The following is a 56,392-nucleotide window of genomic DNA, read 5'->3' as shown; positions in this document are numbered from 1 at the left end:
CATGACGCTGGGCGTGGCCAGCTTCATTATCTGGATTGCGTGCCGTGTCTGGCTACTGCCGCAGTAGCACGGCGGGGCTACCTTTGTAGACAGCCATTGGCCCGGCATTCGCGTAAGCACGCTCATGGTGGCGCTTATCGGCTACCTCTCTCCTTTTTCGATTCTGTTAGTTACTCCCTTTATGACTTCTTCCTATCTCACTTCTGCCCGGGCCCTGGCGTTGGGTTCTCTACTGCTAGCCGCTGCTTCGTGCAGCGTGAGCGAGCAGGTGAAAGATAAGCCCACCGGCAAAAATGTATCGGCCGAAGCCCTCGAGAACGAGGCTTACACCCTGATGCAGTACCGCCTCAACTTCGTGGATGAAGCCAAGCTTGGCGGCCAGGACATCCTGTTTGTGCGCCAGGCGGCCGACATTGCCTCGCTTCAGCAGGAGCAGCTGCAGGCCGCCCTCAAGAAAGGCAACCTGCCTCTGCACCTCAAAATGCGCGTGTACGCCAAAAACCCCAGCACCACCAGCGTGCAGCTCAAGCAGCTCGACTACAAAGTGTTGCTCGACGGCAAAGAACTAACCACAGGAACCACCGGTCTCAACACCCAGCTCGAAGCCAGCGCCATCGAAACGCTGCCCATCACGGTGGACATGAATGTGAAGCCGGCTCAGCTCGCGGGCAGCACCCCGGCGGCCTTTGCGGCCGGCTTCACCGATTTCACGGCTGCCAACCGCCGCCTCACCGTGCAGATTCGGCCCATGTACGTGGGCGCCAGCGGCCGCCAGGTGCCGGCTTCCAACTTCGAGCCCGTGCAGCTGGTGACGGTGAAAAAGGCCGTTTCGGCCAAGTAGCACAACCCGCCTGGAAAGCCAGCCCAGGCTGGATGGCAGAGAGCAAAAGAACGTCATGCTGAGCGCAGCCGAAGCATGACATTCCTTTGTTATTCCAAGAGGTTCTTTCCATTCAATGAAAAGCGCAAGAATCGGGTGTTTTAAACCGGCCCGAAGGCAGTCTTTTGTAGTCCATTAGCCTGCTAATTTCATGACCGACTATCAGCGCATTGCCGCGGCCCTAGCTTACGCCGGAACGCATTTTCAAACCCAGCCCAGCCTGGAAGAAATGGCGGCCCAGGCCCACTGGAGCCCGTTTCACTTCCAGCGCAAGTTTCAGGAGTGGGCCGGCGTCACGCCCAAGAAGTTTCTGCAGTTTCTGAGCCTGGAACACGCCAAGCAGCGCCTGCGCCAGCAGGCTCCCGTGGCCGAGGCCGCCTATTCCACCGGCCTGTCGGGCACGGGCCGGCTGCACGATTTATTTGTGGCGCTGGAAGCCATGACACCCGGCGAATACCGCCACGGCGGCGCTGAGCTGCGCATCGACTACAGCTTCGGCGACAGCGGTTTTGGTCGCTACCTGGTGGCGTCCACGGCCAAGGGCATCTGCTGGCTGGCGTTTGCGCAAAGCGAGGAAGCCGCCTTGCTGGAGTTGCGACAGCAATGGCCCAATGCCACCTTGGTTGCGGCGGCTACGGCCAGCCACGCCCAGGTGGCTCGCTTTTTTGCCCGCGACTTCACGTCCGCCGACCGGCTGCATCTGCACCTCAAAGGCACGCCGTTTCAGCTTAAAATATGGGCCGCGCTGCTGCGCATTCCCGAGGGCGAGCTGCGCACCTACGCCCAGCTTGCCGCCGCGGCCGATAATGGCGCGGCCGTGCGGGCCGCCGGCACCGCCATCGGGGCCAACCCGGTGGCCTACCTCATCCCCTGCCACCGCGTCATACGGGGCACCGGCGAACTGGGACAGTACCGTTGGGGCGCTCCGCGCAAGGCTGCGTTGCTGGGCTGGGAGGCGGCGCAGGTTATCATTTAACAGGAGGTATCCATTAACAGTTAACAGCCGTTCAACGAACCCCAAAGGGCCAGCTGAACGGCTGTTAACTGTTGATGGATACCTGTTAAATGAATCAGGAAATCCACTTGAACTTGTATTCCAGCTTGGGCACGGCCATGCGGTCGGACACGCGGCGCAGGCGGTTGGGCAGGGCCATGATGTAGTCGCGGGCTTTCTCGGCCTCGCCGGTCAGGCCGCCAATGTGCTCGATGTCCCAATCGGTGATGAGGGAGTCGAGAATGTCGGTATAGTCGGCACTGGTGTACACGCCCAGGCGCTGGGCGGCGTCGGTGAAGTGGCCGAAGGTTTTGCCCATCTCCACGCCCATTTCGCGCATGTAGTGGGCGGGCATCACAATTTTCTTGCGCATCATGTCCTCGAAGGCCAGCATCATTTCCGAGGGGTCGTACTTGAAAATCTCGGTCACGAAAGCCTTGTACACGCGGGCGTGGCGGGTTTCGTCGCCGGCAATCATGCCGCAGATTTTGGAGAGCTGGTCGTCGCCGGCCTTGCGGGCCAGCTGGCCCACGCGGCGGTGCGAGATGTTGGTGGCCTGCTCCTGGTAGCTGGTGTACACGAAGGCGCGGTAGGGGTCGTTGGCCGTGCCCAGGTCGAAGGCGTCGTTGATGAGGTACTGGGTGCTCACCTCAAACTCGCGCATGTTCACGCGGCCCGAGAGGTAGAGGTAGCGGTTGAGCAGGTCGCCGTGGCGGTTTTCTTCGGCCGTCCAGCCCCGAATCCACTCGGCCCAGCCGTTGTTGCGGTCGCGGTTGATGTTGTCGAGCTCGTGGAACCAGGCCTCGTAGTTGGGCAGCGCCTCCTCGGTGATGGTGTCGCCGATGAGCACAGCCAGCAGGTCGTAGCTCAGGGTGCCGGCTTTTTCGCGCAGCTCTTTTACTTCGTCAAAAAACGTGTCGCGGCGCGAATCGGGCAGGTAATCGGCGGGTTGCCAGCTGTCTTCCACGCTTTTGAGGAAGGTGCTCATGTTCGACTTCAAGAAGCCTTCCATTTGTTGCAGGACTTCGCCGCGGGTTGCTGATATGGAGGTTTGCATAGACACAGAACGAAAAAGCGTGAAAGATTGGTGAAGAAACGCTTTGACGGGTGCAAAGGTCCGCCTCAAGCCCAGCGGGGAGGGTATAAGATTATGTCATTCGACCGGCATGGAGGCCAAAAATCGGGCTTATGGCGCTACGGCAGCTGTTTCAGGCTCACGCTGTATTCCAATAAAGCCGAATGCGGCACCACCACTACCACCGGCCTGAATAGCAGCCGATGCCCCCCGGCCATACGCGTGCGGCGGGCAAGCCAGCGAACCGCTTCCGGCGTGAGCACCCATTTTGGAGCCAAGCCTTGCGGGCGGGCAGCCAGGCGGCGCAGGCATTCGGTTTGGTCGGTGGTGTGGCTGAGTGCGTAGCGCAAGGACGCCTGCGAAGCATCGTAAGAGGGCCAGCCGGTGAGTAATAGCACAGATGCGGGGGCGGCCCCGTAAGGCCGGAAAGGCGACAGGCTTTTGAGTAAATCATTGGTGCCGGCCATCAACACGACGCGCCCGGCTCCTATGCCGATGGTGCGCAGGGCCTCTTCGTGGCGCCCGCGCTCGGCGCTCAGCACCCACCAGCGGTGCCCCGTTTTCAAGCTATAGAGCCCGAAAACGGCCAGCGCCAGGGCCGCCACCAGGCCGGATGCTTTCCGGGAAAACACCGGTTTCGGGCCGCTGTTGCGCCAAACCACTGGCCGGGCCAGCAGAAAAGCGCCGTTGGCCAAGAGCCAGCAATCGAGCAGGGGTAGCGCCAGCCGGGGCGGCAGCTTCAGCACGCCGGCCAACAAAACCAGAGCCCCACCAAAGCCCGCCTGCACCAGCCAGAAACCGCGCCGGGGCCGCCCGCCGCGCTCGGCCACCACGGCCGTGGCGGCCAACGCGAGCAGCAGGGGAAAGTAGTCGCGCAGCAGCAGCCCGGCCCGCAGGCGCAGCTTGGCCGGCACTTCGCTCAGCCAGAAATCGGGGGCGTCGAAATGATAGACGCGCTGGCAAAAGGCCTCGTTGACTACGCTGGAATCGCCCAGCAGCCACAGGCGCACGGCCTCGGTGCCGAGGCTGTCGGCGGGGGTGCGAGGCTGCGGGCGCAACTGATTAAAATCGAGAATGCGGGCCAGATACGTATCGCGGGCCTGCGCCCGGGCCTGGCCGGGCGTTTGTATAAGTGCCGCCGCGCTGGTGGCCAGCACCAGCAGCGCCGCCCCGCCCACCAAAGCGGGCGCCGCGCGCCGCGCGCTCCCAGCCAGCCAGATGGCGCCCGGCAGCGCCGCCGCCAAACCCAGCCAAGCAGTGCTGGGCCGTAGCAGCCACGCAGCGCCCAGTCCCAGCAAACCCACGGCCAGCGCCCCCCGCCGCCCCGGCCGCTGGGCCGCGAATAGCACCGCCATAGCTGCTGCCACCAACGCTACCCGCACGTGGCTGAACCAAAGCCAATGTTCGAGCCAAGCCAATACGAAGAAGGCAACCAGCACCCCGACCAGCCCCGCCGGCCCGAAGTGGGGCCGCAGCAGGCGGTCGAGCACCGCAAAGGCCAGTACCGTGGCTCCGGCCAGCAGCCCGGCCAGCAACACGCCCAGCCAAGGCACGCCCGGCGCCGCCATATAAGCTGCCGCCAACAAGTGCCCGTACCCGTGAAAATAAAGGGGCAGGTAAACAACCGGCTTGAGCGCCAGCGTGCCATTGAAGAGCCAGGCCATCGACGTTTCGTCGCTGGTTTCGTAGTAGCTGCCCAGGCCGGCCACCGTGCTTCCAATCAAGCCCAGCGGCAGCAGCACCACTCGCAGGAAGATGGCAAAACGGGTGTGACGCGGCACGGCGGATAAGTTAAAAGGGAGGCCAGCACGCGCACCAGCCCGGCATGAAGCATCTGGCCCGCAATACTAACCCCATCCCCGAGAATTACCACGGCTTTCGCGTTGCGAGCGGCCGCAAAAGGGGGCAATTCTACCCAAACAGCCGGCTCCAGGTGGCCAGCGCGCGGTCGAGCCAGGTAAGGCGGCTGGTCTGGCGTAGCAGCGCGGCCAGCTGGCGGGCCTCGGCGTAGCGGTGGCGGCGCACAGCCTGGCGCAGCTCCCACCGCAGACGCACGGCCAGGGCGGCCCGTTCCGGGGGGGTGCGGATGAGAGCCAGTGCTTTTTCACACACCCGAATGGTAGAGGCCAGAAAGGGGTCGTGGGCCTGGTAGGCCTTCGCGCTCATGCTGCGCGGGTGCTTGCGCTTGCGGGTGGTCACGGCGTCGAGGTACAGGAACTGCCAGTCGCGGCTGGCGCGCACCCAGAAGTCAAAGTCTTCGTAGGCCAGCGTTTCGTCGTAGCCGCCCAGCGCCTGCAGGCAGGCGCGGCGCATGAGCATGGTGGGCGTGCTGATGAAGTAGCGGGCCAGCACATCGGCCAGCACCCAGCCGCTGGCGGGCGCCGGCTGCAGGCCGCCGTGGCCGTCGGGCCGGTGGTGCAGGCCCAGCAGCTGGCCGGCTTCGCTAATCAGCTCGGCATTGGAATACACCACGCCCACGTTGGCGGGCGCGCTTTGGAAGGCCTGCACCTGCTGGGCCACGCGCGCGGGCAGCAGCACGTCGTCGGTAGCAAAATCAATGATGAATTCGCCCTGGCTCTGGCGGAAAGCAAGGTTGAAAGCGCGGCAGTTGCCCACGTTTTCGGGCAGCAGCAGCAGGTGCCAGGCGGGGTGGCGGGCCGCGTATTCGCGCAGAATGTCCGGGCTGCCGTCGGTGCTGGCATCATCCACGAGCCACACTTCCAGCTGCGGGTAGGTTTGGGCCAGGATGGAATCCAGGGCCTCGCGCAGGAAGGGCGCGTGGTTGTGGCACAGGGCCACGATGGTGACCAGCGGTGCTTCGCTTGCGGAGGAAGGAGAAATGTCAGTTGTAGAATTGGCCATTGTGCAAGGGCACAAAAGAAACACAGAAACCACCGGGCGCGGCCAGCCAATGGGCCATGAGTGGGGGCTTGGGCGCAGGCAATAGGTGGCAGCCCGTTGGGTGGAACGTATTACTATACTCTGTCCGCTGGTTTGTTCCTTCCGAAAACCCCAAAAAATCCCACGCAAGCTACCAGCACCAGCGCATACCGGGCGGCGTGAGCCAGCACCGCCCCTTCCAGGCCGTAGCGCGGCAGCAGCACCGCCAGCAGCCCGGCAAATACCGCTGCCGATGCCGCCTGCACCGCGATGTAGGGCCCGGTGCGTGCCCGGGCCATGAGCTGAAAGATGAACAGCCAGCTCAGGAACTTGGCCCAGTCGCCGAGCAACTGGGGTGCCAGCAGCGCCCGCGCCGCCAGCAGGCGCGGCGCAAACAGCAGCGGCAGCAGCCAGTCGCGGCACACAAAAATCAGCCCCAGGCCGCCGGCCAGCAGCGGCGCCAGCAGGGCCAGCACGCTCAGCAGATAGCGCCGCGCAGCACGCGGCTGGCTGGCCAGCGCCGCCAGCCGGGGGTAGAACACGCTGCTCATCACCGCGCCAAAAACCATGGTGTAGTTGTCGGACAGCTTGGCCACCACCTGCCACAAGTCCGTCGGGCCTGGCCCGAAGGTGCCCAGCAGGTAGCCGCGCAAGGCATAATCAACGGCTTTGCCAAACAGCAGCGTGCTCACGGCCATCAGCAGGAACCGGCCCAGGCCGCGCAAGGCCACCCGGCTGACCGGCGCCCGCAGTTGCCAGCCCCGCAACAGCCCGGCCCGCGCCGCCAGCCCCCAGGCCGGAACCAGCGTCAGGCCCTGGGCCACCAGATACGCCAGCAACACCGTCGGCAAGGGGTAGCCCCACCACAAGGCGGCCGCTACGGCGCCGGTGCCCAGGGCCGCCAGCGTCACCGACAGGCCGATGTAGGCCCGCAGGCGCCCGGCAGCCAGCAGCGCGGCGCTCAGCAGCCCCTGGCCCGTGAGTAGCGCGATGCCCATCACGAATACCGCCAAGCTGCCCCAGCCCCAGTGCAGCAGCCCTTTGGTGGCCAGCACGGCGGCACCCAGCAGCAGGGCCAGCGCGTTCAGCACAGCGGCAGCGCCCAGCCAAGTGTGGTAGCGCGGGCTGCCCGGGCGCAGTGGCGCCAGGTATTTCACCACGCCCACGTGCACGCCGTCGTTCGGCAACGTGGTGAGCAGGGCCATCAGGTTTTGGAACTGCGCCAACAGCGTGAGGCCGCCGGCCGGCGCGTACAGGGCAAACAGCTTGTTCACAAGCAACGAGCCGGCGGCCCGGGCCACCACCGCCACGCCCGTGCCCAGCGAGCCCCGCACAAACTGCCGAATGGGTGACTTGGGTTGAGAAGTGTCGGGCATGCAGGTGCAAAGAACGGGGGCGTCTGTCATTGCGCGTGAAGCGCAGCGCAACGCGGCAATCCGTCCTGTCAGAACCAGATACTTCCTTTTACCAGAAAGCCCCGCCACCGGGTAGTAGCGCGGCTTTCGCTTGGCGTACTTTTAGTTGTCACGTTAGAAGGCTACTCGCTGAGAATAGAACGGATTAGCCACGCTGAAATTCGTTTGCCACGGCCTGCAGCCTCGCAATCGCAGAAGTCCTACAACTCCTTTTCCCAACTCAGCCGCAGGCCGGCCACGCCGCCCAGGTGGCGTTTGAAACGCAGCAACGAGGCATTGGGGCTGGCATTGAGGGTCGAGGTGCCGAGGTCGAGCACGGCTTGGTCGCTGGCCCGGGCGAAGGCGTGCAGGCCCTCGTTGAGCATCACGACCGGGCTCAGCGCGTTGCAGCGCAGCGGGCTGGCGGGGTAAAAATTATAGAGCGCCCGCTCGCTCACCCGAATGGCCACCGTGAGAGCCGCCCACTCGCCATCGGGCTGGCGCACCGAGAACAGGAAATGCTCGCGCGGAAACACCTTAAACAGCTGCTGCACCCGCTCCAACGACAGCGACAGCTCCTGCCCCCGCTCCTGTCGGCACGCCCGGATGAACTCGTAGGCCGCCGGCAGCAGAAAGGGCGGCTCCTGCTCGAAGTGCAGGCCGTGGCGGCGGCACTTGTGCAGGCGGCGGCGCTCGGAGGGGTGCAGGTGGGCCTCGTAGTCGCGCTGGGGGTCGAGGTGGTAGTTCTGCTCGGCCAGGGCCACGTGGTAGCTCCGTTGGCGCAGGGTTTCGGCCAATGTAGCGGCCCCGGCGGGGTCGTAGGCAAAGGGGTAGCCGCGCAGGGCCAGCCGGCGCAGGCCCCGCTGCCGGAGCTGCGCTTCCACCACAGCCAGCAGTTGGTGCAGAGCCTGTGGGCCGAGGCCACCTGCTAGCTGTACGGCGCCAAAAGGAGCCTGGGCGGGGCTGTGGGCCACGGACGCGGCCTCATCCAGGGCCACGTGCAGCTGGGCCACGGTGCGGCCGGCGCCGGTGTCTTCCAGGTAAAAACTCAGCACCGGCCCGGCTTCGGCCTGCAGGCGCTGGTGTTCGGGCCGCAGGTACAGGAACGACTCAAACGCCAGCGGCAGCCGCGGGGCCGCGGGGCCGTCTTCGGCCATCCACACGGTCAGGGACGCGGAATCTGGCAGCGGAGCGGCTTCGGGGGCAATGATGGTTTCCGTACTTTTCAAACGCGGGGCAAGTGGCTGAACGGGCAAAGTACGGCACGGAATGGGTGTCGGTGCTTGCAGTGGGCCGTGGTTCGCCGCTCCTGATGCCGCAACGGCACATCTTCATCCAACTGCCATACGTAGGCTGCCACATTGCTACTTTGCTTCCGACCTTACGCCGCATGAATCCGCTTAGCTCTTCCTCGTCAGCCGTGCCCAACCGCTCGCCCGCGCTGGGCGAGGTGCCCGGCACCGACACCGCCTACACCATCACCGACCGCGAGGCCACCCGGCAGGCGCGCTTTCAGCAGGTGGGCCAGCGCCCGGGCACGCTCAACATCCGCGAGGGCGCCCTCAAGCCGCGCCTGTTTCTGATGTCGTACGACGACACCACTTGCGCCGAAAACGAGTACACCGACCGCTACGACGAGCTGCTGGCCGAGCTCCGCACCCACCCCGAACTCAAGCACTGGATTGACGTGCGCGGCTACGGCGACCTGCCCCTGATGGAGCGTTTCCTGCAGGATTTCGGCCTCCATCCCCTGCAAATGGAAGACGTGCTAAACGACTACCAGCGGGCCAAGGTAGAGGTGTTCGACGACCACCGCCTCTTCATGGTGTCGCGCATGACCGACTTCACGCCCCTGCTCGAAATCGACGACGACCAGCTCTCCATCTTCACCGGCCCGAACTACGTCCTCACGTTTCAGGACGATTACGACGATTGCCTCGACACGCTGCGGGCGCGCATCCGGTCCAACTTCAGCACCCTGCGCCGCCACCCGGCCCTCTACCTGGCCTACGCCCTCACCGACGTGGTGCTCGACCACTACTACCCCACCATGGCCGCCATCGGCGACTACATTGAGGAGCTCGAAGAAGCCATTTTCGCCGACAAGCGCCCGCGCCGCCTGCTCAACCGCATCCTGCGCATCAAGAAAGACGTGGTGCGCTTCCGCCGGCTGGTGTATCCGGAGCGCGACAAAATCGCGGAAATCCTGCGCCTGCCCGAAGAAACGATGCCCGAAACGCTGAAAATATTCTATCGCGACGCCTACGACCACGCCATCCAGACCCTGGACCTAGCCGAAAGCTACCGCGACAACATCTCCTCCCTCACCGACCTCTACATGTCGGACCAGGGCAACCGCATGAACGAGGTGATGAAGGTGCTCACCATCATCAGCACCATTTTCATTCCCCTCAGCTTTGTGGTGGGCCTCTACGGTATGAACTTCCAGCGCCACGACGACCACGGCCGCACCCTGCCCTTCAACATGCCCGAACTCTACAGCCCCTGGGGCTACCCCATGGTACTCGGCATCATGGCGATGGTGGTGGGCACCCAGCTCTTTTATTTTTATCGAAAAGGCTGGCTGACAAACCGGTGAGTGGTGAGCAAAAGGAATATCATACTGAGCTTAGTCGAAGCAATTAAATTATTTGTCATCCTGAGCGTAGCGAAGGACCTTATCACCGAAAAACAATTTGCAGTTGTCAGATAAGGCTAACGTGAAAAGGTCCTTCGCTACGCTCAGGATGACAAACGAAGGCACGCGAGTTGTCTCGGCTGCGCTCGACATGACGTTTCTTATTGCTCACTAATGCCCAACACCGCCCGCACCTGCGCCACCCGCTCGGCCACGGTGCCCTCCACCAGCGTGAACGGGATGCCAAAGTAGTCGAGCTGCATCAGTATCATGCCGTGCTGGAAGCTGCGCAGGGCCTCCGGGCCGCGCCAGCCGTCTTGCTCGAAGGGAACGGTGGGCGCGCACACGAAGGTGTGGGCGTAGCGCTGCCCGCACACGGCCGCCATGGCTTGCAGGGCGGGGTCGCAGCGGTGAAAATAGTAGTAGGAATACAGTGCCGTAGTGGCTGCGTTGGTGTCGCAAAACAGCACGTCGTGCGCCTGCGCGGCGGCTTCGTCCTCCAGCTCGGCGTGGCGACGGGCAATGTAAAGCAGGTCGTCGTAGTCGAGCTGGCCGTTTTTCTGCTCGTGCAGGGTGCGGCCATATTCGGGCACCCACGCAGTGGCGCAGGCATCGGCCAGCGCCGCGCACAGCGTAGATTTCCCGCTGCTTTCGGCCCCCAGAAACACCACGCGCGGCACCGGCGCTGGCGGGCTCACGCCCAGCTGCGCCGCTACCAGCGGGTGCAGGTACTGCGCATAAGCAGCCGAATTATTCCGCACCAGCGTACCGGAAACCGGCACCCGTTGGCGGGCTTCATCTACCGCCACGTGCGCCGCGCCGATGTATTCCGCAAAGCCCGGTCCGTAAGCCTCACTGCTGAAAACCACCTCAATTGTGATGCCCTGCCGTGTCAGCCACTGGCGCACGAACTCGCGCTGAGTGGTATCATCGGCGGCATCGGGCGGCACGCCATCGGCGGTGGCCGAGAGCGCGAAAATGCGCAACGGCGTGCGGCCAATATGCGGCCCGGCACTCCCATCATCGCCGCGGTACAACATGCGCAGCCAGTCGGCCCGCAGGCTTGCCGGGTGCGCGGGCGAGTCCGGGTTGGCGTACACCAGCACCACCAGCTCCGCTACCTGGGCGGCGGCGGTTTCGAGCAGCAGCTGGTGGCCCCGGTGCGGCGGCCAGAATTTACCCACCACAAGGCCGGTGGTGAAGGTTTGAGACATGATGTAGTGGATTGGTTGACAAGCAGAAAGCAAATAACACAACATCATGCTGAGCGCAGTCGAAGCATCTGGCGTGTGGCAGTAATTCTATTGACAGAAAAGGATTAGTGGTGGCACGCGAGATGCTTCGACTGCGCTCAGCATGACGCTTTCCTAATTTGATAACTCGCCGACCACTCTACCGCCTTGCCAATCCACTATTACTGCCCATCCCGCAATTCGGTGCGGCGCAGCTCGCGGCCCACGATGCGAACCAGCTGAAAGGTGGCGGTGGTGGCATCGTAGCTCAGCCCCACGCCGGTCCCGGTGCTGGGCAAGGCATCGCCGCCGAGCAGCTGGCCTTTGGCGTCGTACAAAAAAACCTGCCCCGGCCCGGGCTCCGTGACGGCCACCATGCTCCGGTTGTTGCCAAAATCGAAGTACTGCACCGCCTTGTCGCCCGACGTTACGAAGCGCTGGGTGAACAGCGGCGCCGTTTGGTTGGGCAGGTACACGTCGAGCTGGTTGCCGTCTTCCCGGGTCAGCACGAAGGTGCGGCCGCGCAGGTCGGGCACCAGCCGGAAGCGGGCGGTGCGGCTCCAGGTGGCAATGCGGCGGCGGCTGAGCACGTCGCCGCTCAGATTGAAGTTCACCAGCTCGCCGTGCTGGTTTACCATGCTGAGGCGGGTGCGGGCGAGGGTGCTGCTGGCCTGCACCAGCACATCGCCGGCCAGCCGCGCCCCCATGCTGAGCGGGAAACCCGGCAGCAGCGCCCCTTCGCCATCGAAGGCATACACGTAGCCGTTTTGCAGGGGCGCCACCACCACGTTGCGCCCGCCTACGGCCAGCACCGCCGGCCGCCCGGCCAAGGGGAAATCGAGGCGTTTGGGCTGCCAGCCGGGGTATTGGCGCCCTTTGGCATCGAGCAACACCAGCGCATTGCCCGCCGTGACGGCCAGCAGGCGCGCTGGCACCTCGGGGCCGGGCGCAGCGGCCAGCAGGCCGGCCACACGCACGGTATCGGGCAGGTTCAGGGGGAAGGGTAGCACTTCGCGGCCGTCGTTGGCCAGCAGGTGCAGGCGCGGACCGGCGCCCAGCAGCAGGCCGCCGGGCACGCCGCCCCCGGCCGGGAGCAGGCTGGCGCCCACCGCCGGCCCGGCCAGCGTATCGGACCACAGCACGGCGTTTTCGGCGCTCACGTAGTGCAGTGTGTGCAGCGAGTCCTGCACCACCACGGCCGACACCCGCGTGCCCAGGGCGGGCAGCAGGGCCGGCGTGCCGGTGAGGGCGTGCTTGAAAGCCAGCACCCGGCTGTTGGCTGCGGCCCCGCCCGGCTGCATAGTGGCTGGGCCCAGGTTGGGCCGGTGCAGCAGCAGCTGGGTGAAATACTGGGCTTCCGGGTCGGATTCGTTGTCGGGCGGGGCCAGCTGCAGCGCTATTTGGGGGAAGCGCTTGAACAGGGCCTCGTTGCGCAGCAGGCCGGCCCGGCGGTCTTCGGTGAGCACGCCCAGCAGGGCGTTCCAGCTGTTGCGCGTATCGATGAAAATGCTCAAGCGGGCCCGGGGCAGGGTCTCCTGCAAAAAAGAAACCTGGGCCGGGGTTTGGGCCCAGGTACTACCGGCCACCACGTCGGCGAGGTAGGCATTCAGGGTTTGCTCGTCGGACAGTACCAGGTAGTTGTCGACCAGCACCCCGGCGCTGGCCACGACCTCCACGGCGGCGGGCCGGGCGGGGTCGAGCAGCGGCCCCAGCACCGATGCCTCGCTGAAGCCGACGGGGTGAATCTGGTACGGCCCCACGCGGGTGAAAGCCGGCGAGTTGCCCTGCAGCCGCCGCAGCCGGGCCAGCCAGGCGGCCGTGCGCGCCGGGGCCGGGCAGCGCACCATGGCCAGGCGCCCCGGCCGGCTGCCGGGGGTGGTAGTGGCCAGGTAGGCCACCGCCATTTCGCCCCCGAAGGTGGCCTGCAGGCTGTCGAGGGCACTGCCAATACCCAGCGAATCGGCGGCCCCAGCCGGCGCCGCCGGCCAGGCGCGGCCCGGCTTTGCCGCCAGGTGCAGCAGCATGGCCGTGCGCGTACTCATGATGCCAGTTAGGCCCAGGGGCTGCGCGGGCTGTCCCTGCAGCCGGTGCTGCAAAGCCCCTTTGGCCATTTCAGGGTTCGAAAAACCCTGAAAAATCGACTCGCGGCCGGCCAGCTTCACGCCCAGCAAACCCTGCGAAACCAGCCCGGTAAGCTGGTCGAACTGCCCGTGGGCATCGCGCCGGAAGAGCACATCCAGAAACTGCGGTAGCCGCCGATAGTTTACTAATACCGAAGCATCTACCCCCCGCAGCTTCAACAAGTCCGTGGAGTTGAAAGCGGCCAGCACCGTGGGCGTGTCGGGATGCGCCAGCCGGCGCACGGCCGCTTCTACCAGGCCCGGGTTGGCGCTGATGAGGAGGTGGTTGCGGTAGTTGAGAATCGTGATGCTGAACTCGCTGCGCTGCTCGGTGAGCACGGTCAGCTCCTGGTCCTCGTAGTCGCGGGTGCTGAGGCGGTAGCGGGCGTCGCGGCCCAGGGTTTCGAGCAGGCCGCGCACCTGCCGGTACTCGCTCACCTGGGTGAGTGGCACTTGGTAGAGTACGTCGAACTCGCCCGGCCCCGTGACGTGCAGCGAGGTGATGACCAGCTTGCGGCCCAGCAGGCTGAGCAGGCTGTTGCGGCGGGCGCTGCCGCCGTTCAGGCTGTCGGCCAGGGCCAGGTGGCCGGCGGCCTGCTGGAAGTAGCGCACCGCCGTGAGGTTGTCCCACAGTTCGGTTTCCTGCAGGTGGCGCACCAGGGCGGGGTGGTCGTGGGTGCTGAGGACCAGCACGGCATCGTCGGGCACCAGCGCGTAGGGGTCGACGGGCACGGCCGCCAGCGTGCGGCGGTAGTACACAAACGTGGCCAGCGCAAGCAGCAAAACAAGGGCCGTGAGAAGCGCCAGAAGCTTTCGGGACATGCGGAAGAAGCGGATGACGGGCGACGAAAGTACGGCAACCGGCGCGGCCCGCCACCAAAAGCCGCTGTATCTTTCGGTTCAATCCCAAGCCCCACAATTGGTTATGAAGCTCTGGTGTCGAAATTCTAACGGCCAGCCCCGGCCGCGGGGCCGCGCGCTGCTGCCGTTGCTGGGCTTACTGGCCCTGCCGGCCTGCTTCCAGCTGCGCGAGCCCGAGCCCGCCGGCGCGGCCAGCGAATGGATTCAGCCCACGCAGGTCGATATCCTGCTGAGCAACTTCATCACGGCTGTGCAACACGTCAACGTAGCCAACTACGAGCGCACCTTTAGCGGCCCTACCTACCGCTTCGTGCCCGACCCCACCAGCGCCGGCTCCTCGCCCGCCCTCTTCGCCAACTGGAGCGTGCCCGAGGAAACCACCTACTTCAGCAGCCTGCGCCGCCGCACCGCCGCCACCGTCAATAACACACTCATTCTCACCGACCGGCGCGACCAGCTTTACACCGCCGATTCAGTTGAAATAACGGCCCTCTACCAACTTAAAATTACCCAGCAGGATACGGCATTCCACGCCGGCACCCTGCAAGGCAACCTCCGCCTCATCCTGCGCCGGCGCAACAACGAGTGGCGCATCGTGGCCTGGCGCGACCAGCGCACCACCCCCGGCCTGTGCTGGACGGATTTGAAGAAGTATTTCAGTTCACACTGAAGAAAAGTGGAGAGATGGGGAGATTGACAATGCCGTCATGTCGAGCGCAGCCGAGGCATCTCGCGTGCCGAAGTAATTAGTTTCCCGCGGCGAGATGTCTCGGCTGCGCTCGACATGACATTCTACCTGTTCATCGTTTCCCTATCAATAATTCATCGCCAAACCCGTATATTTCGGCTCATGAAGCCTGGGCGCCCGTCATTTCCTTTTTTGCTGCTGGCTGGCATTGTGCTGGTGCTGACGGTGCCCGCCTGCAATCCGTTTGCGCCGGCCCTCGATGAGGTGCCCACCGACCAGAACGCGCTACTCGGCAACCCCGTGACGGTGCGCGGCTTTTTCGACCGCTTCCGGGCGTCGTATCAGTTGCGCGACTCGACGCTTTATGGCCAGCTGCTCTCCCCCAAGTTCAAGTTCACCTACCGCGACTTCGCCGCCAACGTGGACCGGACCTGGACCCGCGACGTGGACGCCAACACCACCTACCGCCTCTTCAAGGCCGCCCGCTCCACCAATTTGCAGTGGACGCAGTACCTGCCCAGCTCCGACACGCTGTCGTCGGACACGCTGGCCAGCGTGGAGCGCTCCTTCCTGCTCACCATTGAGCAGCGCGACGACCAGCGGTTTTCGGGCTCCGGCACCGCGCGCCTCGTGCTGGTGCGCAAGAACCGCAACGACCCCTGGCGCATGCGCAGCTGGTACGACCGCAGCGAGTTCTAGCTGGCTGGGCCGCTAAGGCTGCTTGCGAAACGCAATTATTTTGGAACAGCCGCTGCAATAGAAACTGCTTCCTGCATAAGCGCCGGCGGGCCGGCCGTTGTAGCGGTACTCGACGGTACTGGCGTAGCTAAAACCTTCCGGACAAGTACCCTCGGTCATAGCACCGTAAACGACGCGGGCTTCCACCGTATCGGTATCGGTACGGCTGAGCCGCAGGTAATACGTGAGCGTCTTGTCGCCGCCCGATTGGGGCAGGCCGTAGTCGTTGCCCAGGCCAAAACCCCACACTACTTTTTGGTCAACCAACACGGGCGAGTTGACGCTGTTGAACTTTTGCAGGGTATCGAGTGAAAACACACGGGGAGCAGCAAACCATTCCGCTCCGGTGCGGTCGTCGAGCAAGCTGAAGCGGACAGCGGCCGATGGCCAGGCATTGCCACAGTTCAGTTTTTCTTTCGAGCAGCCGATGGCCAACCCGCCGGTGGCAAGAAGCAACGCTGGCAGCGAAAGCCGGAAAACGGGGACCCAAGCGGATGATTTCATGGCAAAGCCGGTTGGTGAAGGGTTGAGCAGGAGCGCCCTGCTCCGGCCTGAAAGTACTTGCTGGCGCGCGCATTCGGCGCAGCCCTCTATCTTCCCAGCTTCATTCCTTAGATTTATGACCGAACCGCAACCCGACCAGCCGCATTTTAAGCGCGCCATCAATCTTTTCGACGCCATCATGCTCGTCACGGGCAGCATGATTGGCTCGGGTATCTTCATCGTGTCGGGCAACATTGCCCGGCAGGTGGGCAGCGCGGGCTGGCTGCTGGTGGTGTGGCTGCTCACGGGCTTCATCACCATGGCCGGCGCCATCAGCTACGGCGAGCTGGCCAGCATGTTTCCCAAAGTAGGCGGGCAATATGTGTACCTGCGCGAGGCCTTCGGGCGCCTCACGGCCTTCCTGTACGGCTGGACGCTATTTCTCGTCATCCAGACCGGCGTGATTGCGGCGGTGGCCGTGGCCTTTGCCAAGTTCACGGGTGTGCTCGTGCCGTGGTTCAGCGTGAAGCACGTGCTATTCAGCCTGGGCGGGCTCGAATTCAGCACGGTGCAGCTGCTGGCCATCATCCTGATTATCGGCATCACGGCCCTCAACGCGCAGGGCGTGCGCACCGGCAAGCTCATTCAGAACGTGCTGGGCAGCACCAAGCTCATTGCCCTGGCGCTGCTCATCATTTTTGGCATGGCGCTGGGCATTAACCACGAGGCTATTGCGGCCAACTTCCACGACTTGTGGGCGGCCACGCGCTACCCGGCACCCGGCGTGAGCGCGGCGCCGCTGCCCATCAGCGGCGGGGCCTTGCTCATTGCTATCGGCATGGCCATGTCGGGCTCGCTGTTTTCGTCCGATTCATGGAACAACATCGGCTTCGCGGGCGAGGAAATCCAAAACCCCGAGCGCACGCTGGTGCGCAGCATGGCCATCGGCACGGCCATCGTCACGGCGCTTTACATTCTTATCAACGTGGTGTATTTGCTGGTGCTGCCCCTGCACGGCTCGCCCGAGGCCGCTACGCTGGCCGGCCGCGGCATCCAGTATGCCACCGACGACCGGGTGGCTACGGCCGTGGCCGAGTCGATGCTGGGCAAGGGTGGCGCCTACGTGATGGCAGTGCTCATCATGCTCAGCACCTTTGGCGCCAACAACGGCATCATTCTCAGCGGCGCCCGCGCCTACTTCGCCATGGCCAAAGACGGGTTGTTTTTCCCCGGCCTAGCCCGCCTGAACGGGGCCAGCGTACCCGGCCGCGCCCTGTGGGCCCAGTGCCTCTGGGCCTGCCTGCTCTGCCTCAGCGGTTCCTACGGCCAGCTGCTCGATTACGTGATGTTTGCCGTGATTCTGTTCTACGTTGTCACCATCATCGGCATTTTCGTGCTGCGCCGCACCCGGCCCGACGCGCCCCGCCCCTACCGCGCCTGGGGCTACCCGGTGCTGCCGGGCCTGTACGTGCTGCTGGCCAGCGCGTTCTGCGTCATCCTGCTCATCGCACCCGACACGGCCGAGTTTTCGCGCCGGGGCTTGGGACTGGTGGCCTTGGGTATTCCCGTGTACTTTCTGCTGGGCAGGCGCTTTGACAAATCAGCTAATTAAGTCCAATGGCATAAGAACCGCAAAAGGTCCCATTTCCAGTTGAAAATGGGGCCTTTTGCGGTTCTTATGCCTTGATACTAGCGGCGCTTTTTAGCTTTGGCGCGGGGCGTGAGGGTCACGTTCACGGGCTGAGTGCCGCGGCTGTGCACTTCTTCGTCTTCGTAGCCGCCGTAGCCATACACCAGGGTGTTCTCGGCGCCAGCGGGCACGTCCATGGTGTAGTTGCCATTGGCGTCGGTGCTGGTGCCTTTGCTGCTGCCTTTCAGCAGCACGGTAGCCCCCACCAGGGGCTTGCCGTTTTCGTCTTCAATCTTGCCCGACATGGTGACGGACGCGGGCGCGGCTGGGGCGGCGGCCGGTGCCGGCGCGGCCGGAGCTTCTGGGGCGGCTTCGGGCGCGGCTGTGGGGGCTGCCGCGGGCGCAGGAGCTGCGGCAACTGCTGCCGTGGGGGTAGCCGCGCGGGTTGTGGTGGTCTTGGCGGCTTTTGTTTCCCTTACATAAGCGTCTTCGTCATCGACGGCTGGCGCGGTTTTGAGGCCAGCGGCAATGCTGTCTTCCGCCGTGGGCACCTTGGCGGTTACAGCGGCGTCATCGAGCATGAACGAGGGCGTGACGGACGCCAGGCCGGTGCCGTGCCCTTTCGGCAGGGCCACGTAGCCCACCACCAGCGCCAGGATAACACCCACCAGAATGTAAGTCAGGCGGTTATTGCCGCCCGAGGTCACGTCTTCGTCCTGCGCGTCGAGGTTGGGGTCGTAAGGCTGCTCTTCAGGTTTGGGTAAATTTTCCGGATTCATCGGCAAGGGCATCAACTAAGTGGGTGGGAAAAGTAGCAAAACCGCCGCGCTTGCAAATAGCACGGCAAAGGATATGCCCGGCAAGTTAATGATTTAGCACAGTTCCGCGCAGCAGGCCGCCGTTTTTTTGAATTATTCAGGGGTAAGCCGCGAATTTCGCCCCCCCTCGTCGCCCCACAAAAAGCGGGGCCAGCGCCTTCCCGTTAGGAAAAGCGCTGGCCCCGCTTTCGGGCCAGTGGCGCCGGGCGCCACGCCGGCTTATTCGTTGCTGATGGTTTCGCTATTGCCGGCGGGCTTGGCGGGGCCGCTGGGGGCTTCGTCGCCAAAGTTCTGGTCGCGGGTGCGCAGGTTGTGGTCGAGCTCATAGCTGCCTTCCGCCTCGAAGCCGGGGCCCTGGGCCTGCTCGCCGGCGTTGGTGTGGTCGTTGCCGCCCTGGGGGCTGGTTTCAGAGCCGCCGATGTGCAGGTTATCGAGCTGGTCTTTCTGGTTGTCGCGCTGGGTGTAGCCGTTGGCGCCGGTGTTGCGGGCCGCTGTGGGGTCGTTGCTGGCCTTGTTGTTGCTTTGGTCCTGCTGGTATTCCTTCTGTTTTTCCAGCTCTTCGTTTTTCGCGAAATGCTTGTTTTCAGTGATGTCGGCGTTTTCGCCTTCGTTGGGATTGGTGCCGTCGCCGGAAATATTGTCGGGAATCATGGGCTGAAGAATGCGTTGGAAACAATGGGAAGTAATGGGCTTACGCAGCCCTCCCCTTTCCGTTACGCCAAAGGGCGAAGCCAGCAACGGCTTCGCCCTTTGGCGTTGGTCATAGCTCAGTAACGGAGCCGCGCGCGGGCGGCGGCGGGCGGATTATTTCTGGTCGTTCAGGCTCCAGTTGTAGGGGTAATAATCGACGGCGAACCAGGAAGGCACCCGGTTGTCTTTGCGAAACTGATTCACGTAGAACAGACCGGTTTTGCCGCTGGCGCTGAAATCGGCTTCGTACCACTTAAATATTTCGGGCAGCTTCACCGTTTTATCGGCGGGGTTCACCTTCACGTACGTAGGGTCTAGAAGAGCAAAGCGGGCCTGATTGTTGAGCTGCACGAACAGGTCTTTGCCCACGTAGGCGGTGCGGCTCAGGCGCGGGCAGCTGTTGGTGCCGCACACGAGGGCAAAGTGCAGGCGCGGGTCGTCGTAAATCTTGCGCAGCTTGTCGGTTTCAATCTGGTCGAGGGTGAGCAGCTCGCGGCCCACCACCATACGGGTCTTGTTGAAAAAGCCCGGCATGTCCTGCACCGATTCGAGCGGGTAGTTGCGCACAATCTCCCCAATAACGAGGATGTTGTAGGCGTTGAGGTAGAAGGCATATTGGTCGGCGGCCGACGCCTTGGCCACGTCAAATTCCGCGATGCTGGTCAGCAGCTCATCCAGCTGCGCCGAACGGAACTGGATGGTGGCGTAATCTACCTTTCCATCTTTGTTCACAAATTTTTGCAGGAAGGCCGTAGTCTGGGCCGTAATAGCGGTGATGGACGGGCTGCCACCCGCCGCCGAAACCGGGCCGGCGCCGAACCCCAAAACCAACAACACCACCAGCCAGAATTTCCCAAAAGAGCGTAAAGATTTCATCGTATTTGCATGAAAAAGGGGAGTGAGAGATAGATAAACTACTATGCCCCGAAAACCTTGGATTTAGGGAATTTAAAGATTCCCAAATTGAGCCTAATGATGTTTCGAAAAAGCTTAACAGCGATGCAAAAACCCGATTTAGCACCGGATATTTCCAAAAAATAGTCTGGAAATCCTTTCATTCGCCGAGCAAATCCGACCATTCAGGGCCCTAAATCCACCGTTCACCCACCAAATCCATCCATTACCACTTGCTGCCCAGATACCGCCACAGACTGGGTGGCAAACTCTGGCTGGCAGCAGCATTGCACCCGCGGCGCCTACATTTGGCGCGCAGCTTCCCAACCCCTTTTTATGCATCTGGTCATTATCGGCAACGGCATCACGGGCGTCACCTGCGCGCTCACCGTCCGGCGCCTGCGCCCGGATGCCCGCATCACGCTGGTATCGGCCGAAAGTGCGTACCACTACGCCCGCACGGCGCTGATGTACGTGTACATGGGCCACCTGCGCCCGCAGGACATCAAACCCTACGAAGACTGGTTTTGGGCTGAAAACCGGCTGGCCCTGGTGCACGCCACCGCTACCGCCCTGAACACGGCCAAAAACCTGCTCGTGCTCGACAACGGCACCACCCTCGCCTACGACCAGTTGCTTCTGGCCACCGGCTCCGAGAGCCAGCGCTTCGGCTGGCCCGGCCAGCACCTGGCCGGCGTGCAGGGCCTCTACGGCCTGCCCGACTTGGAGGCCATGACCCGCGACACCCACGGCATTGCCCGCGGCGTGGTGGTGGGCGGCGGCCTCATCGGCGTGGAGCTGGCCGAAATGCTTCACTCGCGCGGCATCGAGCCCGTGGTGCTGGTGCGCGACGGCCACTACTGGGCCTCCGTGCTGCCGCCCGAAGAGGCCAACCTGGTGCACCAGCAGTTTGCGCAGAACCGCGTGGAAGTGCACTACCACACGCAATTGCGCGAGATTCTGGGCGACGCCCAGGGCCGCGTGCGGGCCGTGGTGACCACCAAAGGCGAAGAAATTGCCTGCCAATGGGTGGGCCTGGCTACCGGCGTGGCGCCCAATCTCGCGCTGGCCAAATCCTCGGCCGTGGAAACCGACCGGGGCATTCTGGTTGATGAGTTTCTGCGCACCAGCGTGCCCAACGTGTACGCGGCCGGCGACTGCGCCCAGCACCGCCAGCCCGCCGCCGGGGAGGTGCCCATCGAGCAGCTCTGGTACACAGGCCGCATGCAGGGCGAAACCGTGGCGCACACCCTTTGCGGCCAGCCCACGGCCTACCGCCGCGGCGTGTGGTTCAACTCGGCCAAATTCTTCAACCTCGAATACCAGACCTACGGGCAGGCGCCGGCCGGCGCCGCGCCGGGCCTCGACAGCTTTTATTGGGAGCATCCGGCGGCCAGCGTGGCGGTGCGCATCTACTTCCGGGCCGCCGCGCCGCACGCGGTGGTGGGCTTTAACGCCCTGGGCCTGCGTCTGCGCCAGGCCGTGTGCGAGCAATGGATAGCGCAGCGGGCGCCGGTGGCCACCGTGCTGGCCCACCTGGGCGCGGCTAATTTCGACCCTGAGTTTTTCCCCCAGCACGAAGCCGCCGTCGTGGCCGCGTTCAACCGGCAGTTTCCCCAGCAGACCGTGGTACTGGAGCGCCGGAAAGGGCTTTTTTTCAAGGAGAAATGAGCGATGGAGCTTTGCTTCACCTGACTCAACCGCAACGATTTCGCTTTCTTCATCCCTCATTTTCAGCACGTGGATTTTTCCAAGCTATACCGTCCCTCGGCCCTCAACAGCTTCCAGTTCATCGCCCTCACCGGCCTGCTGATGAGCGGTGGCGCGCACCTGATTCTCCACTTTTTTGTGGGTCGCACGCCGACGGGCTTCAACTGGCTCTACGTGTGCTGGACGGCCCTTTATGTCCTCGGCACGCTCCGCAACCTCTTCGGCAAGGCGAATGAGGGGCATCATCACCATCATTGATTTCATGAGGTTGTTCTCTATGACCTGTCATGCTGAGCGCAGCCGAAGCGTCTCTACCGCTTCAGCGCAGCCAATTGAATTACCGCTGCGGTAGAGATACTTCGACAAGCTCAGCATGACGTTCTAGACCTAGAACCCACTTTTCTTATTCTTCGACGCTGCCCCATGAACCCCACCCTCGTCACGCCTCCCCTGCCCGCCACCACACCCGCCGAAAAGCTCACCTTGGCCGTAGTGGCCGGCGGCCTGCTGGCGCTGCTGCTAGCATTGGCCGATGCTGACCCCGGCCGCCAACACCTGTGGTTCTACGCGGCGCTGGCGCTGGTGAGCGTCGGCACGCTGGCGTGGAGCTGGCTGAAATTCGGCGCGCATCCGGCCGGCGTGCGGCAAGACAACCTGTGGCTGCGCGCCAGCACCAGCCGCGGCGCTGTGGCCTGGGTGACGGGCCTGGTGCTCACGGGTTTCTACGTGGCGCTGTACTGGTTCAGTGGCGACGATGGCCACGGCCATTTTGGCGTGCTCGACCACCTTGTGCACCCGCTCGATGGCTTCAGCCAGGCCCTGCGGGGCCGGCCGGCCGACCAGTGGTTTCTCTACGGCACCTTCTACACGCTGGCCGTGCTGCTGATGGGCGCCCGGGCGCTGTGGAAGTACCGGCAGTCGCGCTACCAGCTCATTCGCACGGCGTCGGTGATGTTTTTCCAGCTGGGCTTTGCGTTTTTGATTCCCGGCGTGCTGCTGTTTTTTCAGCAGCCCGAGTTTTATTTCAGCTACTTCTGGCCGCTGAAATACGACTACCTGTTTCCGGGCACAGTCACTTCGCTGGTCAAAAACGGCGGTTTGGGCGTGTTCATGGTATTTTGGGGCGCGGCGATGTCGTTCATCGCCACGCCGGTGCTCACCTACTTTTTTGGCAAGCGCTGGTACTGCTCGTGGGTGTGCGGCTGCGGCGGGCTGGCCGAAACCGCCGGCGACCCCTACCGCCAGCTTTCCGACAAAAGCCGTGCCGCCTGGCGCTGGGAAGTACGGCTGATTTACCCCATTCTGGCCCTCATCGTGGCCATTACGGCGCTGCTGTGGGTGCATTTTGCCACCGGCGGCACGCTGCTGGGCGAGGCCGGCGCCGTGGCCGCCAAGTGGTACGGGTTTGCCATCGGCTCGGTGTTTTCGGGCGTGATTGGGGTAGGTTTTTACCCCATCCTGGGCTCGCGGGTGTGGTGCCGCTTCGGCTGCCCCATGGCGGCCTACCTGGGTTTGCTGCAAAAGCACTTCTCCCGCTTCCGCATCAGCACCAACGGGGGCCAATGCATCTCGTGCGGCAACTGCTCCAACGTGTGCGAAATGGGCATCGACGTGAAGCAGTACGCCCAGCGCGGCGAGCCCATCATCCGGGCCGCCTGCGTGGGCTGTGGACTGTGCAGCACCGCCTGCCCGCGCGGCGTGCTCAACCTGGAGAACGGGCCGCGTGAAGGGCGCTACCAGGCGTCGCCGCTCATTCATGCCGATTCGCTGCGGATATTGAGCTAGGCGCTGCTAACGGAATTATCCGGCTATATTATGAGAGAATTTTCTACCAGCCCTTTCTTGCGCAGACCTCGGTTTGCTTGGGCGCCAATGGGTGGGCTTGCTGCTGCCTTGAGCCTCGCAGGTTGTATGACCGTTCCGCCGTCAAGTTCCTATCCCGGGCTTTACAGCACCACGACGGGCCTGCAGAATTTATCGCCAGAAATGAACAGGCGCAGTTCCGACCTGCGCGACTACAACGTTCTTTCCTACCAGCTTGCCTCAACCTGCAAGGACACCTCGCAAGTGGTCAAGGGCGACTGGAGCGCGTTGAAATCGGTGCCACATGCCGCTCCCATCGGCATGCCGGGTTGCCTTCTCCTCACGAAGGATGGACTGGGAATTGACGAATCGGAAGTGCCGAATATTGAGTGGAAACGCTACCAGTTGCGTTTGGCAGCCCTTGGCCGAAGCATTGCGGATACGCAACCGGCGGCGGCTTCCCTGCCGGTTCCCGATTATTTCGCCAACTCTTTTTACGACTTTTACCCCGTTGTTGGCATCAGCTACGAGCAAGCTATTGCTTTTTGCCAGTGGCGCGGCCAAGCCATCGAAGAAGCACTCAACAAAGGCAAACCGGCCCTGTCCGATTCAAAATCGCCGGCTTACGTTGCGGTAGAATGCCGTTTGCCAACCGAAGCGGAGTGGGAAAAGGCGGCGCTGGCCGGCCGGGGCCAGCCCTACGGCAGCCGGTGCACCGAAGCACCCGTCAAGGTGAATCCCAAAGCGGCGGCTTACCTGAAGCTGCGCTCCGGCAGTACCGAGTCCGTTGAGAAGATTGAGGCCGATATTGAAGCCTACGATAAGCGCAAGCCGGTACGGTCTTTCATCGTCTGCAACCAGCCCGACCCTTATTTTTTGCAGCAAGCCACCCCAGCCTATGTCTTCCAAACGCCTTCTAACGACTACCAGGTTTTTCACCTTTTGGGCAACGTTTCGGAGATGATGCAGCAACGGGGTATTAGCAGAGGCGGCAGCTACCGCGACCCGTTATCGGCCTGCACTGTAGCGGCCCGCGGTACTTACGATGGCCCGGCGCCGACTATCGGCTTTCGCTGTGTGCTCCGCGCCACTTACCCCAATCAGCGCTGAGCTTACCCCAAAAAAGCCAGCAGCACCTTATAAAACTCCGCCGGCGCCTCAAGGTGCGGAATGTGGCCCACGTTGGGCAGCTCCACCAGCTTGGCGCCTTTAATTTGAGCGGCGGTGCGGCGGCCCAGGGCCGGGTACTGGCCCATTTTGGCCAGCGTTTTCGGGTCCTTTATCAGGCCTTTGCCCACCACGGTGCGGTCGGCTTGGCCGATGATGAGCAGCGTGGGCACGGCCACGCGGCCAAATTCGTAGCTCACGGGTTGCTGGAAAATCATGTCGTAGGTCAGGGCGTTGGCGCGGGCCACTTTGGCGAAATCGGGGCTGCGGGTTTGGGCGGCCAGGGGCAGCAGCCACTGGTCGTGCGCCGCCGGGTAGCCGTTGGGGTAATACGTCGCGTGGTACTTGCGGATGCTGGCCTCGGTGCTTTTGAGCTCGGTGGCTTCGGCCTGCGCCACGGGCTGGAAAGGCACGCCCACGCGGTAGTCTTCCAGGCCAATAGGGTTTTCGAGCACCAGCTTTTCGGTGGTTTCGGGGTACATCAGGGCGAAGCGCGTGGCCAACATGCCGCCCATGCTATGGCCTACAACGACGGCCTTTTTCACGCCCAGCGTGTCGAGCAGCTGCCTGGTATTGCGCGCCAGCTGGTGGAAGGAATAGTGAATATCGGCCTTGTTGGACTTGCCGAAGCCAATCTGGTCGGGCACCACCACGCGGAAGCCCGCCGCCGCCAGCGTCCGGATGGTTTCGCGCCAGTACGCCCCGAAGAAGTTTTTGCCGTGCAGCAGCACCACGGTGCGGCCGTTGGCTTTGGCCGTGGGCACCACGTCCATGTACGCCATGCGCAAGGCCTGCCCTTCGATTTTCAATGGCAGCATTTTGACTGGAAACGGGTACTCGTAGCCGTCTAGGATGGCATTGAGCGGGGCCGTTTGGGCTTGGGCATGCGTGGCCGCCAACAGCAGCGGAAGCAATAGAAACAGCAGAAAACGGGGCATAAGCAGTGCCATCGCAGATTGTTAGGTTAATCGTCGGTATCCTTCGCAGCGCCCACGATGCCAATGATTACTTACGCTTTAGGCGGACAACCCGGCCAGCACCTTCTTCGCATTGCTCACGTGGTCGGTGGCGCCGCTCAATGAGTTGAAGATGTATTGAATAACCCCTTCTTTGTCAATCACAAACGTGACGCGGCCGGGCAACAGGCCCAGCAAAGCGCGCGGCACTTCATACAGTTTCCGCACCTGCCCGTCGGTATCGGCCAGCAGTTCGAAGGGCAGGCGGTGCTTCTGGGTGAATTTCTGGTGCGAGGCCTCGCTGTCGGAGCTCACGCCCACCACTTCGGCGCCGAGGTCCTTGAAATCCTCGTACTGGTCGCGGAACGAACAGGCTTCGGCCGTGCAGCCGGGCGTGTCGTCTTTGGGGTAGAAATACAAGACAATTGATTTTTGTCCCCGATAGCTGGACAGGCTAAAAGTGCTTCCATTACCTGTTTTCAAAGAAAATTCAGGGGCTTTGTCTCCTATTTTGAGCATCGGTTTTGAGAGTTAAAGGGGTATTGTTACGAGGAAGTGGTTGTTCCCTGTAACGACCTGTGCCACAAACGGCTGTTCGGGCAGACTATTCGTGGCAATGTATTTTGAGGATTGAAATAGCTGAGCGCTACCGCAAGTAGACAGCCAACACCGCCAGTCTGTTCAGGTATACGCGCTTTCCACAAAAAGGCACCGCTGCGATGGCGGTGCTTTTTGCGCGGCATGGCGAAGCAGGTTTGCCCCTGCTAAACTGGTTCCCGGCCATGAACTACGTCAGGCGTTGCCATGATATTGCTCATTTTCTGGTGGTATGGCGCCGACGAATTTTGGCATACTGGGCTACGAGCAGTTCGTTGTCGTCTCGCTCTACCAGGTCTAAATTTTTTCTGGCCATGCGTTCGCAACGTTGGTTACCCTGGCTGCTGGCCTTGGCATTGGTGGGCTGCGAAAACCGCTTACGCCAGGAAAAAACCGGCGAGCCCAGCCGAGAAGTCCCCGTGGCGTCCACCCTGCCCACCGACACAAGCCATCAAGCCCGGCTGCCCCTGCCGCCCGCGCTGCCGCTCGATACAGAAATCGCGCCCACCTGGAGGCGCCTCCGAACGGCCCTGCGCCGACACGATGCGGCGCAGCTCAACCAGTTCCTCGACCCAAAGCTGGGCCTGTGGGTGCTGGAGGATGGCGACACGGGCCTGACAATTACCCGGGTAGCGGCGGGAACCGCATTCCAGCGGGCCTATGCCCGGGTGCCCGTGCCAAACCTTGACCGCCAGGCCTGTGCCACGCTGCTGGCCGTGACGGCGTTTCCGGAAGTTGATTGCGGCGACCGGGTGAGCGGGCGCTCGGGGTTTGCGCGGGATGGCTGCTTTGCCGGCCCGGCCACTGATTTCCAGGCGCTGGATATCTGGCCCCGCGCCCGGCTGCGGGGCGGCACGGCGGCCCAGGGCCGCGTGGCGCAGGCGCGGGTGGCGCGCACGGTGCTGCATACCGGCAGCGGCTTCCGGTTTCACTTTGCTCAGGCGCCGGGCGGGCGCTGGCACCTGGTGTTCGTCGACCTGCGCCCGCCGTGCATAAGCTGAAGCGGGGGGCCGGTGGGGCCGCGGGCTCCATGACCAGAATCAGGGGCAACCCTGATTGGCATCATGCCCGATGGCCGGTGGCTTTCAGACCTTTGGCCTGTTCTCCCCGGGCCGGATTCCCGGCCCGCACCACGGTATTTGGGCCTGCCGATGACTGGCGGCATGGCGGAGCAACTCGGCGCGCCTACGACGGGCCGCACCGGGCTCATCATGCACCTAAGCCTTTTTCACTCATGCGACAAAACGTTGGTTCCTTTGACCGGATGCTGCGCATTCTGCTTGCGGTCATCCTTGTGGGCGTGCTGTTGCAGCAGCAACGCACCGGCACGGCGCTTTACCTGTGGCTGGGGGTGGCGGCCGTGCTGCTCGGCACGGGCACCTTCGGGTATTGCCCCCTCTACGGCTTGCTGGGCGTCAGCACCCGCCGGGCCCTGCCGAGCTGAGGCACTCATGCGCCCCCGGAATACAGTTTTCCACCTTCTTCCGCTGTTTTATGAAAACATCTGTGCATCCACCGCGCCCGCGGAAACCGGCCCTCGTGCAGTGGTCGGCTTTCGGGGCAAGCATCCTGGCCGGGCTCACGGCGGGGGTGCTCTGGGCCCCGGCTTCGGGCCGCCACTCCCGCACGCGGCTCGCCGCCGGCTTCCGCGACTGGTCGCATCCCGTGGCCGGCCGCTGGAACCTGTGGAAGCCCTGGCCGCTGGCCTGCCCCGCCCGGCACCGGTTGCCCGCCGCGGCACACCCCGCCCCGGCTCCCGACCTCTCGATGCAGCCCAACCGCCTGCTTACCGAGGACTAAGACCGGAAATCCCGAAGCCCGGGCTGTACCAATCCATCCTTTTTTTCCAACCATTCTTTTTTCAAACGTCATGAACACGCTGCAAAAATTTCAGGACCCCATTTTTGACATTATGCCGACCACGTTCAGCACCATGCTGGACCGCTTTTTCAACGATACGGTGGCCACGCGCAACCAGCTGACGGCTTTCTCGCCCAAAGTGGACACCTACGAGACGGACAAAAGCTACGACATCGAAGCCGCCTTGCCGGGCCTGAAGCAGGACGACATCAAGGTCAATTTCGACCAGGGCATACTCACGATTTCGGGCGAGCGCAAGTTCGAGAAGGAAACCAACGGCCGCCAGTACCACCGCGTGGAAAGCTCCTACGGCTCGTTCACGCGCTCGTTCCAGCTGCCCAACGCCGCCGACCCCGGCAAGATTGACGCCTCCTTCGACAACGGGGTGCTGCACATCCACGTGCCCAAAAACGGCCACCAGCCCACGCAGCACCAGATTCCAATTCACGCCGGGCACAACGGCAAGTAGCCGCCTGCGGACGGGCCGCTCCAACGGCGGCCCGCCCCAGGGCAGGCGCCGGAACCCGGCTTTTGCCTCCACTTTTCCTTTCCAGCTATGAAAAAGTATGGGCGGTGGTCTGAACGCCAGGGGTGCGACGGCTTGGAATTGTCGCACGGCCCCGGTTTAGGCCACCGCCCGGCTTTTTTCTTGTCAATACTCACTTTCTCGCTATGAAACGCAACGAAACCGTGGTGGCCGTGTACGACACCCACCAGGCGGCCGAATCGGCCGTGAGAGAACTCCAGCAGGACGGCTACGACATGCGTAAGCTGTCCATCATCGGGGCCGACTACCAGACCGAGGAAAAGGTGCTGGGCTTCTACACCACCGGCCAGCGCATGAAGTCGTGGGGCGGCGTGGGGGCGTTTTGGGGCAGCATCTGGGGCATGCTGCTGGGGTCGGCCCTGTTCATTTTGCCCGGCATGGGGCCGCTGCTGATGGCCGGGCCGGTGGTGCTGACGCTGGTGAGCGCCCTGGAAGGCGCGCTGGTGGTGGGCGGCGCGAGTGCTTTGGTGGCCGCACTGGTGGGCTTGGGCATTCCGGAGCACGCGGCCCTGCACTACGAAGTGGAGCTCAAGGCCGGGAAATTCCTGCTGCTGGCCCACGGCACCGCGGCCGAGGTGGAGCACGCCCGCGAGCTGCTGCAGCAGCCCGTGGAGGCCTGAGTGACTGACGCTTCCCCACCCACAGGTGGCCAGGTCAGGGCCGGAAATGGCCCGACGAATTCTTACCCGTCATCCGCCGAAAGCCCTTCGGCTCCCCCCCCATTGCCATGAAACCGGCCTTTATCGTGCTCACCGACCTGACGGAGGCCGCCAATGTGGCCCTCGCCTACACCACCCGGCTGGCCGCGCGCCTGCACGGCCGCCTGGTGCTGCTGCACGTGTACCTGAACATCGACCCGCTGCGCGACCCCGAGGAATTCATCCTCACCACGGCCACCGAGCTGGCGGGGCGCCAACGCATCCAGGCCGACCTGCAGCGGCAGGCCCGGCAGCTGCCGGTGCCCACCGAAACGGAGCTCTCCATTGAGCCGCTGGCCACGGCGGTGGCCCGGGCCGTGGCCCTGCACCACCCGCAGCTGCTGGCCCTGGGCCGGGCCAAGCCGCGCACCCTGCTCGACCGCCTGCTGCCCCACGAAGCCGCGCCCGTGCTGCAAGCCGCAGGCTTTCCCATGCTGCTGGTGCCCGAAGGGTGGACCGAAACCGAGCTGCCCCTGCGCGTGATGGTGGCCGCCGACGGGCACCCGTTTGCGCTGAGCCCGCCCGCGCTGGCCCTGCACGAGCTGCTGGCCTCGTTGCAGGCGTCGGTTTCGGTGGTGCACGTGGCCCCGGCAGCCCACGGCCCTTCGCGCGGCGAGCAGGCCCTGGAATCGGTGCGGCACACGCACTTGTTTGGCCCGCTTGCCAACAACAGCCTCTACGAAGTGCGCGAGGAAACCCCGGCCGATGGCATCCTCCACGCCGCGGGCGAGGTGCGGGCCCAGCTGCTGGTGCTGCTGGCGCGGCCGCACACCTTTCTCGGCGGGCTGTTTCATCGCAGCGTGACGGCGCAGGTGCTGCGGCGCAGCCCCGTGCCGGTGCTGGTGCTGCCCACCCTCTCCTGATTGTGGTTGAACCCTTAACTTTTTGTCTTATGTCTACGCCTGTAAAGTTTCGCCGGCCCCGGTTGCGGCCCGCAGAGCCCGTTGCGGCAAAAACCCCTTCGCCGACGCTGATTGTCCTGACGAGTTTTTTCCCGGAAAGCCGCCGGGCCCTGCGGTTTACCGCCGAGCTGGCCGACCACCTGGCCAGTACGCTGGTCCTGCTGCACGTCGACGAGCTGGCCGCCCGCTACCCCGACATTCCGCTGCAAGCCACGCCCGCCGAAGTCCGCGAGCTGCGCCAGGATTTGCAGCCGCTCGCCGATGAGCTGCACCGCCCCGTCGCCATCGAGCTGGCCACGGGGCCCCTGAACCGCGTGTTGCCCGACATGGCCCGGCGCCACGCCCCGGCGCTGTTTGTGCTGGGCCGGAGCGCCGACGAGGACGCCGATTCCGAACTGAACCAAGCCATTGTGGACGAGTTGCGCGCGGCGCACCTTCCCCTGCTGCTGGTGCCCGAAATATACGCCGGGCCCGACCTGCCCCAGCACTTGGCCGTGGCCACCGACGACGAGCCCTTCGCGCTGCATGCCGGGGCGCGGGCCGCCCAACTCCTGCTGCGGCGCCTATTGCCCAGCCAGGTGACGGTGGTGACCGCCTCGCCCATTCAGGACGACAGCGTGTGCACCGCCGCGCTGCACCACGTGCGCACGAGTGGCCTGCTGCCGGAAGCCACGCCCGTGCCCACCGTGGAAGGTTTTTACGCCACCCAAACCGAACAGGGGCTGCTGCATGCCATTGCCAGCACCGAGGCCGATTGGCTGGTGCTGCTGGCGCGCCCGCGCCGCTTCCTCGACCAGCTGCTGCACCACAGCATCACCCGGCGCATGCTGCGCTGGAGCCCGGTGCCGGTGCTGGTGGTGCCCAGCCGCGCGGCCCGGTCGCGGGCCCCCAGGCGGCCCGGCAAACTGAACACCAACAGGTTAGAAAACGACCTGCTCATCTAACGCAGGAGCCACACGCCGATGCGGCATCCGGCCAGTTCTTCACTCCTGCCGCCATTCCCCTTAACCCAGGCCTTCCTTTCTGTTCTTTCCAATAATGACTCCAACCGCCCCCACCGCCCCCACTATGCCGCTGCCGGCACCAGTCCCGGCCGCCGCCCCTACGCTGGCCGAGCGCTTGGCCCAAATCCTGAGCAACTCCGTCACGGCCCGCACCGTGTACGGCGAGGCCGTGTCGCACGACGGCGTGACGGTGATTCCCGTAGCGCGGGCGGCGTACGGCTTCGGCGGGGGCAGCGGCACCGGGCCCAACGCGCAGGGCGGCTACGGGGGCGGCGGGGGCGTCAGCCTCACGCCCGTGGGCTTCATCGAATTGAAGGAAGGCCGCAGCCGCTTCCGGCCCATCCGGCGGTCGGTGGTGCCGCTGGTGGCCGTGAGCGGCGTGCTGGCGCTGTTGCTGCTGCGCAGCGTGCCAATGCTGCTGAAAAACCGCTAGTCGCGCGGCGGGCTAGGTTTAGGAGCCGGCCGCTGGTGGCCTTTCAGGCAGCGCGTTATCCTTTCACAAACCTGTTGGCCTGGCCCTGTCGCCATGAGCATCTGGCAAATTATCCGGCGCCTGTTTCCCTACGTGCGGCCCTACCGGGCGCTGGTGGCGGCCACGCTGCTGCTCACGCTGCTGGGCGCCCTCACGGCCCAGGTGAACCCCTTCGTGCTGCGCTACACCGTGGACACGGTGCAGCGCCTGCTGCACGAGCACCGCGGGCTGGCGGCGGGTTTTCCGCTGCTGCTGGGCATCAGCGGGATTTTGCTGGGCAAGGAGGTGATTAGCGCCGCGCTGGACTTTGGGCAAAGCTATTTCGGCGAGGAAATCCGGGTGTACGTGTCGAGCGCGCTGAGCCAGGACGCGGTGCGGCGCATTTTGTCGTACCGGCTGGGGTTTTACGCGGCAGGCAGCAACCAAACCGGCCGCCTCCAGACCCGCCTCGACAAGGGCGTGGACGCGCTGATGAAGCTGGTGCAGGACCTGTTTATCGATATTTTCCCGCTGCTGGCCAACGCGGCGGTGTCGCTGGTGGTCATGTTCGGGGCCAGCTGGCGGGTGGGGCTGGTGGCGCTGGCCGTGCTGCCGGTGTACTTCGGGCTGAGCTACCGGCAGGCCCTGCAGCTCAGCGGCGTGCGGCGCGCCATGCGCCACCTAAAGGAAGACAAAAACCACGGCTTGCTCAACCTCATGGACTCGGCGGTGGTCATCAAAAGCTTCGTGCGCGAGGGCTACGAGGAGGAAAAGCAGAACCACCTGCAACAGGAGCTGCGCGACACGCAGCTGCGCATGCGCAAAACCAACTTTCTCTACAACGGCCTCAAGTCCTTGGTGGAGCAGCTGGGCGTGGTGGCCGTGGTGGTGCTCACGGCCTACCTCGTGCTAGGCGGCGAGCTGTCCATTGGGGCCATCATGTTCAACATCATGCTGTTTCACAACGTGTCGGCGCCTATTCAGCAGCTGCACCGCATGTACGACGAACTGAACGAGGTGCACACCTATTCCGAAGCCTTTTTCGAGATGCTGGACGCGCCCGGTGCCGTGGAGCCCAGCGGCCCGGTGCAGCCCACGCACCTGCGCGGCACCTTTGAGCTGCGCCACGTCGACTTCAGCTACCCCAGCGGCACGCAGGCCCTGTACGACGTGAGCCTGACCATTGAGGCCGGCCGCACTACCGCCCTCATGGGCCTGAGCGGGGCCGGCAAGAGCACGGTGGTGAACCTGCTCTGCAAATTCTACGAGCCCCAGGGCGGGGAAATCTTGCTCGATGGCCGCCCGCTGACCGACTACGATACCCACGCCCTGCGCGAGCACATGGGCTTGGTGCTCCAGAAAAACCACATTTTCAAGGGTACCGTGGAGGAAAACATCCGCTACGGCAACCTGCACGCCACCGCCGAGCAGGTGCGGGACGCCGCCCGCCAGGCCCACCTGCACGACCAGCTGGCGCTGCTCCCCAACGGCTACCAGACCGACGCCCAGCAGCTCTCGGGCGGCCAGCAGCAGCGCATCGCCATTGCCCGGCTGTTTCTGAAAAACCCGCCCATCATTTTTCTCGACGAGCCCACCGCCAGCCTCGACGCCGTGACCACCGAGCAAATTAAGGCCAGCCTCGACGCCCTGAAGCAGGGCCGCACGGTGGTCATCATCTCGCACAGCCTCTCCCAGATTGTGGACGCCGACCGCACCTACGTGCTGGAGCAGGGCCGCGTGGTGGAAAACGGCGTCCACCAGGAATTGTACGAGCAGGGCGGCGCCTACCGGCGCATTTTTGATGCCTCGGCCCGCAGCCTCAACCTGGAAAAGCTGGCCCAAACCCTCACCTTCTAAGGCCTCATTACCATGCCCCTCCTCGTGCTTGTGCGCCACGGCCAGTCCGAAGCCAACCTGGCCAACGTCTTCACCGGCTGGCTCGATGTGCCGCTCACGTCCCAGGGCGAAGAAGAGGCCCGCGCCGCCGGCCGCAAGCTGCGCGGCCTGCACTTCGACGTCGCTTTCTGTTCCACGCTGGGCCGCTCGTTTCACACGCTGGAGCTGATGCTGGAAGAAATCGGCCAGCTCACGATTCCCGTGTACGCTTCCGATGCGCTGCGGGAGCGCATGTACGGGGCCCTGCAGGGCCACAACAAGCTGGAAGCCATGCACGAATACGGCGCCGAGCAAGTGGCCCGCTGGCGCCGCAGCTACGACGAGGCGCCCCCCGCCGGCGAGTCGCTGCACCAGACTCTTGACCGGGTGGTGAGCTACTACCACGACGTGCTGCTGCCCAGCCTCGAAGCCGGCCGCAACCTGCTGGTGGTGTCGCACGGCAACACGCTCCGCGCCCTGCGCATGAAGCTCGACGGCCTGAGCGTGGCCCAGGTCGAAGCGCTGGAGATTCCCACCGGTGCCATCCGGGTGTATGAGCTGACGCCCGCGCTGGCTATTCAGGCCGTGCGCGACTTGTAGCAGAACTGCAGACCGAAACTACCCGGAACTGCAAGGGTGGCATAAAAGGCGCATGACGACGGCGTAAAGCCCACGCCTGTTTTCTGCTTCAATGAGCGGCAGTACTTGGCCAGGCGAAGAATGCAGGCTACCGGGCAGGCGAGAGCCCACCCTTCTTGCCTAACCTATTTTCTGTTTTCAAGACTTTATGCCACAAGGCCATGAACTCGTCTTTACCACTGCTATTTCGCCGAGGCTGCTGCTGGATTATACCAGGGCTGTTGTTGCTGCTGCTGCTACTTTGTGCGGGCAATGCGCGGGCGCAGGCCCCCACTTGGCAATCGGCGGTGGCGGCCAGTGGCGCCCAGGTATACGCGGTGGCGGCGGACGCCGGCGGCAATGTGTACCTGGCCGGCAGCTTCGGTTCCTCGGCTACTTTCGGCAACATTACCCTGACCGGGGGACAGCAGGGGGATATTTTTGTGGCCAAATGGAGCGAAACGGCCGGCCGCTTCCTCTGGGCCCAGCAAGCCGGGGGCATCGGCAACGACTGGGCAACCGGAATCGCGGTGAGTGGTAATTCGGTATTTATCGTGGGCGATTTTACCAGTCCCACCATCAGATTCGGCGCCGGCACCCTCACCAATACCAACTCCACCCTCCCAACCGCCGATGTATTTGTGGCCAAGCTGACGGATGCGGGCACTACCGCCAGCTTTACCTGGGCCCGGCAGGCCGGCGGCTTCGGCGTCGACTTCGCCACCGACGTAGCCGTGAGTGGCAGTAGCATATACTTCACGGGGTATTATGAAAGCAGCACGATGACCTTTGGCAGCAACGTTATACTCAACCCGATGACACCCGGCGTAACCAGCACCGACCTCTTCGTGGCCAAGCTGACCGATGCGGGCAGCACCGGCACTTTCGACTGGGTGCGCGGCGCGGGCGGCGTCAGCAACGAGGTTGCTTACAGCATAGCCACCGCTGGCTCCAGCGTGTACGTAGTGGGCTATTTCACCAGTGTTGGCATCAACCTGGGAACGACGCTCTTCAACACGCAGGTGGGGTCCGAAGACGGTTTTGTTGCTAAACTCGACACCTCGGGCAGCTTTATCTGGGCCCTCCGCATTGGCGGGACGGGTTCTGAAAGTCCGATGGCCGTGGCGGCCAGCGGCAATGACGTTTTCGTGGCCGGTATGTTCACCAGCACCCCGGCCCTGTTTGGCAGCACTACGCTGGCCCTGTTTGGCAGCACTACGCTGGCCCCGGTCGGTGGCCCGCCCGATGCGTTTGTGGCCAAGGTAACGGATGCCGGAACGAGCGCCGCCTTTGCCTGGAGCCAGTGGGCGGGCGGCCCCGGCATCGACACACCTCGCGCCATTGCCGCAATTGGCACGGACGTGTACGTGACGGGCTATTTTAACAGCCCCACGGCCAGCTTTGGGGGTACTACTCTGGTGAACGTAGCACCGCCGGGCACAACGGCCAACGATATTTTCGTTGGCAAGCTAACCGGCACCGGCAACTTCGTGGGGGCCGTCCAGGCCGGCAGTCCAGCCAACGATTACGCGTACGACATTGCCACGAATGGCTCCACCGTCTACATCGCCGATAACACGGCCTTGCCTGCTGCCTTCGGCTCCACTATCCTGCAAGGGGGCAGCGACGCGGGCTTCCTGGCTTCGCTGAGCACTTCCGTCCTGGCCACGACCGAGCCAAGCCCGGTCGCCGAGCTGCTGCTGTACCCAAACCCCGCCCACAAAAGCACGACGGTAGTGGTGCCCGCCTTAGCTGGCCAGGGCAATGGGGTGCTCACCCTGACGGATGGCGTGGGGCGAATATTAGCTCAGCACCATACGGGGCCGACAGCGGCGGGACTGCGCTACACGCTGCCGCTTGATGGCCTCAGCCCGGGCCTGTACCTGCTGCGGGTGCAAACCGAACACGGCCAGTTGGTGCGCCAGCTTGTTGTTGAATAGCGATGCTCAGCCCCCGTTGAGGATGCGCCCGTCTTCCATTTCAATGATGCGGTGGGTTTTGGCGGCGAATTCAGGGTCGTGCGTCACGATGAGCAGGGCCTGGTGGTAGGTTTCGGCCAGCTCCTTGAAAATGTCGAACACGATTTCGCCGTTTTTTTTGTCGAGGTTGCCGGTGGGCTCGTCGCCCATGAGGATGAGCGGGTCGTTGATGAGGGCGCGGGCAATGGCCACGCGCTGCTTCTGGCCGCCCGAGAGCTGGTTGGGCTTCTTGAGCGCCTCGCCTTCGATGCCCAGGAGTTGAAGCTTTTCGTAGGCGCGGTGCTCGATTTCCTGGGTCGACAATTTTGCCAGCTTTTCGCCGGGCAGCATCACGTTGCGCAGCACCGAAAACTCGTTCAGCAGGTAGTGAAACTGGAACACGAAGCCGATTTGGGCGTTGCGCACGCGGGCCAGCTCGGCTTCTTTTTTGCCGCGCATGGGCACGCCGTCAATTAGCAGTTCGCCCTCGTAGGTCGTGTCCATGGTGGAGAGGATGTAGAGCAGCGTCGATTTGCCGCAGCCCGACTTGCCCACCACGGCCGCAAACTCGCCCCGGCCCAGCGCAAACGTGAGACCGTGCAGCACCTGCACCCGCACGGGGTCGTCGAAGTACTTGATAAGCTGGCGGGCTTCGAGCGCGGGCGTGTCCATGTTACGGGTTCGTCTTATTTGCCTCGGATGATGACGACCGGGTCAATCTGGCTGGCCTTGCGGGCCGGAAAAAATCCCGCCAAATACGTGGTAACGAGCGAAAACACCCCGCCAATCACATAAAAAAGCGGGTCGAAATTGACCGGGTAGTAGTGCACCGTGGGCAGCGAGGCCGGGTGAAACGGCACCCGCGCAATGAGCGCCGAGAGGCCGAACCCGCACAGCAGCCCGACCCCGCCGCCCGACAGCCCAATTGCCAGCGCCACCGCCACGAACAGCCGCCGCACATCGCTCCCTGAGAAGCCCACCGCCTTAAGGATGGCAATAGTGTCCATCTTCTCGTAAATCATCATGTTCAGGATGTTAAATATTCCAAAGCCCGCCACCGTGAGCAGCGTGATGCCCACGGCGTAGGAAATGAGCGTGCGGATGAACGTGCCGGTTTCGAACTCCGAATTGGCCGTCTGAATGTCGATGGCCTGCACCTCGTAGCGCTGCGCATACTCCCGGGCGAGCCGGGGCGCCAGCGTGAAATCGTAGAGCTTCACCTGCACGTCGGTGATGTAGTTGTTGGCCTCGCCTAGCAGCTTCTGGGCGGTGGCCAGGGAGGTGTAGCTCTGCACTTTATCGATGTCGAGCAGGCCCGACTGAAACAGGCCGACCACCTTGAGCTGCACGCGGTTGCCCTTCACGGTAGTCACCTGCACCACGTCGCCCACGTTCACCAGCATGATGTCGGCGGCGGCTTTGCCGAGGATGATGCTGTTGGCCACGGTTTTGAGGCTGAGCGGGTTGCCGGCCACCACGTAGTCGCCGAAAGCAAAAAGCCGGTCTTCCTCCTCGGCCTCGATGCCGCTGATGGTGCCGGTGAGGTTGATGGTGCCCACGTTGTAGAACACTTGAGCCTGGGTTTTGGGCGACACGCCGCGCACCCGCGGGTCGTGGCGCAGCGCCGCGATGATGGCCGCCACGTTGTGAATGCGCGGCAGCTCGTCGCTGGGCTTGATGGAGCGAATGAAATTGTGCTGCTTACGCCCCGCCGTGTAGCGGTCCACGGGCTGCTGCGGGGCGGGTTTTACTTCGTTGTAGAGGCGGACGTGGGGCGTGCGGTTGAGCACCAACCCATCCAGCAGCTGGTTGAGGCCCGACATGAAGCTGAGCAGCGCAATGAACATGGTGATGCTGAACGTGACCCCGACGGCCGCCACCAGCGTCTGCCGCCAGCGGGCCAGCAGCAGCGACAGGGCCACATCGTAGAGCAGGGGCAGTTTCATTTCGCACGGGCCGTGAGTTCGTCGGCGGGCGTGAGGCCCGCCAGGACTTCCACCATCTGGTAATCGCGCAGGCCGGATTTCACCCGCGCCAGCTTGCCGTCGCTTTTCCGCACCGTGGAGTCGTCCACCAGCAGGCGGCGCGGAATGAGCAGGGCCCGGGGCTTGGTTTGCAGCACAATGTTGGCCTCGAAGCTCACGAACGGGTAGAGCACCGGCGGCTGGCGCACGAAGGTCGCATCGACCTCAAACGTGCGGCTGCCGGTCCTCATCATGGGCGAAATCCTCGTCACGCGCGCCGTAAACACCTGCCCTTTGTAGCTGTCCAGCGTGACCAGCACTTGCTGGCCGGGCCGCACCCGCACGATGTCGGACTCGTCGACCTGCATTTCGAGCACGAAGTGGCGGGCGTCGCCCAGCAGCGCCAGCGGCGTTTGGGGCGTCACGGCCTCGCCCTTCTCACGGTAGAGCTGGTAGACGAGGCCGTTGATTTTGCTGCGCACCACGAAGTCGGCGGCTTGCGTGCGGGCAATCTGGAGGTTTTTGCGCGCCTGCGCGGCGGCGAAATCCAGCTGCTTTTTGAGCGTCTGGTAGCTCAGCACAGCCGATTCGTAGGCCGTTTTGGAGGCGGCGTAGGCCAGTTCCTTTTGTTCTAGGGTGAGCTTGGTGCCGATGGTTTGCTGCCAGAGCTGGCGCTGGCGCGTGAGCTGCAGCAGGTCGTTCTGCATGGTGCGGCGTTGCAGGGCAATGCGCTCGCGCGCTTCCTGCAGCTGGCTTTGGTTGGCGGCCACGGCGGCGTAGCGGGCGGCCAGGGCGGCGTTTTCCTGGTTGAGGCGCGGCACGTCGCTGGCAATGGAGAGCAGCGGCGCGCCCACCCGCAACGAGTCGCCCTCGCGCACAAAAACCGCCTGAATAACGCCGCTGCCGGTGGCAAAGGCCTGGTACTGCTGCCCGCTTTTGACGGTGCCGGCCGCGTACACCGACTCCGAAATGGCCGACCAGACGGGCTTCACCCGCTCTTCCTTATCGCCGCAGCTGGCCAGGAATGCCAGCAGCAGCACAGCGGGCCGGCAAGGCATCGGGTACTGGGTGACTTTCATGGGCGAGCATGCGGCTACTGGCCCCACTGGGGCGCCGGGTTTTCGGGGCAATTTCGGCCGGGGCCGCGCCGCAAAACATGAGCTTAATCAACTGAAATTTCGATTGTTGTCATGGGCCAAGATTGTAATCAGCCTTGCACCTGATTGTGCTCATGTTCGGCGCCGGCCGCATTTTCTATTTTTGACAAGCTGCCTGCGGATGGCCCCAGCGTCATGGATTGGCGGGTTTCCTTCTCACCCTTCACCCCCAACTTCCCATGAAAAACGCCATGCACCAACTACAGCTTAAGCTGGCCGAGGACATTCAGGCCAACCTGAGCGGGCTCAATGCCAAGTACGCCCGCCGGCTCGAAAAGCCGCTGGTGAACACCGTGCGCAAGCTCAGCCGCAAATTCACCAAGCTGCTGGATAAGTACAGCAAGACGCGCAACCGCAAGGCCACCCGCGCGGCAGCCAAATTCCTGGTGAAACGGCTGCGCAAATCCTTTCAGAAGCTCGGCAAAGCCGCGCTGTCCACGGCCACCAACCGAAGAACCCTGAGCCCGGCGTAGCCGGGCTCCGTACCGCAGGCTACATCTATGATTATGCTACATATATGATTATACTGTGTACGTGCATTTTATAGGCTGTTGGTTACCGCTTTGCCCCCCGGAAGCGGCGTGATTGAAATATCCGGCAATGGTCTGCCCTACAACCTTGTGGGTGCGGCAAGCAATGGCGCGCCCCTCAATGCTGCGCGCCATGAACTACTCCCTGCTTTACGATTTACTGGTTATCCTGCTCCTGTCGGTGGGCGTCACACTGCTGTTCAACCGCATCAAGCTGCCCAGCATCATCGGGTTTCTGGTGACGGGCATGCTGGCCGGGCCCTACGCGCTGGGCTTGGTGAAGCTGCCCGCCAAGGTGGACAACGTGGCCGAGATGGGCGTTATCATGCTCATGTTCACCATCGGGCTGGAGTTTTCGGTGCAAAGCCTGGGCCGCATCAAGCGGGCCGTTTTTCTGGGCGGCACCTTGCAGGTGGGCCTCACGGTGGCGGCCGTGGCGGTGCTGGGCGTGGCGGCGGGCAATACGTTCAGCTCGTCGGTGTTCTGGGGGTTTCTGCTGTCGCTGAGCAGCACGGCCATTGTGCTCCGGCTCATGCAGGAGCGCATGGAAGTGGAGTCGGTGCACGGGCAGATTGTGCTGGCCATCCTGCTGTTTCAGGATTTGGCGGTGGTGCCCATGATGCTGCTCATTCCGCTGCTCAGCGGGCAGGCCAGCGGCAACCCCGCGCTGGCCCTGGTCCTGATGGGCGCAAAAATCCTGGGTGTGGTGGCCGTGGTCGGCCTCGGGGTGCGCTACCTCATGCCCAAGGTGCTGCTGGCCGTGGCCCGCACCCGCAGCCGCGAGCTGTTTCTGCTCACCATCATCGGCACGTGCCTGGGCGTGGCCGTGCTCACCCAGCAAGCGGGGTTGTCGCTGGCGCTGGGCGCGTTTCTGGCCGGCCTCATCATCTCCGAATCGGAGTACAGCTACGAGGCCGTGAGCAGCGTGCTGCCGTTTCGGGAGGTGTTTGCCAGCTTCTTTTTCGTGTCCATCGGCATGCTCTTCGATGTGCACGTGCTGCTGGCCCACCCGGTTGAAATCGTGCTGCTCACCGTCGGGGTTATTTTGCTTAAAATGCTGCTCACGCCGGTGGCCACGGCCTTTTTGCGGGCGCCTGTGAACGAAGTGCTGCTCACCGGCATGGCCCTGGCGCAGGTGGGCGAGTTTGCCTTTGTGCTTTCGCGGGCCGGCTTGCAGGCCGGTCTCATCAAGCCCGACAGCTACCAGATTTTCCTGGCCATTTCGGTGCTCACCATGTGCGCCACGCCCGGCGTGCTGGCCCTGGCCCGGCCCGTGGTGGGCTGGGTGATGCGCCTGCCCTGGCCCCTGGAGCTGGAGCAGCGCCTGCACGTGAGCCCCAAGCCCCCCACCCCGGCCCTGGCCGTGGAAGCGCCGCCCCTCACCGACCACCTCGTCGTTGTGGGGTACGGCCTGAACGGGCGCAACCTGGTGCGGGCCGCCAAATTTGCCCACCTCCCCCACATCATCCTCGAAGCCGACGCCGACAAGGTGCACCGGGGCCTGAAGCGCGGCGAGCGCATCATCTACGGCGACGTGACCCACGAGCACGTGCTCGAGCACCTGGGCGTGGCCCGGGCCCGGGTCGTGGTCGTGGCCATTTCCGACCCTTCCGCCTCGCTCCGGGCCGTGGCGGCCATCCGGCGGCTCAATCCGCTGGTATGCATTCTGGTGCGCAGCCTGTATGTATACGAGCGCAAAAGCCTCTACCACGTAGGCGCGACCGAGGTCATTGCCCAGGAGCAGGAAACCTCCATGGAGGTGCTGGCGCACGTGCTGGCGCGGTTTCTGGTGCCGCTTGCCGACATCGAGGAGGTTATCGGCGAGCTGCGCCACGGCAGCCACGCCATGCTGCGGCCCCACTCGCTGAGCAGTGCCGCCTGGTCGAGCATTCACGTCGGGCTGAGCGGGGCCGAGGTGGCCACCGTTCCCGTCGAGGCCGACCCGCACACCTGCCTGGCCGGCGAGCAGCTGTCGGAAGTGGAACTGCGGCGCTTGGGGCTCTGCCTGCTGGGCATCCGGCGCGCGGGCGCCATGCTGGAATCCATTACCACCGACACCGAAATCGAGCTGCACGACACGCTGTACGTGTTCGGCAAGCCCGACAAGGTCAAGCAGCTCATGGGAAAAATTCAGGTGATGGAAGCCGCCTGAGCCGGCTAAAACAACCGCAGCTGCTCGACCAGGATTTCCTGCACGTCGGTGGGGCGGATGATGCCGCGCCGGGGCCGGTCGAGGTCCAGCGTGATGAACACCACCAGCGCCACCAGCAGGTGAAAAGTGCCCACGGCCAGCCAGTCGAACCGGGCGCGGTTGGCGCTCACGTAGCCCGAGAAAAACGCCGTGGTGAGGGCGATGATGAACAGCATGTACACCACGGCATCGGGCACGTGGGCGCGCAGCGAGGCCTGCCGGGCTATGCCGGTGGCCGTCACCTCGTCCAGGGCGTCCACCATTTTGTCGGTGGCCATGTCGTAGCGCCGGTCTGCCGACAGCCGCACCACGCGGTGCCACACCTCATGCAGGGCCGTATCGGCGCGCACCAGCGTGCCCTTGATTATTACGGAATCATACGGCGCTTTGCCGAAGGCAATGCGCGCCTCCAGGTAGCGGTGCAGTTCGCGCCGGAACCCGGCGCGCTCGGGCTCGGGGTACAAATCAGCCCGCAGCACGGCTGTGCGGAAGCTCGCGGCCAGCGCCACCAGGGCATCGCGCCGCACCTGAAACCGGTCGGAAGCCATCGAAAACGAGAAGGCCAGCAGCAGGCCCTGCAGGGCCAGCAGCGAGGCCACGGCCACCGACTGTTCGTTGGTGCTGGTGGCGTAGGGCTTGCGGCGGCGCCCCTCCCACAGCCCGGCCCAGGTGAAGAGCAGCAGCAGGCCGAAGAGAAGGAACACCAGCAGGCGCGAGTCGGTGCGGTACAGCAGCGAATATTCGCTCATCAGTTCCCGGCTTAAATGGCCCATGCTCGCCCGGCCGACCAACAACAAGCCGCCGGGCTGGCCGGGCAAAACCAGTGGGTCAATGAACGGCATCATGGGGTTTCCGGCAGGTGCTTCACGCCGTGAATATCCGGGCCACGCCGGCCCCGGGAATTGAGGAAAATCAAGTAGTCAACTGTTCGTTATCATGGCACGGTGATTAAAATCACCCGGGCAGCTGATTATACTCAGTGGGCCGGGTTGCTGCAGGGGCTCACATTTGCACACGGCCCGTGACTCCCGGCCGGACTTCCGGTGTATTTACAGCAGCAGAACCGGAAGCAAATGGAGCGAAAGAAAAGAAATATTATATAATTAATATATTTATAAATAAATTTGTATGGTTCAGGCTGGGTCGTAGTTTCTGCGGCGAAGCCATCGGCTGAGCGGCTTCTCTGAGCACCCTCAGCCGGTAGCTGCGGTAGCCAATATCACGGATTGGCCGCAGGCAATGCGTTCAGCCCAAGCGCTTCATTTTCCAGCCAACCTCCGCATGTTCGACACCACCCTAGATTCGTCGGTAATTGAGGCCGTTCCGGCTGTTCGGCCGCCTGGCCCGGATGTTCCGGGGGCCATCCTCGCCCATAGCCCACACCCGGTGCTGTGCTTCGACGCACGCGGGCAGCTGCAGTACGCCAACCCGGCCGCTGCCCGTGTGCAACGGGCGTTTCGGGAAAGCACGGCCGCCTTGTGGCAGGCCCTGTGCGACACCGCCGAATGGCTGCAAGTGCAGCCAGCGGGCGAGCCGGCGGTGCTGGAAGCCGACGGGCACTGCTGGCAGGTGACCAGCGCCACTGTTCCGAACGAGGGCCTCGTGCTTTTTTACCTCACCGACGTAACGGCCTGGCGCACCACCGAGCAGCAGCTGCGCCACCAGCAGGAATTCCGGCAGCTCATGCTCGACACCAGCTCGGCGCTTTTCACCGTGTACGACACGGCCGACCGGCCCGTTTTTTACAACCGGGCGGTGCGCGAGCTGCTGCAGCACCTGCAGAAGTACGACGGGCCGGCCCACCTCGACCCCGCCACCCCCGCCTACGCCGAACGCCGCCGGCGCGTCGAAATCAACGAGCAAGTGCGCAGAACCAACGGCGAGGTGCGGCAGGAAATGTCGCTGACCCTGGACTCGGGCGAACAGCGCTGGTACCAGACCGTGCGCTGCCCCCTGCACAACCCCGACGGCACGGTGTTCGTGCTGGGCGTGGGCACCGACATCACCGACCTGAAGCGCAGCCAGCAGCAGGCCGAGGCCAGCGCCCGGGCCCGGGAGGCTTTTCTGGCCAACATCAGCCACGAGGTGCGCACGCCCATCCACGGCATGCTGGGGCTGGCGGCCCAGCTCGGCAAAACCGACCTGACCGACCGACAGCAGCACTTATTGACCAGCATTTGCGCGGCCGGCGCGCACCTCACCGGCCTGCTCAACGATGTGCTGGACCTGAGCCGTCTCAACAGCGGCGCCGTCGAGCTCGAAGCCGTGCCGTTCGAACTGAGCGCCTCGGTGGAAGCGGTGCTGGGGCCGCTGGCGGCCCAGGCGCGGGAAAAAGGACTGCGGTTTCGGGGGGCCACGGCGGAGCGGCCGTTTCCGCGGTTCTGGGTACTGGGCGACCCGCTCCGCCTCAACCAGATTCTCATCAACCTGGTCAGCAACGCCCTCAAGTTTACGCCCCGGGGGGGCATCCGCGTAAGCTGCCGGGTGCTGGCCGAAACCGACACCGACCTGCGCGTGCGGTTTCGGGTGGCCGACACGGGCATTGGCATTGCCCCGGGCATGCTCACCAGCGTGTTCGACGACTTCACCCAGGCCAACGCCGGCACCAGCCGCCAGTACGGCGGCGCGGGCCTGGGCCTGAGCATCAGCCGCAACCTGGCCCGCCAGATGGGCGGCGAGCTGACTGTGCGCAGCCGGCTGGGCCAGGGCAGCTGCTTCACGCTGGAGCTGCCGCTGCCCAAAGCCCCGGCCGGCGCCCGGCCGGCGCCAACGGAGGTGCCCATCGCCCCGGAACGCCTGGCGGGCCTGCGGGTGCTGCTGGTGGACGACAACGAGATGAACCGCGAAGTCACGCGCCTGACCCTGGCTGATTGGGCCCTGGTGCCCACCGAAGCGGCCAACGGGGCGGAGGCCTTGCAGCTGCTGGCCGAACAGGACTTCGACGTGGTGCTGCTCGACATCCAGATGCCGGGCTTGAACGGGCTGAAGGCGGTGCAGCGGCTGCGCGCCCTGCCCCACCCGGCGCGGGCCCGCACGCCGGTCATCGCCTTCACGGCCGCTGCGCTGCCCCACAATGCCGGTTATTACCGGGAGCAGGGCATCATCGGCCAGCTGGCCAAGCCCTTCACCGAAGCCGATTTATACCGGCAGCTCCTGGCGTTGCCCCGGCCGGCGCGCCCGTATAGCCTAGCCGGCCTGCAGCAGTTTGCAAAAGGCAACCAAACGCTGGTTGGCCAGCTCGTTGCGTCGTTTTTGAACACCGCCCCCACGGTTCTCGACCGGCTGGGGGCCGCGGCGGCGGCCGGCGACTGGCTGACGGCCGCCCGGCAGGTGCATCACCTGCAGTTCAACCTGCATACCCTGGAAGTAACCGGCATCGAAGCCTGCGCCGCCACCTTGCTGCAACCCTTGCATCATGGCCCGCCAGACGGTCCGGCACCGGACCCGGCCCTTCTCAGGGCAGCGGCCCTCGAATTTACGACCGTCGTGGAAGGCGTGGTGCAGGCCCTGCGCCGCGACGCGGCCGCTGGCCCTACAAGCTCCGAATCGAGTTAAACAGCGTTTCCTGATAGGACTTGGCCAAGGGCACTTCGTAGGGCCCCACCACCAGCGTATTGTCTTCGATGCTGTCGATGAGGCGGGTGTTGACGATGTAGGAGCGGTGCACGCGCTGGAAATGCGCAAACGGCAGCCGCTCGGCCAGCTGCTTGAGGGTGGCGTGCACGATGTACTTGTGGTTGGCCATCACCAGCACCGAGTACATCGACATGGCTTCGATGTAGAGCACGTCGTCGAAGTTGAGCTTGACCAGCCGGTTGTTGACCTTCACGAATAGCTCCGACCAATTATCGAGCGTCCCGTTTTGGGCGGCCACGGGCAACGCGGCGGCAGCGGCCTGCGTCAGCGCGGCCCGCCGGCGGCGCACGGCCACGTCGATGGCCTGCCGGAACCGGGCGTAATCCAGCGGTTTCACCAGGTAGTCGGTGACGTGCAGCTCAAAAGCCTCCAGCGCGAAGCCGCGGTGTGTGGTGACGAGGATGATTTCCGGCTGCGGCGTGGGCAGCAGCGGGATGAGGGCCAGGCCGGTGAGCTCGGGCATTTCGATGTCGAGCAGCAGAATGTCGACCGGCGGCTGGGTTTGCAGGAAGTGCAGCGCCTGCACGCCGTCGGGCAGGCTGGCCACCAGCGCCAGCGACTCGGTGAGGCCGACCAGGTGCGCCAGCATGAGGCGGCTGGCTTCGTTGTCATCAACAATCAGGCAGCGGAGGGGTGCGGATTCAGCCATGGTGCTTAATGATGAATTCGGCAGAGAAAGCGGACAATTGCTTCAGTAGCAGGCGCCAGCGGGCAGGGACGAAATGTAGGATATATTTTTCGCATAACACTAAGGACAAGACTATTAGCCTACTGTTTTCTCAAGCGACAAAGCCAAGCATTAAGCCGGCTAAGTGGTTAGCGCAGTGCGACGTTGGGCGGCGCCTGCCAATGCTGAGCCGCCGCAAAAGCGCGGTAGCGAAATGCTTGCGGTGCCGAGTTCGGGCAATGCAATTGGGGCCTTCGTGGGCAATAAGCTACTTCCCGTTGCGGCGCGCAAGTGAGTATCCTCAATTTGGAAATTGATGCTCCTCATTTCGACGGCTGGGACCGGCGGCGAGTTTTGTCAGACCCATCCCACCGGCCTCGTTTTGCGGCATTTGCGCAGGTACGGCAGCCTGTGAGCAGCCCGCCACGAAGCCGCGGCGGGCCTCCCGACCCATCCTTTTTCGTCTCCCCATGCCGTCACTTCCCTCCTTCTGCCTGCGGTGGCTGCTGCCCGGCCTGGTGCTGCTGAGCAGTTGCGTGGCCCAGCGGCAGCTGCCCTACCTGCAAAGCCCCGGCTACTCCACGGCCACGGCCACGGCCGTGGCCAACGCGCGGCCCAGCTACCGCATTCAGCCCAACGACGTGCTGTCCATCCGGGTGCAGAGCCCGCAGCCGGAGTTCAACGAGTTGTTCAACGTGACCGATGCCCGAACCGCCATGTTCGGCAGCGACCCCGGCACTATGTTCTTGAGCGGCTACTCGGTGGGCGAAGACGGGCAGATTACCCTGCCCACGGTGGGCGCGCTCAAAGTGGTGGGGCTGGACGTGCCGGCCGTGCAGGCGCTGGTGCAGCAGCGCGTGGGCAGCTTCGTGCGCGGGGCCAACGTGGTGGTGAAGCTGCTGAGCTTCAAGCTGACGGTGCTGGGCGAGGTACGCAGCCCCGGCCGCTACTTCGTGTACAACGGCCAGGCCAGCGTGCTCGAAGGCCTGGGCCTGGCCGGCGACCTCACCGAATACGGCAACCGCCAGAACGTCAAGCTCATTCGCCAGACGCCCACCGGCGCGCAGGTGGTGCTGCTCGACCTCACCGACCCCGCCCTGCTCGCCTCGCCATATTACTACCTGCTGCCCAACGACGCCTTGTACGTGGAGCCCCTGAAGGCCCGCGCCGCCCGCGCCAACGCCGGCAACCTCGGCCTGGCTTTCGCGGGCGTGTCGGCCATCGTGCTGTTGCTCAGCTTTCTGAAATCCAACTAATAGAGGAGCCTCACCATCCCTATGAAAACTCCTCCCGAACCGGCCGCCGACGAACTGGATTTGAGCCGGCTGTTTTTCAAGCTGCGGCGGCGCTGGCCGCTGTTTGTGGGCGCGCTGATGCTGGCCGGGGCCCTGGCCTACGTGTATTTGCAGCTCACGCCGCCCGTGTATGGGCTGCGGGCCACCGTGCTGCTCGGCGACCAGGCCACGGGCTCGAAGCGGGCCCAGGAGCTGCTGCAGATTCTGGAAGTGCACGACAAGGGCCTGAAGATGGAAGACGAAATCGGCCTCATCACCTCGGCGGGCACCGTGCGCCAGGCCGTGCGCCGCCTGCCCTACGCCGTGGCCTACTTCCGCGAGCCCGCCACCTGGCTGAACCGCCTGCGGCCCGTGCAGCGGCGCGAGCAGCCCGCCGACGCCATGCCCTTCCGGGTGCTGCCCAACCTGGCCGCGCCCCAGCTCACCGATGTGCGCATTTACGTGAGCCCGGCCGGGGCCGGCCGCTACCGCCTGCGGGCCACCGCGGCCCGCGCCCACCTCGCCGACCTGCCCACCGGCCAGCCGGTGCGCGAGGTCTGGAACGTGCAGCTCGATACCATTGTCGCCGCCGGCGACACCCTGCGCCACCCGCTGCTGCAGCTGGCGGTGCAGCCCGTGCCGGGCGTGCCGTTTGAGGCCGGCACCGGGCGCTACTGCTTCACACTGAGCGACGTGGACGGGGCCGCCGGCCGCTACGCCAACGGCCTGGCCGTGCGCCCCATCGACCACGACTCGCGCATTGTGGAGCTGCGCCTGAAAAACAGCGTGCCCGCGCAAGGCCAGGCTTTCCTCGACACGCTGATGGCCGTGTACATCGCCGCCGACCTGCGCGCCAAAAACCAGACCGGCCGCAAAAGCCTGGCTTTTCTCGATGAGGAGATTGAGAAGCTGGCCCGCACGCGCCACCAGGCGGCGGGCGCGCTTTCCACGTTTCGGGCCTCGCGGGGCGTGGTGGACGTGCAGGCGCAGTCCTCGTCGGATATTGGCCGGCTGGCCGACCTGGAAGCCGCCCGGGCCCGCGCCGCCACCACCCGGCGCTACTGCGAAAGCATGCTGGCCTACCTGCAGGCCAACCGCGGCGGCGGCCAGATGGCCTCGCCCAGCAGCGCGGGCATCGACGACGGCGTGCTCAACAGCCTCATTCTGCAGCTCAACGAGCTGAACAGCCGCCGCGCCGCCCTTAGCGTGAACGGCAGCGACGCCAACCCCCTCCTGGTGGTGACGGACGAGCGCATTCGGAGCACCAAAGAGGCCCTGATGCAGACCCTGGCCAACATGAGCCGCAACGCCGGCATTGGCCTGCGCGACCTGGACGCCCAGCTGGCCCGGGTGCGCGGCCAAATCAGCCGCATGCCCGAAGACGAGCGCCAGCTGGCCTCGCTAAAGGGCGAAAGCGACTTCAACGAAAAGAACTACAGCTTCCTGGTGGAGAAGCGCAACGAGGCGGCCCTGGCTCTGGCCACCAACACCACCGACAAGCGCGTGGTGGACCGCGCCCAGCTCATCAGCACCGGGCCGGAATCGCCCAACCCGAAGCTGGTGGCCCTGATTGCGCTGCTGGCCGGGCTGCTGCTGCCTACTGGCCTGGTGCTGCTGCTCGACAAGGCCAACCAGACCGTGCAGGGCCAGGACGACCTGGCGCGCATCACCAGCATTCCGGTGCTGGGCGTGGTGGCCCACGGCTCCGGGGCCGACACCAAAGACCTGGCCCACCGCAACCGCGGGGCCATTGCCGAGTCGTTCCGCTCTATTCGGGTGAACCTGCAGTACCTCACGAGTGGGCCCGATAAGAAGGTGCTGGGCGTGACCTCCACGGTGCCCGGCGAGGGCAAAACCTTCTGCGCCGTGAACCTGGCCACCGAGCTGGCCCACTCGGGCCGCCGCGTGGTGCTGGTGGAAACCGACCTGCGGCGGCCCACCGTGGCCGGCTACTTCCCGCTGGCGGCCGGCAGCGCCCGGCACGGGCTGGCCGGCTACCTCGGCGAGGAAAGCACGCTGGACGAATGCCGCCGCTTCAGCGGCGTGCCGGGGCTCGACCTCATCACCTGCGGCGCGGTGCCGGACCGGCCCACGCAGCTGCTCGAAAACCCGCGCATGGCCACGCTGATGCGGTTGCTGCGGGCCGAGTACGACTACGTGGTGCTCGACACGCCGCCGGTGGGCTTCGTGGCCGAGTTCTTCGTGCTGATGCAGTACCTCGACGCCACGGTGTACGTGGTGCGTCACAACTACACCGACCGCGACCTGGTGAGCCGCATCAACGAGCTCTACCAGGACGAGAAAATCCGGCAGGTGTACCTGCTCATCAACGACGTGCGCTTTGCCGGCAGCTACGAGTACCGCCACCAGCGCAACGCCTACAGCTACTATAAATAACGCCCCCGCTCCCGCATGGCTTCCGCGAAAAACCTGACTACTTCCACGCTGCACAGCATCAGCTGGAGCACGGCCGCCACGGTGGTGATGGCCGTGCTCCAGCTGGGCTACACCGGCGTGATGGCCCGGCTGCTCACGCCAGCGGCCTTCGGGCTGGTGGCGCTGGCGGGCGTGGTCATCCGCTTCGGCACCTACTTTTCGCAGATTGGGCTGGAGCACGCCCTGGTGCAAAAGCCCGACATGAGCGAGGAAGACGTGCGGGCGGCCTTCACCTCGGCGGCGCTGCTGGGCGGGGTGTGCGCGCTGGCGCTGGCCGTGGGCGCCCCGCTGGCCCGGCTGGTGTTCGACGAGCCGGCCGTGGTGCCGCTGGTGCGCCTCATGGGGCTGGGACTTTTATTTAACGGGCTGTCGGCCACCGCGCTGAGCATTTTGCGCCGCCGCATGGCCTTCCGCACCCTAGCCATCATCGAAACCGCCGCCTATGTGTTGGCTTATGGCGGGCTGGGCATCGGCATGGCTTGGGGCGGCTGGGGCGTGTGGAGCCTGGTGGTGGCCAACCTAGCCCAGGGCCTGCTGGTGGCGCTGCTGGCCTACGCCGTGACGCGGCACAGCCTGCGGCTGTATTTCCGGTGGGCCCACTACCGGCCGCTGCTGGCCTACGGCACGCGCATCACCTTCACCAGCTTCATCGAATTCATCACCAGCTCGCTCGATACGCTGCTGATTGGGCGGCTGCTGGGCGCGGCCATGCTCGGCATCTACAACCGGGCCTCGATGCTGATAACCTTGCCCTTGTATCTGCTCACGCGCAGCGTGTCGCGGGTCATTTTCCCAGCCTTCAGCCAGGTGCAGGCCGACCGGGCCAAGCTGGGCGGCGTGTATCTGGGCAGCATCACGCTGGTGGCGGCGGGCATTCTGCCGCTGGGCGCGGGCGTGGCAGTGGCCGCGCCGGTGCTGGTGCGCGCCGTGCTGGGGCCGGGCTGGGAAGCCGCCGTGCCGGTGCTGCGCATTCTGTGCGCCGCCGTACCGCTGAGCCTCATTACCATGTTTGCGGGCATCGTGTGCGATGCCCGGGCGGCCCTGCCGGCCAAAATCAACGCCAACCTGCTGGCTCTTTGCAGCTTGATACTATTCTTCTTTTTTCTACGCAGCTACGGTCTGGCGGGCTTCGCCAGCGCTCTGGTTTTGAATGAGCTGGTGCGCACGGTCTTGTTCCTCCGGCTGATGCACCGCGAACTGGCCCTGCCCTACCCGCGCCTGTTGGCGGCCTACGGGCCGGGCCTGTTCCACGCGCTGGCGTTGGGCGCCTTGCTGGGCCTGCTGCATTGGGTTTTGAAGCCGCTGGTCTGGCCCGCCCCCGCCGCCCTCACCCTACTGATGCTGGCGGGCGCCCTGGGCTTGGGTGCGCTGATGTTATTGCGGCCCCGCCCGGCGCTGCGCGAGGAATTGCGCCGCTTCCTGGGGCGGCTGCGGCCGGGCAATGCGGCCAGCACCGGGGCCCGCTTCCTGGCCGGCTACCTGCGGTTTTTGGAGCGGCAGGCGCCGCTTAACTCATCATACACGCCCGGCTTTGGGCCGCAGCCTTCGCCGCTTCAGCCATGAACATTCTGCTGGTTTCGTTTTTGAAGCCCGACGCGCCCTCCGGGGTGCGGGTGCACTACGTGCGGTTGGCCGAGCAGCTGCGCCAGCGCGGCCATCGCGTGGACGTGGTGACGCCCGCTACCCTCACCGGGCCGCGGCGGCACCTGGTGGCGGGGCTGCGCCACCTGCTGCGGCGGCTGGGGCCGGTGCCCCGCGCGCTGGCCACCACAGTTGCCTATTATCTGCACATTCGCTGGGGAATTGACGCTTCCCGTCATTACGATGCAGTAAATGCCCAGGACCTGGGCAGCGGCCTGGCCGCCCGCCACGCCCTCGGCAACCGGGTGCCAGTGGTGGTAACGGGCCACTTCAACGCCCACCCCGCCGCCGACGAGCTGCGCCAGAAGCCGCGCGGCCCCGCGGCGGCGCGGGCCATTGAGCGCTGGTACGCCTACCTGCTGGCGCGCACCTGCTACTTCATTGGCGTGTCGCGCTTTGGCCTGGAGGCGGTACGGGCCGCCCTGCCGTCCCATTGCGAATGCCGCGTGGTGCCCAACGGCATCGACCTGGCCGCTGGACGCGCCGCCACACCCGACGCCGAGTTGCGCCAGCGCGCCGCCGGCCGCCACGTGCTGCTCAACATTGGCCAGCTCGAAAGCCGCAAAAACCAGCTGCTGCTGGTGCGGGCCGCCCACGCCCTGCGCCAGTTTCGGCAGGATTTTGTAGTGGGCCTGGTGGGCAAGGGCGAAGACGAACTAATGCTGCGCCGGCACATTGCCGAGCTGGGGCTGGACGACGTGGTGCTGCTGCTGGGCTACCACGAACACGAGCAGGTGCTGCCGCTGCTACGCGCCGCCGAACTCTATGTGCACGTGGCCACCCACGAAACCTTCGGGCTGGTGCTGGTGGAGGCCATGGCGGCCGGCGTGCCCGCGCTGGCCCTGGGCGTGGGCGGCGTGCCCGAGGTGCTGCACGCTACCCCGGCGTCGCTGCTGCCACCCGACATTACCCCGACTGGCCTGGCCGGCGTGCTGCACAGCTGGCTGAACGCGCCGGCCCTGCGCCGGCAGCTCAGCCGCGAGCAGGCCGCCTATGCCGCCGCCCACTTCGACGTGCGCCAGATGGTGGACGCCACCCTGAGCTTCTACGAGCACGCGCGGCGGCACTTCCGGGCCCCGCACGCGGCCGTGCCCGAACTCGTGCTTACCACGCTTTAACGTGCCACTGCGCCCCATGAAACTCAACCTGCGCTTTCTGTACCTGCTGCCGCTGCTGGCGGTGCTGTTCACGAATCCGGCCTTCAACGCCTTCTTTTTTGGGAAGGCCGACCAGGCCGGGCTGGGGCTGCGCTACGAGTACGCCCTGACGGCGCTGGCGCTGCTGGCGGCGGTGCGCTACTACGAGTACTTCCAGCCGGTGGTGCGGGTGTGGCTGGGGGTGCTGCTGGCCAGCATGGCGGGGCTGGGACTGGAGTCGTACGCCCTGTGGCACTCCTGGGCCAAGTATCCGCACGTGTTCAGCAAGCTCACGGCGCTGCTGCCGCTGTTTGGCATGTACGCGGTTTATCGGCGCTTACCGCCGCCGCCCTACCGGCAGCTGGCGGGGCTGATGCTGGTGACGCTGCTGCTGAGCCTGGTCGTCGTTTACCCGGAGGCGCTGTCGCTGGGCTCGTTTCTGGAAACGGAGCGGGGATTCAGCGTCACCTCGGCCTACCTGCTGCTGCCGGTGGCGCTGCTCTGCCTCAACTTCTATATCTGCTCCAACAACCTTGTTTACGGGCTGGCTTGCCTGCTGTGCGTGGCGCTGATAGTGTTTTTGCAGCACCGCACGGTGTGGGTGTGCACCACTTTGGCGCTGGTTATCGACCTGGGTTTGCTGGCCTTGCGGGTGCCGCGGGCGCGGGCCTGGGGCACGCGGCTGGCGGTGCTGGGGGCGCTGGGCCTCGGGCTGGGGCTGGCCAGCGGCCTGGCCGTGGTGCTCGACAACCCCGACGTGGTGCAGAAGCTGGCCAAAAGCATCAGCGACATCGAGCACCCCACCACGCAGGGCACCGGCACCTTCCGCATGCAGCAGTACGAGGCCTACCTGCCGCTGGTGCGCGAGCGGCCCATCGCCGGCTGGCGGCTGCAGGGCTTCGAGGTGCCCGTGCAGTTCTACAGCGACGACTCGGGCAAGCAGGTGTGGCCCGATTTCACCGGCCACCACTTCCACAGCTTGTACCTCGACCGGCTGTTTTACTTCGGCGGGCTGGGGGTGCTGCTGGTGCTGCTGGTGCCGGTGCTGCTGCTGGGCCGCTGCCTGCTCAGTTTCGCGCCCCTCGACGAGGGCCCGGCGGCGCTGCTGGCGTTTGTGGCCACGTTTCCGGTGTTCGGGCTTTCCTACGACTGGCCCAACTACGCCTACGGCTTCATTGGCATGCTGCTGGCCATCACCAGCAAGCCCGCGCCGGCGGTGGCCGAGCGGCGGCCAGCGAGGCGGACATTGCCGAAGACCAAGCCAGTGGCGGCCCTTGAATCTCCTGTTTTTCAATGCGCTGACCTTCTCGCCGCGCACCCGCCGCTGGTCGGGGCCGCGCCTTGGCGCACGGCGCGCTGGCTCGGTTTTTCCCTTCGCTTTTAATCCCTCTCGGCCATGAAAATCCTATGGCTTGCGGCCTACCCTTCGCCGCGCATCACCCGCGAACACCCCGTGCCCTGGATAGTGACGCTGGCCGACCTGCTCAGCCGCCACCCGCGGGTGCAGCTCACCATCCTGAGCTGGAACACCCGCCAGGAGCGACCGGTGGAGGAGCTCGACCACGAAGGCATTCATTTCATTTACCTGCGCACCCCGTCGTTCAGGCAGGATATTCTGACGCTTTATCAGCAGCGCATCAGCATTACGGCCAACTACTTGCGGCAGCACGCGCACCGCTACGACCTGCTGCACCTGCACGGCTCGGAGCTGCAGTTTCCGGCCGCTGCCGCCGGGCTCGACATGCCGCTGCTGCTTTCGGTGCAGGGGTTGGTATCGGAGTGCGTGAAGCACGTGCCGGGGCTGCTCTCGTGGCGCAAGGTGCAGTGGACGCTGGCCGGCTACTACGAGCGCAAGTACCTGCCGCGCATCCCCAACTTCTCGTGCCGCACGCACTGGGACGCCGCCCACATGGCCCGTTTCAACCCCAAAGCGCACATCTTCCACAACTGGGAGCCGCTGCGTGAGCCGTTTTTCCGGGCCGCACAGCAGCCCCGCGCCACTCCCGCCGACGGCCGGCCCGTGCTACTGTTCATGGGGGGCTCGCAGGTGATGAAGGGCTACCAGGAAACCTTGGCGGCCTTCGACATCCTTCGCCAAACCACCGACTTCAAGCTGGTGATTGCCGGCGGCCACTACCCCAACGAGGTGGCCGATGCCTACCGCCGCTACCCGCTGCGCCACCTGCGCCCCGATGACGTGGAGTACCGCGGCTACCAGAACGCCGAGCAGCTGGCCCGGCTCTGCCGCGAGGCCGAATGCCTCCTCCACCCGTCCTACATCGACAACAGTCCCAACAGCGTGTGCGAGGCCCAGGTAGCCGGCCTGCCCGTGGTGGCCACCAACGTGGGCGGCGTGAGTTCCCTCATCGAAGACGGCGAAACCGGCCTCTTCGCCGAGTTGTCGCCCGAAAGCCTGGCCGCCCAAGTGCTGCGCCTGCACCACGACCCGGACCTGCGCGCCCGCCTGGCCGCCCAGGCCCAGGCCGTGGCCCTAAGCCGCCACGACCCCGCCACGGTGGTCGGCCGCACCTATGAAATCTATCAGGCCGTGCGCTACGGCGTGGAAGTCAGCCCGCTGCCCAACATTCCTTTTATCCACTCTGCAAGCCTTACAAACCATGGTACCCTCGCCCCAACTCCCGCCTGCTGAAAAGACGTCTGCGCGCCCCGTTTGCGAAACGCCGGTGCTGTTTCTGGTTTTCAACCGCCCCGATGCCACCGCCCGGGTGCTGGAACGCCTGATGGTGGCCGGGGTGCGCCGCCTCTACGTGGCCGCCGACGGCGCCCGCCCCGACCACCCCACCGACGAGGCCCGCTGCGCCCAGGTGCGGGCCGTGGTGATGCAGACCACCGCCCGCTGGAACTGCGAAGTGCACACGTTTTTTCGCGTCAACAACGTGGGGTGCAGCACCGCCGTGTCGGAGGCCATCAACTGGTTTTTCACCCACGAGCCCGAGGGCATCATCGTGGAAGACGACTGCCTGCCCACGCCCGACTTCTTCCCGTTTTGCGCCGAGCTGCTGGCCCGCTACCGCCACGACACCCGCGTGATGCACATCGGGGGCAATAATTTTGGGGCCGACGCCGGCGCCGCGCTGGGCCCGAAGGCCGATTCCTACTACTTCTCGCAGCAGGTGCACACCTGGGGCTGGGCTACCTGGCGCCGCGCCTGGCAGCTCTACGACCTCAACCTGCGGGCCCTGCCCACCCTGGCCGGCCAGGGCCGGCTGCGCGGCAGCTTCAGCAGCCAGCTCGAAAGCCAGTATTTTCTGCGCAAGTTCTGGGAGCTGTACCACGGCCCGCGGCCCTTCACCACCTGGGACTACCAGTGGCACTTTGCGCGGGCGGCCCACGCCGGCCTCACCATCATGCCCAGCGTGAACATGGTCACCAACATCGGGTTTGGCCACGAGGAAGCCACCCACACCCAGGACGCCGCCGACCCCCACGCCGCCCTGCCCACCGGCCGGCTGCACTGGCCGCTGCGCCACCCCGGCCGGGTGCTCAACGACCGCCCGCGCGACCGGCAGCAGTTCCGCGCGTTTTTGGGCGGGCGGCTGCGGGCCAAGCTGCAGGGCCTGCTGAGCGCCCCCCGCCCG

At 64.7% G+C, this 56,392-nt stretch carries 50 protein-coding genes (2 of these 50 running past the window's edge); 32 read left to right on the top strand and 18 right to left on the bottom strand.

All coding sequences use genetic code 11. From position 1 onward, the window contains the following. From Q4S41_RS13190 to Q4S41_RS13180, 3 genes are all read left to right on the top strand, one after another. Positions 1-67, top strand: the final stretch of a protein-coding gene (locus Q4S41_RS13190; RefSeq protein ID WP_305031589.1) for a hypothetical protein. Its footprint begins 533 nt before the window's first position; 67 of the gene's 600 nt are visible here — the last part of the coding sequence; the start codon falls outside the window, past its left edge; the stop codon is at positions 65-67. A gap of 114 nt (positions 68-181) precedes the next feature. Beyond that, a complete protein-coding gene (locus Q4S41_RS13185) occupies positions 182-841 on the top strand; it encodes a hypothetical protein (protein WP_305031588.1) in 660 nt (219 codons plus the stop codon). Between the two features lie 190 nt (positions 842-1,031). Beyond that, on the top strand, positions 1,032-1,856 hold the full coding sequence (locus tag Q4S41_RS13180) for a bifunctional transcriptional activator/DNA repair enzyme AdaA (protein WP_305031587.1): 825 nt from the start codon (positions 1,032-1,034) through the stop codon (positions 1,854-1,856). Between the two features lie 94 nt (positions 1,857-1,950). Here Q4S41_RS13180 and Q4S41_RS13175 read toward each other — a convergent pair whose 3' ends face one another. From Q4S41_RS13175 to Q4S41_RS13155, 5 genes are all read right to left on the bottom strand, one after another. Further along, positions 1,951-2,931: an acyl-ACP desaturase gene (locus Q4S41_RS13175; RefSeq protein WP_305031586.1), complete on the bottom strand. Its 981-nt coding sequence runs from the start codon at positions 2,929-2,931 to the stop codon at positions 1,951-1,953. Positions 2,932-3,068: 137 nt separating this feature from the next. After that, positions 3,069-4,730 (bottom strand): hypothetical protein, encoded by a 1,662-nt coding sequence (locus tag Q4S41_RS13170; RefSeq protein ID WP_305031585.1) that lies wholly within the window; start codon positions 4,728-4,730, stop codon positions 3,069-3,071. A gap of 130 nt (positions 4,731-4,860) precedes the next feature. After that, positions 4,861-5,811, bottom strand: a complete 951-nt coding sequence (locus Q4S41_RS13165; RefSeq protein ID WP_305031584.1) for a glycosyltransferase family 2 protein — start codon at positions 5,809-5,811, stop codon at positions 4,861-4,863. Positions 5,812-5,924: 113 nt separating this feature from the next. After that, entirely contained in the window at positions 5,925-7,205 is a 1,281-nt protein-coding gene (locus Q4S41_RS13160) for a hypothetical protein (RefSeq protein WP_305031583.1), read from the bottom strand. Positions 7,206-7,444: 239 nt separating this feature from the next. Further along, the gene (locus tag Q4S41_RS13155) at positions 7,445-8,452 is read right to left on the bottom strand and encodes a hypothetical protein (RefSeq protein ID WP_305031582.1); all 1,008 of its coding nucleotides are present in this window, start codon (positions 8,450-8,452) and stop codon (positions 7,445-7,447) included. Positions 8,453-8,613: 161 nt separating this feature from the next. On the opposite strand from Q4S41_RS13155, the gene corA reads away from it, so the two are divergent. After that, positions 8,614-9,822 carry a magnesium/cobalt transporter CorA gene (gene corA / locus Q4S41_RS13150; protein ID WP_305031581.1) on the top strand — a complete coding sequence of 403 codons (1,209 nt, stop codon included), beginning with the start codon at positions 8,614-8,616 and terminating at the stop codon, positions 9,820-9,822. A 200-nt stretch (positions 9,823-10,022) separates the two neighbouring features. On the opposite strand, the gene Q4S41_RS13145 is transcribed toward corA, so the two are convergent. After that, positions 10,023-11,075 (bottom strand): AAA family ATPase, encoded by a 1,053-nt coding sequence (locus tag Q4S41_RS13145; RefSeq protein ID WP_305031580.1) that lies wholly within the window; start codon positions 11,073-11,075, stop codon positions 10,023-10,025. Between the two features lie 200 nt (positions 11,076-11,275). Beyond that, positions 11,276-14,035 (bottom strand): hypothetical protein, encoded by a 2,760-nt coding sequence (locus tag Q4S41_RS13140; RefSeq protein WP_305031579.1) that lies wholly within the window; start codon positions 14,033-14,035, stop codon positions 11,276-11,278. Between the two features lie 103 nt (positions 14,036-14,138). Here Q4S41_RS13140 and Q4S41_RS13135 point away from each other — a divergent pair, with 103 nt between their 5' ends. After that, complete coding sequence (locus Q4S41_RS13135) at positions 14,139-14,744, top strand: hypothetical protein (protein ID WP_305031578.1); 606 nt, start codon at positions 14,139-14,141, stop codon at positions 14,742-14,744. 180 nt (positions 14,745-14,924) lie between these two features. Further along, positions 14,925-15,461 carry a hypothetical protein gene (locus Q4S41_RS13130; RefSeq protein ID WP_305031577.1) on the top strand — a complete coding sequence of 179 codons (537 nt, stop codon included), beginning with the start codon at positions 14,925-14,927 and terminating at the stop codon, positions 15,459-15,461. 12 nt (positions 15,462-15,473) lie between these two features. Here Q4S41_RS13130 and Q4S41_RS13125 read toward each other — a convergent pair whose 3' ends face one another. Next, complete coding sequence (locus Q4S41_RS13125) at positions 15,474-16,004, bottom strand: hypothetical protein (RefSeq protein WP_305031576.1); 531 nt, start codon at positions 16,002-16,004, stop codon at positions 15,474-15,476. 115 nt (positions 16,005-16,119) lie between these two features. On the opposite strand from Q4S41_RS13125, the gene Q4S41_RS13120 reads away from it, so the two are divergent. Continuing rightward, positions 16,120-17,595: an APC family permease gene (locus Q4S41_RS13120; RefSeq protein ID WP_305031575.1), complete on the top strand. Its 1,476-nt coding sequence runs from the start codon at positions 16,120-16,122 to the stop codon at positions 17,593-17,595. Positions 17,596-17,672: 77 nt separating this feature from the next. Here Q4S41_RS13120 and Q4S41_RS13115 read toward each other — a convergent pair whose 3' ends face one another. The 3 genes from Q4S41_RS13115 to Q4S41_RS13105 all read right to left on the bottom strand — a co-directional run bounded on the left by Q4S41_RS13115 (position 17,673) and on the right by Q4S41_RS13105 (position 19,997). Continuing rightward, entirely contained in the window at positions 17,673-18,392 is a 720-nt protein-coding gene (locus Q4S41_RS13115) for a carboxypeptidase-like regulatory domain-containing protein (protein ID WP_305031574.1), read from the bottom strand. Between the two features lie 258 nt (positions 18,393-18,650). Then, positions 18,651-19,082, bottom strand: a complete 432-nt coding sequence (locus tag Q4S41_RS13110) for a hypothetical protein (protein WP_305031573.1) — start codon at positions 19,080-19,082, stop codon at positions 18,651-18,653. 153 nt (positions 19,083-19,235) lie between these two features. Next, positions 19,236-19,997, bottom strand: coding sequence for a DUF547 domain-containing protein (locus Q4S41_RS13105; protein ID WP_305031572.1), 762 nt, complete (start codon positions 19,995-19,997; stop codon positions 19,236-19,238). A gap of 354 nt (positions 19,998-20,351) precedes the next feature. Here Q4S41_RS13105 and Q4S41_RS13100 point away from each other — a divergent pair, with 354 nt between their 5' ends. The 4 genes from Q4S41_RS13100 to Q4S41_RS13085 all read left to right on the top strand — a co-directional run bounded on the left by Q4S41_RS13100 (position 20,352) and on the right by Q4S41_RS13085 (position 24,638). Continuing rightward, positions 20,352-21,686 (top strand): NAD(P)/FAD-dependent oxidoreductase, encoded by a 1,335-nt coding sequence (locus tag Q4S41_RS13100; RefSeq protein WP_305031571.1) that lies wholly within the window; start codon positions 20,352-20,354, stop codon positions 21,684-21,686. A gap of 69 nt (positions 21,687-21,755) precedes the next feature. Beyond that, complete coding sequence (locus Q4S41_RS13095) at positions 21,756-21,983, top strand: hypothetical protein (protein ID WP_305031570.1); 228 nt, start codon at positions 21,756-21,758, stop codon at positions 21,981-21,983. 165 nt (positions 21,984-22,148) lie between these two features. Then, a complete protein-coding gene (locus Q4S41_RS13090) occupies positions 22,149-23,510 on the top strand; it encodes a 4Fe-4S binding protein (protein ID WP_305031569.1) in 1,362 nt (453 codons plus the stop codon). 126 nt (positions 23,511-23,636) lie between these two features. Then, complete coding sequence (locus Q4S41_RS13085; RefSeq protein ID WP_305031568.1) at positions 23,637-24,638, top strand: formylglycine-generating enzyme family protein; 1,002 nt, start codon at positions 23,637-23,639, stop codon at positions 24,636-24,638. Positions 24,639-24,640: 2 nt separating this feature from the next. Here Q4S41_RS13085 and Q4S41_RS13080 read toward each other — a convergent pair whose 3' ends face one another. Both Q4S41_RS13080 and Q4S41_RS13075 read right to left on the bottom strand, forming a co-directional pair. Beyond that, the gene (locus tag Q4S41_RS13080; protein WP_305031567.1) at positions 24,641-25,633 is read right to left on the bottom strand and encodes an alpha/beta fold hydrolase; all 993 of its coding nucleotides are present in this window, start codon (positions 25,631-25,633) and stop codon (positions 24,641-24,643) included. A 78-nt stretch (positions 25,634-25,711) separates the two neighbouring features. Beyond that, positions 25,712-26,170 (bottom strand): peroxiredoxin, encoded by a 459-nt coding sequence (locus Q4S41_RS13075; RefSeq protein WP_305031566.1) that lies wholly within the window; start codon positions 26,168-26,170, stop codon positions 25,712-25,714. Between the two features lie 392 nt (positions 26,171-26,562). Between Q4S41_RS13075 and Q4S41_RS13070 the strand changes: the two genes are divergently transcribed. The 11 genes from Q4S41_RS13070 to Q4S41_RS13020 all read left to right on the top strand — a co-directional run bounded on the left by Q4S41_RS13070 (position 26,563) and on the right by Q4S41_RS13020 (position 36,143). Further along, a complete protein-coding gene (locus Q4S41_RS13070; RefSeq protein WP_305031565.1) occupies positions 26,563-27,249 on the top strand; it encodes a hypothetical protein in 687 nt (228 codons plus the stop codon). Positions 27,250-27,482: 233 nt separating this feature from the next. After that, positions 27,483-27,692, top strand: coding sequence for a YgaP family membrane protein (locus Q4S41_RS13065; RefSeq protein WP_305031564.1), 210 nt, complete (start codon positions 27,483-27,485; stop codon positions 27,690-27,692). A 50-nt stretch (positions 27,693-27,742) separates the two neighbouring features. Further along, positions 27,743-28,048, top strand: coding sequence for a hypothetical protein (locus tag Q4S41_RS13060; protein WP_305031563.1), 306 nt, complete (start codon positions 27,743-27,745; stop codon positions 28,046-28,048). Positions 28,049-28,118: 70 nt separating this feature from the next. After that, positions 28,119-28,577 (top strand): Hsp20/alpha crystallin family protein, encoded by a 459-nt coding sequence (locus tag Q4S41_RS13055; RefSeq protein WP_305031562.1) that lies wholly within the window; start codon positions 28,119-28,121, stop codon positions 28,575-28,577. 203 nt (positions 28,578-28,780) lie between these two features. Then, positions 28,781-29,275 carry a general stress protein gene (locus Q4S41_RS13050; RefSeq protein WP_305031561.1) on the top strand — a complete coding sequence of 165 codons (495 nt, stop codon included), beginning with the start codon at positions 28,781-28,783 and terminating at the stop codon, positions 29,273-29,275. A 107-nt stretch (positions 29,276-29,382) separates the two neighbouring features. Further along, positions 29,383-30,216 (top strand): universal stress protein, encoded by an 834-nt coding sequence (locus Q4S41_RS13045; protein WP_305031560.1) that lies wholly within the window; start codon positions 29,383-29,385, stop codon positions 30,214-30,216. A 29-nt stretch (positions 30,217-30,245) separates the two neighbouring features. Beyond that, on the top strand, positions 30,246-31,199 hold the full coding sequence (locus Q4S41_RS13040; protein ID WP_305031559.1) for a universal stress protein: 954 nt from the start codon (positions 30,246-30,248) through the stop codon (positions 31,197-31,199). A 94-nt stretch (positions 31,200-31,293) separates the two neighbouring features. Further along, a complete protein-coding gene (locus Q4S41_RS13035) occupies positions 31,294-31,692 on the top strand; it encodes a spore germination protein GerW family protein (RefSeq protein WP_305031558.1) in 399 nt (132 codons plus the stop codon). 93 nt (positions 31,693-31,785) lie between these two features. Continuing rightward, complete coding sequence (locus tag Q4S41_RS13030; protein ID WP_305031557.1) at positions 31,786-33,567, top strand: ABC transporter ATP-binding protein; 1,782 nt, start codon at positions 31,786-31,788, stop codon at positions 33,565-33,567. Positions 33,568-33,579: 12 nt separating this feature from the next. Further along, on the top strand, positions 33,580-34,185 hold the full coding sequence (locus Q4S41_RS13025; RefSeq protein ID WP_305031556.1) for a 2,3-bisphosphoglycerate-dependent phosphoglycerate mutase: 606 nt from the start codon (positions 33,580-33,582) through the stop codon (positions 34,183-34,185). A gap of 200 nt (positions 34,186-34,385) precedes the next feature. Beyond that, a complete protein-coding gene (locus tag Q4S41_RS13020) occupies positions 34,386-36,143 on the top strand; it encodes a T9SS type A sorting domain-containing protein (protein ID WP_305031555.1) in 1,758 nt (585 codons plus the stop codon). A gap of 6 nt (positions 36,144-36,149) precedes the next feature. Here Q4S41_RS13020 and Q4S41_RS13015 read toward each other — a convergent pair whose 3' ends face one another. From Q4S41_RS13015 to Q4S41_RS13005, 3 genes are read right to left on the bottom strand one after another with little or no spacing between them, the layout of a single operon-like run. Further along, positions 36,150-36,833, bottom strand: a complete 684-nt coding sequence (locus Q4S41_RS13015) for an ABC transporter ATP-binding protein (protein ID WP_305031554.1) — start codon at positions 36,831-36,833, stop codon at positions 36,150-36,152. A 14-nt stretch (positions 36,834-36,847) separates the two neighbouring features. Then, a complete protein-coding gene (locus Q4S41_RS13010) occupies positions 36,848-38,107 on the bottom strand; it encodes an ABC transporter permease (RefSeq protein WP_305031553.1) in 1,260 nt (419 codons plus the stop codon). Continuing rightward, positions 38,104-39,204 carry an efflux RND transporter periplasmic adaptor subunit gene (locus Q4S41_RS13005; protein WP_305031552.1) on the bottom strand — a complete coding sequence of 367 codons (1,101 nt, stop codon included), beginning with the start codon at positions 39,202-39,204 and terminating at the stop codon, positions 38,104-38,106. Before Q4S41_RS13005 ends, Q4S41_RS13010 begins: the two co-directional genes overlap by 4 nt. A 257-nt stretch (positions 39,205-39,461) precedes the next feature. On the opposite strand from Q4S41_RS13005, the gene Q4S41_RS13000 reads away from it, so the two are divergent. Together Q4S41_RS13000 and Q4S41_RS12995 are read left to right on the top strand one after the other, a co-directional pair. Further along, a complete protein-coding gene (locus tag Q4S41_RS13000) occupies positions 39,462-39,755 on the top strand; it encodes a hypothetical protein (RefSeq protein ID WP_305031551.1) in 294 nt (97 codons plus the stop codon). Positions 39,756-39,945: 190 nt separating this feature from the next. After that, positions 39,946-41,964 carry a cation:proton antiporter gene (locus tag Q4S41_RS12995; RefSeq protein WP_305031550.1) on the top strand — a complete coding sequence of 673 codons (2,019 nt, stop codon included), beginning with the start codon at positions 39,946-39,948 and terminating at the stop codon, positions 41,962-41,964. A gap of 5 nt (positions 41,965-41,969) precedes the next feature. On the opposite strand, the gene Q4S41_RS12990 is transcribed toward Q4S41_RS12995, so the two are convergent. Continuing rightward, complete coding sequence (locus tag Q4S41_RS12990) at positions 41,970-42,848, bottom strand: bestrophin-like domain (RefSeq protein WP_305031549.1); 879 nt, start codon at positions 42,846-42,848, stop codon at positions 41,970-41,972. 436 nt (positions 42,849-43,284) lie between these two features. Between Q4S41_RS12990 and Q4S41_RS12985 the strand changes: the two genes are divergently transcribed. Continuing rightward, a complete protein-coding gene (locus Q4S41_RS12985) occupies positions 43,285-45,558 on the top strand; it encodes a PAS domain-containing hybrid sensor histidine kinase/response regulator (protein WP_305031548.1) in 2,274 nt (757 codons plus the stop codon). Here Q4S41_RS12985 and Q4S41_RS12980 read toward each other — a convergent pair. Further along, a complete protein-coding gene (locus tag Q4S41_RS12980; protein WP_305031547.1) occupies positions 45,536-46,288 on the bottom strand; it encodes a LytR/AlgR family response regulator transcription factor in 753 nt (250 codons plus the stop codon). The genes Q4S41_RS12985 and Q4S41_RS12980 overlap by 23 nt on opposite strands. 488 nt (positions 46,289-46,776) lie before the next feature. On the opposite strand from Q4S41_RS12980, the gene Q4S41_RS12975 reads away from it, so the two are divergent. The 7 genes in view from Q4S41_RS12975 to Q4S41_RS12945 are tightly spaced (at most 21 nt apart) and all read left to right on the top strand, a layout consistent with a single transcriptional unit that may run on beyond the window. After that, positions 46,777-47,562 carry a polysaccharide biosynthesis/export family protein gene (locus Q4S41_RS12975; RefSeq protein ID WP_305031546.1) on the top strand — a complete coding sequence of 262 codons (786 nt, stop codon included), beginning with the start codon at positions 46,777-46,779 and terminating at the stop codon, positions 47,560-47,562. A gap of 21 nt (positions 47,563-47,583) precedes the next feature. Next, positions 47,584-49,977 carry a polysaccharide biosynthesis tyrosine autokinase gene (locus Q4S41_RS12970; RefSeq protein ID WP_305031545.1) on the top strand — a complete coding sequence of 798 codons (2,394 nt, stop codon included), beginning with the start codon at positions 47,584-47,586 and terminating at the stop codon, positions 49,975-49,977. Positions 49,978-49,992: 15 nt separating this feature from the next. Beyond that, positions 49,993-51,579: a lipopolysaccharide biosynthesis protein gene (locus Q4S41_RS12965; protein ID WP_305031544.1), complete on the top strand. Its 1,587-nt coding sequence runs from the start codon at positions 49,993-49,995 to the stop codon at positions 51,577-51,579. Beyond that, positions 51,576-52,775: a glycosyltransferase family 4 protein gene (locus tag Q4S41_RS12960; RefSeq protein WP_305031543.1), complete on the top strand. Its 1,200-nt coding sequence runs from the start codon at positions 51,576-51,578 to the stop codon at positions 52,773-52,775. Before Q4S41_RS12965 ends, Q4S41_RS12960 begins: the two co-directional genes overlap by 4 nt. Positions 52,776-52,791: 16 nt before the next feature. Beyond that, the gene (locus tag Q4S41_RS12955; protein ID WP_305031542.1) at positions 52,792-54,177 is read left to right on the top strand and encodes an O-antigen ligase family protein; all 1,386 of its coding nucleotides are present in this window, start codon (positions 52,792-52,794) and stop codon (positions 54,175-54,177) included. Positions 54,178-54,189: 12 nt separating this feature from the next. Continuing rightward, positions 54,190-55,443, top strand: a complete 1,254-nt coding sequence (locus Q4S41_RS12950; protein ID WP_305031541.1) for a glycosyltransferase family 4 protein — start codon at positions 54,190-54,192, stop codon at positions 55,441-55,443. Beyond that, positions 55,412-56,392, top strand: the 5' portion of a protein-coding gene (locus Q4S41_RS12945) for a nucleotide-diphospho-sugar transferase (protein ID WP_305031540.1). It continues 57 nt past the right edge of the window; the window shows 981 of its 1,038 coding nt (coding positions 1-981); the start codon lies at positions 55,412-55,414; its stop codon lies beyond the right edge, outside the window. The genes Q4S41_RS12950 and Q4S41_RS12945 overlap by 32 nt, the downstream gene beginning before the upstream one ends.

It is taken from the genome of Hymenobacter convexus, from assembly GCF_030580955.1.
Lineage (GTDB): Bacteria > Bacteroidota > Bacteroidia > Cytophagales > Hymenobacteraceae > Hymenobacter.
The sequence above is the reverse complement of the archived record's forward strand: the minus strand, read 5'-3'. Positions and strand labels throughout refer to the sequence as shown.

Excerpts from the sequence above, each read along its gene's own strand:
- Q4S41_RS13135 (WP_305031578.1), top strand. The coding sequence starts at position 14,139 with ATGAAGCTCTGGTGTCGAAATTCTAACGGCCAGCCCCGGCCGCGGGGC.
- Q4S41_RS13110 (WP_305031573.1), bottom strand. The coding sequence starts at position 19,082 with ATGATTCCCGACAATATTTCCGGCGACGGCACCAATCCCAACGAAGGC.
- Q4S41_RS13000 (WP_305031551.1), top strand. The coding sequence starts at position 39,462 with ATGAAAAACGCCATGCACCAACTACAGCTTAAGCTGGCCGAGGACATT.
- Q4S41_RS13185 (WP_305031588.1), top strand. The coding sequence starts at position 182 with ATGACTTCTTCCTATCTCACTTCTGCCCGGGCCCTGGCGTTGGGTTCT.
- Q4S41_RS12990 (WP_305031549.1), bottom strand. The coding sequence starts at position 42,848 with ATGATGCCGTTCATTGACCCACTGGTTTTGCCCGGCCAGCCCGGCGGC.
- Q4S41_RS12955 (WP_305031542.1), top strand. The coding sequence starts at position 52,792 with ATGAAACTCAACCTGCGCTTTCTGTACCTGCTGCCGCTGCTGGCGGTG.
- Q4S41_RS13015 (WP_305031554.1), bottom strand. The coding sequence starts at position 36,833 with ATGGACACGCCCGCGCTCGAAGCCCGCCAGCTTATCAAGTACTTCGAC.
- Q4S41_RS12975 (WP_305031546.1), top strand. The coding sequence starts at position 46,777 with ATGCCGTCACTTCCCTCCTTCTGCCTGCGGTGGCTGCTGCCCGGCCTG.
- Q4S41_RS13075 (WP_305031566.1), bottom strand. The coding sequence starts at position 26,170 with ATGCTCAAAATAGGAGACAAAGCCCCTGAATTTTCTTTGAAAACAGGT.
- Q4S41_RS13020 (WP_305031555.1), top strand. The coding sequence starts at position 34,386 with ATGAACTCGTCTTTACCACTGCTATTTCGCCGAGGCTGCTGCTGGATT.
- Q4S41_RS12965 (WP_305031544.1), top strand. The coding sequence starts at position 49,993 with ATGGCTTCCGCGAAAAACCTGACTACTTCCACGCTGCACAGCATCAGC.
- Q4S41_RS12995 (WP_305031550.1), top strand. The coding sequence starts at position 39,946 with ATGAACTACTCCCTGCTTTACGATTTACTGGTTATCCTGCTCCTGTCG.
- Q4S41_RS13070 (WP_305031565.1), top strand. The coding sequence starts at position 26,563 with ATGCGTTCGCAACGTTGGTTACCCTGGCTGCTGGCCTTGGCATTGGTG.
- Q4S41_RS13085 (WP_305031568.1), top strand. The coding sequence starts at position 23,637 with ATGACCGTTCCGCCGTCAAGTTCCTATCCCGGGCTTTACAGCACCACG.
- Q4S41_RS13055 (WP_305031562.1), top strand. The coding sequence starts at position 28,119 with ATGAACACGCTGCAAAAATTTCAGGACCCCATTTTTGACATTATGCCG.
- corA (WP_305031581.1), top strand. The coding sequence starts at position 8,614 with ATGAATCCGCTTAGCTCTTCCTCGTCAGCCGTGCCCAACCGCTCGCCC.
- Q4S41_RS13065 (WP_305031564.1), top strand. The coding sequence starts at position 27,483 with ATGCGACAAAACGTTGGTTCCTTTGACCGGATGCTGCGCATTCTGCTT.
- Q4S41_RS13035 (WP_305031558.1), top strand. The coding sequence starts at position 31,294 with ATGACTCCAACCGCCCCCACCGCCCCCACTATGCCGCTGCCGGCACCA.
- Q4S41_RS13125 (WP_305031576.1), bottom strand. The coding sequence starts at position 16,004 with ATGAAATCATCCGCTTGGGTCCCCGTTTTCCGGCTTTCGCTGCCAGCG.
- Q4S41_RS13060 (WP_305031563.1), top strand. The coding sequence starts at position 27,743 with ATGAAAACATCTGTGCATCCACCGCGCCCGCGGAAACCGGCCCTCGTG.
- Q4S41_RS13175 (WP_305031586.1), bottom strand. The coding sequence starts at position 2,931 with ATGCAAACCTCCATATCAGCAACCCGCGGCGAAGTCCTGCAACAAATG.
- Q4S41_RS13165 (WP_305031584.1), bottom strand. The coding sequence starts at position 5,811 with ATGGCCAATTCTACAACTGACATTTCTCCTTCCTCCGCAAGCGAAGCA.
- Q4S41_RS13120 (WP_305031575.1), top strand. The coding sequence starts at position 16,120 with ATGACCGAACCGCAACCCGACCAGCCGCATTTTAAGCGCGCCATCAAT.
- Q4S41_RS13010 (WP_305031553.1), bottom strand. The coding sequence starts at position 38,107 with ATGAAACTGCCCCTGCTCTACGATGTGGCCCTGTCGCTGCTGCTGGCC.
- Q4S41_RS12960 (WP_305031543.1), top strand. The coding sequence starts at position 51,576 with ATGAACATTCTGCTGGTTTCGTTTTTGAAGCCCGACGCGCCCTCCGGG.
- Q4S41_RS13090 (WP_305031569.1), top strand. The coding sequence starts at position 22,149 with ATGAACCCCACCCTCGTCACGCCTCCCCTGCCCGCCACCACACCCGCC.
- Q4S41_RS13145 (WP_305031580.1), bottom strand. The coding sequence starts at position 11,075 with ATGTCTCAAACCTTCACCACCGGCCTTGTGGTGGGTAAATTCTGGCCG.
- Q4S41_RS13180 (WP_305031587.1), top strand. The coding sequence starts at position 1,032 with ATGACCGACTATCAGCGCATTGCCGCGGCCCTAGCTTACGCCGGAACG.
- Q4S41_RS13050 (WP_305031561.1), top strand. The coding sequence starts at position 28,781 with ATGAAACGCAACGAAACCGTGGTGGCCGTGTACGACACCCACCAGGCG.
- Q4S41_RS12980 (WP_305031547.1), bottom strand. The coding sequence starts at position 46,288 with ATGGCTGAATCCGCACCCCTCCGCTGCCTGATTGTTGATGACAACGAA.
- Q4S41_RS12985 (WP_305031548.1), top strand. The coding sequence starts at position 43,285 with ATGTTCGACACCACCCTAGATTCGTCGGTAATTGAGGCCGTTCCGGCT.
- Q4S41_RS13025 (WP_305031556.1), top strand. The coding sequence starts at position 33,580 with ATGCCCCTCCTCGTGCTTGTGCGCCACGGCCAGTCCGAAGCCAACCTG.
- Q4S41_RS13100 (WP_305031571.1), top strand. The coding sequence starts at position 20,352 with ATGCATCTGGTCATTATCGGCAACGGCATCACGGGCGTCACCTGCGCG.
- Q4S41_RS12970 (WP_305031545.1), top strand. The coding sequence starts at position 47,584 with ATGAAAACTCCTCCCGAACCGGCCGCCGACGAACTGGATTTGAGCCGG.
- Q4S41_RS13030 (WP_305031557.1), top strand. The coding sequence starts at position 31,786 with ATGAGCATCTGGCAAATTATCCGGCGCCTGTTTCCCTACGTGCGGCCC.
- Q4S41_RS13080 (WP_305031567.1), bottom strand. The coding sequence starts at position 25,633 with ATGCCCCGTTTTCTGCTGTTTCTATTGCTTCCGCTGCTGTTGGCGGCC.
- Q4S41_RS12950 (WP_305031541.1), top strand. The coding sequence starts at position 54,190 with ATGAAAATCCTATGGCTTGCGGCCTACCCTTCGCCGCGCATCACCCGC.
- Q4S41_RS13130 (WP_305031577.1), top strand. The coding sequence starts at position 14,925 with ATGAAGCCTGGGCGCCCGTCATTTCCTTTTTTGCTGCTGGCTGGCATT.
- Q4S41_RS13045 (WP_305031560.1), top strand. The coding sequence starts at position 29,383 with ATGAAACCGGCCTTTATCGTGCTCACCGACCTGACGGAGGCCGCCAAT.
- Q4S41_RS13040 (WP_305031559.1), top strand. The coding sequence starts at position 30,246 with ATGTCTACGCCTGTAAAGTTTCGCCGGCCCCGGTTGCGGCCCGCAGAG.
- Q4S41_RS13105 (WP_305031572.1), bottom strand. The coding sequence starts at position 19,997 with ATGAAATCTTTACGCTCTTTTGGGAAATTCTGGCTGGTGGTGTTGTTG.
- Q4S41_RS13115 (WP_305031574.1), bottom strand. The coding sequence starts at position 18,392 with ATGAATCCGGAAAATTTACCCAAACCTGAAGAGCAGCCTTACGACCCC.
- Q4S41_RS13160 (WP_305031583.1), bottom strand. The coding sequence starts at position 7,205 with ATGCCCGACACTTCTCAACCCAAGTCACCCATTCGGCAGTTTGTGCGG.
- Q4S41_RS13005 (WP_305031552.1), bottom strand. The coding sequence starts at position 39,204 with ATGAAAGTCACCCAGTACCCGATGCCTTGCCGGCCCGCTGTGCTGCTG.
- Q4S41_RS13140 (WP_305031579.1), bottom strand. The coding sequence starts at position 14,035 with ATGTCCCGAAAGCTTCTGGCGCTTCTCACGGCCCTTGTTTTGCTGCTT.